This window comes from Planktothrix prolifica NIVA-CYA 540 (genome assembly GCF_963864145.1).
In the GTDB taxonomy this organism is placed as follows: Bacteria; Cyanobacteriota; Cyanobacteriia; order Cyanobacteriales; family Microcoleaceae; genus Planktothrix; species Planktothrix agardhii.
In genome coordinates this window covers 4,248,197-4,305,867 of record NZ_CAWLTW010000001.1, presented here as the reverse complement: position 1 = coordinate 4,305,867, position 57,671 = coordinate 4,248,197, and the positions used below count along the sequence as shown (strand labels likewise).

The following is a 57,671-nucleotide window of genomic DNA, read 5'->3' as shown; positions in this document are numbered from 1 at the left end:
AGTCTGTTATAGCAGGGAACAGCCCCCGCCCGTGCACGGGGGGCTAGGGCAGGGCTGTTTCATGTTTGAAAATTATAGCCTACTTTTGGGTCATAATTCTCAAACATGATAGCTATTTTCCGAATAATTAATATTTCATATAATTGCTATATTAATATTAATTATAGGAGGTATTATCTAAGCAGCATAAATATTCTTATTCCCTATGGAGTAAGACTTACATTCCCGATTTTTATCTATTTTTCCTAAATTAATTGCTCTATTTTTTCATTTTTAACTTTCGGATTAAGAGATAGCCACTAATTTCTCCCAATGATTTCCTAACCACCTTCTTCCCTCTGTTATTGACAAAAATCCTAAACCTCTGAAAATATTCAATCCTAGGGTGTTGAGCAGTGCCCAATTAGTCGCGGCTTGTACTTGATGAATTTTCATACTATCCTCTTTAAATAACACATCTTTTACCCAATGAACTTGATTCTCAATCCCCCAATGCCCTTTAATTTTTTTGGAAAAAAAATCCGCCTTTTCCCAGATACTACTTATATAATAAACCGTTTCTCTATAAGGCTTTTTTCCTCTGTATCCCCACCTTTCTACCTGAATTATACTTTGAATATGTTCCCAAGGGCTTTCAATTTTTATCGAATTTTTAAACACTGATACCCGACGAGTTATTTCTCGTCCATGACCCCTCTCTTTTTGAGTATCTATACTTTCAGCTTTCGTCGTTTTTGTAATTTTTTCAATTTGATTATACAGTTTGATTTGATTCTTTTTAACCGCGATTAAATAATCGTTTTCACTCTCGATAATCTTTCGGACTGTGGTGACATTACAATGTAACGCATCCGCAGTTATTAACTTTCCTTTTAGACCACATTCTTCTATTATCCCTTGGGCTACAGCTTGTTCTGAACCGGTTTTACTCTCGAACTTTTCCGTCGCTAATACTAATCCGGTTTCTTGACTAAATAGAGATACCATTATTACCATGTTTTGCTGCTGATTGCCTGGGTCTTTTACCGTACTTCTTAAACTTTTTCCATCTATTGCTAATCCCTCTATTCCCTTTAATTTAGGAGAATTCTCTCTTGACCATTCTTTTACTATTTTGCTTAAATCCTTCTCGTCTACTCCTCTCATCACCCTCCTTATTGTTGAATAAGATGGCATTCCTTGGCTATAGATATTGAATGTTCTTTTCAGGATAACTTCGTTGGCTTTGACAAAATATTCCATCTCTCGATATCCTTGATGCCCTGACATCACCCCTAAAACTACTACTAATAGCACTTCCCATAAACTATACCTTTTTCCCTGATTTTTTCGGAAATCCTTGACTTCTTTTAAATTTTCTATTAAACTTGTTAGCATCTTTATTTTAGAAAAAAATGGTGATCGCTCTCCATTTTATCAGGTGGCGATCGCTCTTTCTTTACTCTTTTTCACCTGACTTTGAAACAGCCCTGCCTGTTCCCTCCCCCCCTAGCCCCGGAAATACTTCACCGTCTGGGTTTTAAGATCCGTCTGGTGTCTTAATGTATTTATTGTTACAGAAATTTCTGAACTTATCAAGGAAATGTCAAGGTTTCTTGAATAATTCTGGGCTACCGACTGCTACCGGGAAGGTAACCTCCCTCCTCAAACACTGGTATCGTCACTGGATTACTGGATTGTCACTGGATTGTCACTTTTTAGATTTATCCTCAAGTTTAGATAACATTCAACTTAATTGAGATAGGACTCAAGCGGAATTGAATTCAGAAATTAATGACTAATACTTCGCATCATAAAGTATGTTATGATACAAAGTGTGATTTTCTAATATAACTACTTAGGGTTTGGGTGCTGAGAATTTAAAAAATCCCTATTCACAGTCTATAAAAAATAAATTATTGATGTGAATAAAGCTGACGTAAAAACAATTAGTATACGGCAGTCTGTGTAAAACAATAAATCTCAAAAATAATATTAGCATTAAACGATGAATTCATGTATACATTATCTAATTCTTTCAGACCCATTTTAGAATCTCGATTTACAGGAAATCGCTGGAGTGCTTTCTGGGGTGAGCTTTTGAGTAACAGTGGTTATTTTTTGATTTTAAAAAGTCTCTCTACTATTATTTCTAAAAGTTGGATTGAATATTTTACTAACCCCACAGAATATTTATTAATTGTAGCCATGTTAGTCCAAGCATGGGTGCTTTCTCGCCCCAATTCCAATAGATTTTGGGGAAATTTGGTCGGCGTTGGTTTGTACGCAGCAATGGATTTACCCATTGATGGAGTAATGTTTTTTAAAGAACCTATTCATTTAGTATTCTTAATATTTTCTTTGATTATTGCTACTCTCCAGGGATTAAGATTTCATGGGAAATTAAATGCTGATTGGTTATTTTTTCCTCTGGAAAGTATCACCCGAACTTTAATGATTATTGCTTTTTATATTGTGGTTGAAATTTCCAAAGAGTCTAATACATTATATGGAAGAAGTTTTCTGCATTTTCTTCAAAGTAAAACCCACTCATTTTTAACGTTAAGTCTGATTTTAATTGGGTTACTTTTAGGTTTACAAGCGTTTCAACTCTCACAACAGCGAAATCAACTCCAACAGACCGCAAGACTATTAGGAAATATGGCAGAATGGGGGATGGGAAGTTATATGGTGGAAATGGCTTTAAATAATCCTGAAGCTTTGGCATTTCAAAAATGCGATCGCACTATTTTATTTATGGATATTCGAGGTTTTACTCAATGGTGTGAACAAACACAACCCGATATTGCCGCCCAAGTTTTAAACCATTATTATCAAACTGTAGAACCGGAATCTTCACAATATCATCCCTTAAAAATTACCCTAGCTGGGGATGAAATTATGGCGATATATGCCACCCCACAACAGGGGATTCAAGCGGCTCAAGCGATGCAAGAAGCAGCTAAAAATGTTCTCAATCCCTATGGCTTAGGAGCAGGTTGCAGTATTCACTGTGGGGAAGTAATTGAAGGATTATTTGGCGGAAAAAAAGTTAGAACTTACACTGTTATTGGAGATGTGGTGAATACGGGTAAACGTTTGGAAGGAATTACTCCGGCTGGACAAATTACTATTTCTGATCCCATTTATCAAGCCTTAAATTGTAAACTAAATGTTCAACCTTGTGACCCAATTTTTGTGAAAGGAAAAGTCGAACCTTTAATTGCTTGGCGTTTAAACGGTTAAATGACAGAGAAATTCATACAATAAGTAGTTGTACAAAATAAATTACCTAGTTGAGAGAGGGAACACCGAAACAGCCCCCCCGAAACCCCCCGTGCACGGGGGGCTAGGGGGGAGGGAACAGGGTAGAGGATGTGTAATTAATTTTGTTTAGGTACTTATAAGCTATTGTCCCTAAATCAATAGGACAACCCAAAATATCCTCTTACCACCGAACCTGGTTTCTTCGTGTAAAATTGTAAAATCACCCTTTCTCCCTATGATTAACCTTCTATGAAAAGCGCATTTTTAGACCGTCTGCATAGTCCTGAACGTCCCGTTATCGTGTTTGATGGGGGAATGGGAACTAACCTACAAACCCAAAATCTCACCGCCGAAGACTTTGGCGGGAAAGACTACGAAGGTTGTAATGAATATTTAATATATACCAAACCCGAAGCCGTTGCTAATGTTCATCGAGGCTTTTTAGAAGCGGGTGCAGATGTTATTGAAACCGATACTTTTGGCGCCACTTCTATTGTTTTAGCTGAATATGATTTAGCTGATAAAGCTTATGATTTAAACAAAACCGCCGCCGAATTAGCTAAAGGTTTAACAGCAGAATATTCTACACCAGAAAAACCCCGATTTGTTGCGGGTTCAATTGGGCCAGGAACCAAACTTCCTACCCTCGGACATATTGATTTTGACACCTTACATCAAGCCTTTGCAGAACAAGCGGAAGGATTATTTGATGGAGGTGTGGATTTATTCATCGTTGAAACTTGCCAAGATGTGCTGCAAATTAAAGCCGCATTAAACGGAATTGAAGACGTTTTTACTAAAAAAGGAGAACGTCGTCCGATTATGGTTTCCGTCACAATGGAAGCCTTTGGAACCATGTTAGTCGGGTCAGAAATGAGCGCGGCGTTAACAATTTTAGCCCCCTATAAAATTGATATTTTAGGTTTGAATTGTGCCACTGGCCCCGATTTAATGAAAGAACATATTCGTTATTTATCGGAAAATTCCCCGTTTATTGTTTCCTGTATTCCTAATGCTGGTTTACCGGAAAATGTTGGTGGAAAAGCCCATTATAAACTTACGCCACTTGAACTAAAAATGGCGTTAATGCACTTCGTTGAAGATTTGGGAGTTCAGGTAATTGGCGGTTGTTGTGGAACCCGTTATGACCATATTCAAGCCTTAGCTGAAATTTCTCAAACCCTGAAACCCAAACAACGGGAACCGCAATTTATTCCCTCGGCGGCTTCAATTTATAGTCCCCAAAGTTATGAACAAGAAAACTCATTTTTAATTATTGGTGAACGTCTCAATGCTAGTGGGTCTAAAAAATGCCGAGATTTACTTAATTTAGAAGACTGGGATGGGTTAGTTTCCTTAGCAAAATCCCAGATAAAAGAAGGGGCGCAAATTTTAGATGTTAACGTCGATTATGTCGGGCGAGATGGCGTGCGAGACATGAAAGAATTAGTCTCTCGCGTTGTTACTAATGTCAATTTACCCTTGATGTTAGACTCGACGGAATGGCAAAAAATGGAAGCGGGGTTAAAGGTATCTGGGGGGAAATGTTTACTCAATTCTACTAACTATGAAGACGGGGAAGAACGCTTTTATAAAGTGTTAGAAATTGCTAAAAAATATGGTGCTGCTATTGTGGTAGGAACCATTGATGAGGAAGGAATGGGAAGAACCGCCGAGAAGAAATTTGAAATTGCTAAACGGGCTTATAATGCGGCCGTTAATTATGGTATTCCGGCTTATGAAATCTTTTTTGACCCCTTAGCATTACCGATTTCTACGGGTATTGAAGAAGACCGAAATAATGGCAAAGCCACGATAGATTCTATTCGTCAAATTCGTCAAGAATTGCCCGGATGTCATATTGTTTTAGGGGTTTCTAATATTTCCTTTGGTTTAAATCCGGTGGCGCGACAAGTGTTAAATTCGGTGTTCCTCCATGAAGCTATGCAAGTGGGGTTAGATGCGGCTATTGTTAGCGCCAATAAGATTTTACCCTTAGCTAAAATTGACCCCGAACATCAAGAAGTTTGTCGGAAATTAATTTATGACCAGCGAGGATTTGATGGGGATGTTTGTGTTTATGACCCATTAGGAGAACTAACTAATTTATTTCAGGGTAAAACCACAAAACGAGATCGTTCTGGAGATATTAACCTTCCGATAGAAGAACGTTTAAAACGTCATATTATTGATGGAGAAAGAATTGGATTAGATGATGCTTTAGCCGAAGGGTTAAAACAATATCCTCCCCTAGAGATTATTAATAATATTCTTTTGGATGGGATGAAAGTTGTTGGAGAATTATTTGGTTCTGGGCAAATGCAGCTACCTTTTGTGTTACAATCTGCCCAAACTATGAAAGCCGCCGTTGCCTATTTGGAACCGTATATGGAGAAGTCAGAAACGGGGAATAATGGTAAAGGAATGTTTTTAATTGCTACGGTTAAAGGGGATGTGCATGATATTGGTAAAAATTTAGTCGATATTATTTTATCTAATAACGGCTATCGGGTGCTTAATTTAGGGATTAAACAACCCGTGGAAAATATTATCAATGCTTACAAAGAACATGGCGCGGACTGTATTGCCATGAGTGGATTATTAGTTAAATCCACTGCTTTTATGAAGGAAAATTTGGAAGCATTCAATAAAGAAGGTATTACAGTTCCGGTAATTTTAGGTGGGGCGGCTTTAACTCCAAAATTTGTCTATGAAGATTGTCAAAATGTCTATCAAGGTCAAGTTATTTATGGCAAAGATGCTTTTTCTGACTTGAATTTCATGGATAAATTAATGCCTGCGAAAACAGCCCAAAAATGGGATGATTCCCAGGGATTTTTAGGGGAATATGCAGAAGTCAAGAAAATTAAAGTTAAGTCGGAAACAGTTAAAAATGCTTCAGAAAATCCTGAAGAAATTGTGATTGATACCCGACATTCTGAAGCTGTTGATGTTAATATTGAACGTCCCACCCCTCCTTTTTGGGGAACGAAAATTTTACAACCGCAAGATATTCCTATAGAGGATATTTGGTGGTATTTAGATGTACAAGCGTTAGTTGTAGGTCAATGGCAATTTCGCAAACCCAGGGAACAATCAAAGGAAGAATATAATCAATTTTTAGCTGAAAAAGTCTATCCAGTTTTAACGGAATGGAAGGCTAAGATTTTAGCGGAAAATTTATTACATCCTACGGTGATTTATGGATATTTCCCCTGTCAATCGGAGGGGAATTCGCTATTAATTTTTGACCCAGAAAATCATCAAAAACAGGTTGCCCGGTTTGACTTTCCTCGACAAAAATCAGGAAAACGCTTGTGTATTGCGGACTTTTTTGCCTCTAAAGAAAGTGGCAAAATTGATGTTTTCCCGATGCAGGCGGTAACTGTTGGGGAAATTGCTACGGAATACGCGCAAAAACTGTTTGCTGAAAATGACTATAAGAATTATTTGTATTTCCATGGAATGGCGGTACAAACCGCCGAAGCGTTGGCAGAATGGACTCATACAAAAATTCGTCGGGAGTTGGGATTTGGAAATGAAGAACCGGATAATGTGCGGGATGTTTTAGCCCAACGTCATCGGGGTTCTCGCTATAGTTTTGGATATCCGGCTTGTCCGAATATTCAAGACCAATATAAGCAGGTTGAGTTATTACAAACTGACCGAATTAAGATGTATATGGATGAAAGTGAACAAATTTATCCAGAACAGTCTACAACGGCGTTTATTACCTATCATCCTGTTTCTAAATACTTCAATCTTTAACCTCATGTTTCATTTTTACTAACCCATCATGGGTTAGATATGTTAATATGAGTATAGAGTGTTTCTGAGAAGGTAGATTTATTTTTAATTTCTGCCTTTTCAGAGTATTCATTTCACCATCAATTTACAATATCTTTCGTCCCTTTTGGGGGCAAAAAAAAGATTCCTTATGAAAACCACAGTAATTGATGTAACTGGACTCAGCGACAAGCAAATTGCTCTTGTCGAAGAAATTGTAACAGCACTTCGGTCTGTTCCTGACAATCAACAAATTAATCAAGGAGGTAATGATAACTTAAGCGTAACTCCAGAAGATGATGAACTCAGGCAACTTCATGCAGAATTTAGTTGGCTGATTGCTGATATTGGCGTTAAAGAACCCATCAGCAGAGCAAAAATATATGACACAGGATAAAATGCAAAAAAGCTTCCTAGATACAAATATATTGGTCTATTCTGTAAATACAGAAAGTGGTGATAAACACAAAGCATCATTAAAAATTTTAAGACCCAGTGAACAGGAAGTATTGTGCGTTTCCGATCAAATTCTTGCAGAATTTTATTCTGTTATGACCAGTAGTAGCCAAGTCAAGAAACCTATTACACCAGTAGAAACAATATGGAGAATAAAAAGACTGATTCAAATGCCTAATATCCAACTATTACCAAAACCATCAAACTTGACTAATAGTTTGCTGGTTTTGTTGGAAAATCATCCGGTAACTGGTGCAACCGTTTTTGATGTTATGCACGTTGCTACAATGATGTCACACGGAATCAGGCGAATATATACTTTTAATGTTGATGATTTTGCTTGGTGTAGAGACATGGATATTGAAGTGATTATCCCAGAGTAACTAATATTTTTCTGATGACTAAGTTCCACCTGGTCATCGGACAACGATGCTCTGCTTCATCGTTATAGGGAAAAACTAGAGATGCCATTTCACTGGTCTAAAGGGGGTGTTCTATCTTTAATTTTTTGACCTTGTTTTTGTTCAATAATTTGTTTAAATCTTTCAAAAAGATTAAGCCCTGAAGGGCTTACTACGGGTTTAGTTTTTCAGGCGTTTTCCTTCTCCTTGAATGCGTAAATATTCCCCAAATAATGCTAAGAATCCAGAGGCTAAAATTAGGATTACACTGAGGGCATTAATATCGGGTTTGACTCCGGTTCTAATTCGACTAAATATTTCCATTGGTAAGGTATTTGCCCCACTTCCGGCGGTGAAACTGGCGATTAAAAAATCATCCATACTTAATACAAAAGCTAGTAAACAACCTGATATAATTCCGGGCATTAATTGGGGTAATAAGACTTGAATAAAAGCCTCTATGGGTGTTGCTCCGAGATCTAAGGCGGCTTCTTCTAAATGGGGGTCTAAATCGGCTAAACGGGTGGAAACAACTAAGGCAACGTAGGCTAAACAAAAGACAACATGGGCGGATACAATTGTCCATAAACTGAGGGGAATGGCAACGGCGGCTAAAAATACTAGGGTTGCCACCGCCATGGCAATATCAGGAATAATTAATGGTAAATAGGACGCTCCTTGATATAATCCTTTTCCTGGGAAATGATAACGGGCTAATCCTACGGCCATTAATGTACCAATAATCGCGGCAATTCCTACGGCACAAATTCCCACGATTAAACTATTATTTAAAGCGGTTAAAATTCTGGTATCTTGGAATAATTTGACATACCATTCTAATGTAAATCCCTCCCATCCGGCACTATATCGAGATTTATTAAAACTAAAAAATGTTAATACAAAAATCGGCAGGTACATATAAAAAAACATCAAACAGACAAAAACTACCTGCCAAGAAATTCTAAACTTTGGTTTAGCAGCCATATCAAGGATCTCCTCTGGTTGTTGTTGGATTTCTTCCATAAATTTTTCCTAATTTATTTTAATTAACGAGACGGTTTAGGATCTCCATATTTAATTAAAAGTGCGATCGCAATACTCACCCCAAAAATTAATACCATACTCAAGGCTGAACCAAAGCCCCAATTTTGAGTTGATCCTAAAAATTGGTTATAAATTAATCGAGAAACCGTCATACTTGAGGCTCCTCCTAATAGTTCGGGATCGACAAAATCCCCCATTGAACTAATAAAAACTAGCAGAGATCCGGCGGCAATTCCGGGCAAGGTTTGGGGGACGGTGACTTTCCAAAATGTTTCTACAGGTCGCGCCCCTAGGTCGGCGGAGGCTTCTAATAATCGTCGATCTAATTTTTCTAAAGAGGCATACAAAACCGTGACCATATAGGGTAAATAACTATAGGCCATGCCAATTAAAACCGCCGGAGTTCGATTTAATAGTTCTAAGGCGGGTAATCCAATTAATCCTAAAACGGAGTTTAATACTCCGGTTGGTCTTAATATGGTAATCCAAGCGTAGGTTCTTAATAAAGAAGATGTCCACAGGGGTAAAATAAAGGCTAATAGTATTATATTTCGCCACTGTTTCGGGGCTAATTGAGCAATCCAATAGGCGACGGGAAATCCTAGGACTAAACAAATTGTGGTTGTGCCAAAAGCATAAAAGAGCGATCGCCAAATCACTAATAAATTAATCGGTTCAAATACTCTTAAATAATTATAAATGCCATTGGGAATTACCAAATCCCCAGGGCGAATATCCTTAACTAAACTGAGTTGAAAAATCAATAAAGTTGGCAGGATTAATAAGAGTAATAACCATAAACCCGACGGCCCCAATAATGCCAAGGGGCCAATTAATTGAGAACCGAGTTGTCGCCAGCCTTTTTTGATTGGGGGTGGAGAAGAAGTCGTTGGAGTTTTTGTTGAAATAGTCATAGATCAGGGAATGGGTAATGGGTAATGGGGGAAAAAATTGCTTTTTTCTGAGAGTTTGACCCGGGTTGAATATTCTAATTACCTTAACAATTACTATAGATTGGTTAAGGTTTAGCAGTTAACAATTAACTGGTTAGCTGTGTCCAATACCGTTCATAAATTTCATTAGCTTTACCCAAATCATGAATCATTTCACTGCGAGCCAGAATTGATTCTGGAGGAAATAAAGTCGGATCATTTCTCAAAACATCGGGTAATTTTTCATAAGCTAATCTCGAAGGCGTGGCAAATTTCAAGCGTTTAACTAAGGTTGCGGCTATATCCGGTCGCAACATAAAATTAATCCATTTATAGGCTCCTTCGGGGTTAGGAGCACTTTTAGGAATTACCATAGTATCAATCCATAAAGATGATCCACTATAGGGAGTAATATATCTTAAATCCTCATTTTCCTCCTTAATTTCTGCTGCATCGGAGGAATAACACATAGCAATTGATAAGTCCCCGACAATCATTTGTGGTCGCCAAGAATCTGTGGTAAAAGAAGCGATCGTCGGCCGTAATTCCACTAATTTTTCATAGGCTTGTCGAATTTGATTGGGGTCAGTAGAATTATAGGAGTAGCCTAACATAATTAACGCTGCTCCCATGACTTCGCGCACATCATTAAGTAACGTGAATCGCTTGGATAACTTATCTTTATTTTCCCAGAGATAACTCCAATCTTTCGGGGGAGTTTCTAATTTATTCGGGTTATAAATTAACCCCGTTGTTCCCCAACTAATTGGAACACTATGAAGACCGCCGGGATCATAAATCGGGTTTTTAAATTGCGGAAATAAATCCTCTAATCCGACTAATAAAGAGTGATCAACTTCAGCCAATAGACCTATTTGAATCATTTTCTCTACCATATATCCCGAAGGATAGATGACACTATAGGCGCCCGCTCCTCCAGCTTGGAGTCGGGCTAACATGGCTTCATTAGAATCGAAGACATCCGCCACAACTTTTAACCCAGTTTCCTCTCTAAAATGATCTAACAAATCTTGATCCGTGTAGCCAGACCAAGTGTAAATGTACAGAGTATCGGAGGAAATCTGAGTGTTCGGGGTGGTTTTGACCTCAGCTAATGTCCAACCACAGCTTGACAGGGACGATGCTACCATCGCAGTAACGGAAGTTTGCAAAAACTGACGTCGTGTTTGAGCAACCCTAGAATTCCGATGTTTTTGTGGATAAGTCGGAGACACTGTTTTTTCTCAGTGGAAGTTTAACAAATTCAACAATTGATTTAATTTTCCCATAGGATAGGGAAAAAATGTACATCAATTGAGAATAATATCCCGCAACCGGGCTAACTCATACAACCAAATTAACTGAGCTTCTGAATTTGATCTAGGAAATAAAACCTAGACTTGAGCTTCAGAAACCCGTTTTCTCAAAAGATTGAGTTTCTCAGTTATGGCGTCACACTTGATAGTTGACGTAGACTTTCTACTTGTTGTTCTTTGAGTTGCTGTTCAATTTGATCCTTAACAATTTGGCGATATTCATAGAAATGTTCTACCTGTCCACAAACCACTAAATAATGATCTAAAACCCGGGGTTTATGTCGTAAAATATTCCATAAATATCGCCAAAACGTCGAACGAGTTTCCCGCACAATCCCTTGATACCAACATAAAATCAATAGCGCCCGCATCGTTTTCATATCCACTAATTTCCGTCCAATGGAATTGGTTTTCGGCTCTCCAATCATCATAAAATGACGGTAAGTGCGATCTAAATATCGTTGTGGATCGTATAATTCATAAAATCCATTGACATATTCTAGGGCAATTTCTTCAATCGGTCGAGTGGGCAGAAAATTCATTAAGGTAGTTTGATTAGCATTCCCAGTTTCCTTAATTAATCGTCCTTCTTTTTCTAAACGATGCCAAAGGGCGGTATTAGGTAAAACCTGCAACATACTAAACATAGCAATGGGAATGGTGGTTTTTTCCACAAACCGAACAATTCGATCGCCTGCTCCTTTTTCTTCTCCATCAAAACCAATAATAAATCCCGCCATCACCCGTAACCCAGATCGGATAATTTTTTCCACGGAATCACTCAAAGATCCGCGAGTATTTTGGAATTTTTTAGTTAAATTTAAGCTATCTTCATCAGGGGTTTCAATTCCCAAAAAGACAGCCCTAAAATTACACTCAACCATCAAATCCATTAATTCTTGATCCTGGGCTAAATCAATGGAAGCCTCCGTGGTTAAACGGAAAGGATAATTATTATCCTTCATCCAAACTTTTAATTCATGCAGCAATAACTTAACGTTGCGTTTATTGCCGATAAAATTATCATCCACTAAGAAAACACCCTGACTAAAATTTAACTCTTTTAACCGATCCAATTCTGCTAAAAGTTGAGCCGGAGTTTTAGTTCGAGATTTCCGTCCATATAATACAATAATATCGCAAAACTCACACTGAAACGGACAGCCGCGGGAGTATTGCAAAGAAATCATATCGTATGCTTCTTTCTCCAATAAATCAAAGCGAGGGATAGGAGATGTCGTAACATCGGGTTTGTCTCCTTCGATGCGAAAAACCCCTTTTTCATCCCCTCTTTCAATCGCTTCTACTAATAACGGTAAAGTAATTTCTCCTTCATCTAAAACTAAATAATCCGCCCCGGCAATTTCTGCCGATTCGGGTGTGGAGGTGGGATAGGGGCCGCCTACAGCCACTTTTTTGCCCCGTCGTTTCGCCTCGCGAATTTGCTCCAAAAAATCATCTTTTTGGACAATCATGGCCGAAACCATCACCAATTCTGCCCAATCCCATTCCGCTTCAGTGATCTCTCGAACATTACGGTCTACTAATTTAAACTCCCATTTTTGGGGTAAAATAGCCGCTACCGTAATTAAACCTAGGGGTGGAAGTAAGGCTTTTCGGTTGACTAAGGCAAGGGCTTTTTCAAATGACCAGAAACTTTGGGGAAAAATGGGATAAATTAAAAGAACACGCATTATCATTAACCCTGTAAAAGATAAACATCTAAGTTCACAAAATTCCCGAAAATCATGGATTTTCCGACAATTTTGCCACTTCTTCAGCAAGAGTATCTACAGTATAACGAATTTGTTCTTCCATGTGGTTACAAGTAATAAAAAATCGCAAACGCGCCGCGTTTTTAGGTACGGAGGGATAAAACATAAAAGGTACATTAATTCCCCGCTTGAACAAATTTTGAGAGAGTTGTACTGATTTCCAAGAATCTCCAACAATAATTGGAATCACGGGAGAATCTTGACTTAACCCGGTATTTAAGCCTTGATCTTTAGCTAAAGTTAAAAATAATTTAGCTCTTTGATGTAACTTTTCTACCCGTTGAGGTTCATTTTTTAATACCTGAATTGCCGCGATCACAGAAGCCGCATTGGGTGGAGAAATTCCCACACTAAAAACAAATCCGGGGGCGGTATATTTCAGATATTCAACTAATGATTTAGATCCGGCAATATATCCTCCACAACTGGCAAAGGATTTGCTTAAAGTTCCCATCCATAAATCTACATCATGGGGATTAATTCCAAAATGTTCTCCAATTCCCCGACCGTGTTTTCCTAATACCCCTATAGAGTGGGCTTCATCCACCATTAAAAAGGCTTTATGATGTTTTTTAATCTGAATAAATTCGGGTAAATTGGGAATATCTCCATCGGTACTATAGACCCCTTCGACAATAATTAAAACCCGTTGATAACGAGGGCGCCGTTCTCGTAATATTTGATCTAAAGCTTGCCAATTATTATGGGGAAAGGCGATCGCCGTAGCCCCAGATAATAAAGCTCCTTGCAATAAACTATTATGACTTAGGGCATCATGTAAAATCAGATCATGCTGTCCGAATAAATGCCCCACGGTAGTAACATTAGTGGCATGACCCCCGACAAAAACAATACTATCTTCAACTCCAACAAAATCAGCGATCGCCCGTTCTAATTCTTGGTGAATTACCTTTTCACCCGATAATAAACGACTGGCACAGGCTGAGGTTCCATAGCGATCAATTGCCTCTTTTACAAACTGAGAAATAATCGGATCACCACACATTCCTAAATAATTATAGGTGGCATAATTAATATAGTCTTGACCGCGAATTCTAGCCCGATCATTGGCAATTCCCTCCTGGGGTGTAAAAAAGGGATTTCCTAATCCTAAATCTGCCAATTCTTGCTGTTGTTGTTTCAGATGTAGATATTCAGGAAAGTATTCAATTTGATAATATTCGGCTGGAATTTCAGGCAGAGGGGCAGATTTGGCCTTTTTTTCCAGTAATTCTGCGAGAAGCGATCGCTTTTCTTGACAAGATAACTGACTAACAGAAGGTAATAAACTAATCATTGATTTCTTCCTGTTCTGATAATAAAATATTTAATAACGTATCGACATCCGTATCCGACAATTGATCTAAATGTTGTAAAAGATGTTCCGCATCTTTCGGGGAAATCCCGTTTTGATATTGGGTAATATCCAAGGTGTTGTGATCGGCTAAATATTTAGCCAAAGTACAAATATTGGGATAATCCCATAACAGGGTGGGGGGAAGTCGGCGTCCCAAAATCGTTTCCAAGTCTCCAGAGAGGTTAATTGCTTCAATAGAGTTGAGGCCATAATTAGTAAAATCCTCCTCTAAATCAATCTCTAAAGCTTCTAACTCTAACCGTTCCGCGAGTTGACTGACTAACCACCCCTCAATTGTGGCGACAGACTCGAAAGACTCAATGCCGTTCACCAATGATTCTGGATGATGCACCGTTACCGATGGTTGTTGGGGTTTTGTCCCATTCATAGACGCATTTAACACTTGCATGAATCACTCCTCCATCACCATAAAACTTTAGCATCCCAAGATAGCAGAATCCTGTTTTACTTACCAATTCCCCATTCGTAATTCGTAATTCGTAATTTGTAATTCCCTATTCCCCCAATTTGCCCGCTATAAAACTAGCACGACAGGCATGGCGTTGAATTTTACCACTGGAGGTTTTAGGTAAAGTTCCGGGTTTTAGTAACACCGTTTTATAGACCTGTAAATCATGGTTTTGAGACACGGAGCGACGGATGGACTGAAGAATCACCTGTTCAGGGGAAGTTTTTGCAGCACCGTTATGATTATCCCAGGTGCGGATTTGTTGCCAATATTGACGTTCTACTTCCACTGCAACGACTAACCGTTCTTCCCCCTTGATATCAATAGAAAATCCCGCAACTCCACTGGGTCTAATTAGGGGGTGACTTTGTTCAACTGTCCATTCAATATCTTGGGGATAATGATTCCGACCATTAATAATAATAATATCTTTAATTCTTCCGGTAATAAATAGTTCTTGATCGTCTAAAAATCCCAAATCCTCTGTCCTTAAAAACGGCCCTTCTCCCGTTGTTAAGTAGGCATTAAACAGAGTTTCTGTTTCCTGATGTTTATTCCAATATCCCCGTCCCACACTCGGCCCAGAAACCCAAATTTCGCCGACTTTTCCCGGTTCACAAATATTCAAGGTTTCAGGATTAATAACTAATACCTTTTGATCTGATAAACACTGACCGCAACCGACTAATATTTTGGTATTGGCTGTTAAATTAGTAGTCACTTCATCAACTTCTACAATCTGATGATTTTCTAAAGCAATACCATCAACGGTTTTAAAAATTGGTGATGCTGTTTTTAAACCTCCCGTAATAATTAAAGTCGCTTCAGCCATACCATAACAGGGATAAAAAGCCTCTCGCCTAAATCCGTAGGGGGCAAAAGTTTGAATAAATTTTTCTATAACTTCGTGATAAATGGGTTCAGCCCCATTAAATGCCACTTCCCAACTACTTAAATCTAAATTTTCTAATTTTTGGGATGAATTTATCCCCCCATTTCTTAATACTTTTCTTACACATAAATCATAAGCAAAATTCGGCCCTCCACTGGTTGTTCCCCGATATTTGGAAATAGTTTGTAACCAGCGTAAGGGATTTTGAACAAACATTAAAGGCGACATTAAAATCACCGGAAATCCCCCGAATAAAGGTTCTAAAACCCCACCAATTAATCCCATATCATGATAGGGAGGCAACCAAATTACCCCCGTACTTTCCGGGGAATGACCAAAACAATCATAAATTGCTGTTAAATTATGTAATAGATTTTGATGGGAAATCATTACCCCTTTAGGGGTAGCAGTAGAACCGGAAGTATATTGTAAAAAGGCAAGAGTTTGACTATTAATAATAGGAGGTTGCCAAGTCTTTCCAATTTCATGATCTAAGATATCTGTTGCAAACCAATTTAACGGCGCAATATCAGACATAGTTGGAAAAAATCGCTGTAAACCCGATAATGTGGCTTCAGTGGTTAAGGCAACCGTGGCATTTGTATCAGTAATAATCGCTTGTAAACGAGGCAAAGATCGATCGGGTCTGGGGGGATAGGCGGGAACGGCAATCACTCCGGCATATAAACATCCAAAAAATGCGCTAATATAATCTAACCCCGGTTGATATAGTAATAAAACTCGATCTTGAGGTTGACAAATAGCTTGTAATTTAGCAGCAATTGTTCTGGCTTGTTGGTTTAATTGTTGATAGGTTAAAGTTAAAATTTCGTTTTCCCCATCCACTAAAAAAGTATAGGCAATTTTATTAGGTTGCCCGGATGCACGATATTCTAAAAGTTCAATTAAGGTTGTCCATTGCCACGAGTTGAATTGCTGAGTCATGTAAAAAAATTAGGGTGATGTTTTGTTATCTATATTTAACCACAAAGACACAAAGACACAAAGAGGTTTTAAACACACAGGGAGTCTTCATTACTCTCGTTAATTTTATTAACCATTTTTAAAGGGTTTCAGCTTTTGCTTAGGTTTATTTCCACAGATTCACTGTTTTTTGATTCAGCAAATATCTAACTTTTACTGATAATTGTTGTTGTTTTATAATCAATTTAAGTGGTAATGGTGCGGGTGCTGATCGCTTACACACCCTACGATGGTTAACTTTTAAGAACGATTTGCCAATTCTGACAATTGACTGGTTTCTGTATCTAATCTCCATTGTCCAACACTATCTAAACTCCCTTCTAAAAATTTAGTCCGACAAGCACGACGTTGAATTTTACCACTGGTGGTTTTAGGAATAGTTGTGGTTTTTAATAATACAATTGCAAAGACATCCACGGTATTCTGTTCGGCGATCGCCTGACGAATAGCATTGACGACTTCCTCAACGTTCAAGTTTCGTAAATACCGCCGTTCGATTTCTGCGGCAATAATTAACTGTTCTCCGAGTTCCGTTTCCACCGAAAACGCCGCACTATGTCCAGCACGAATAGCCGGGTGACAGGTATCTAGGGTAGCTTCAATTTCCTGGGGATAACGATTTCTTCCCCACAAAATCATCATGTCCTTGATCCGTCCCGTAATATACAATTCCCCGTCCTGTAAAAATCCTAAATCTCCCGTGCGTAAATAGGGCCCCCGTCCCTCGACATAAACCCGAAAGGTGGTTTCCGTGTCTTCGGGTTTATCCCAATATCCCAAACCCACACCTTTCCCCGATACCAAGATTTCACCCACTTGATCCGCGTCCCGGGGCGTTAACTCTTGCGGATCAACAATCATCACCTCATCTGCCAACCAGGGGAAGCCACAACTGACTAGCGATCGAGTTTTTCTGGACTGTGGGTTATTAGCCAGTGATGTTTCCTGTGTTTGGATGACTTGATTGTGTTCTAGGGCGACGGGATCAACCCAGAGAATATTAGGGGTTTGGTGTTTGTGTCCACCGGAAATAAATAGGGTAGTTTCGGCCATTCCGTAGCAGGGATAAAACGCCTCCGGTTTGAACCCACAGGGGCCAAAAATTTCTGCAAACCGTTTAAGGGTGTCCCAGCGTACAGGTTCAGCCCCGGAAAAGGCCACATCCCAGGAACTTAAATCTAACTGTTCTAACTTTTCAGGCGTCGCTGTCCTACAGACTAAATCATAGGCAAAATTTGGCCCGCCACTGGTGGTAGCCTGATATTCAGAAATCGCTTCTAACCAACGAAAGGGTTTTTGGACTAAAGCAACTGGGGACATCAAAGTAACGGGAAATGATCCATATAAAGGTTGAACAACTCCCCCAATTAATCCCATATCGTGAAATAGGGGAAGCCAAATTAACCCCTTACTATGATTGTGATGGCCAAAAGCTCTATAAATAATTGCCGAATTATGCAAAACATTTCCATGGGTAACAATTACCCCTTTTGGGGTTCCGGTGGAACCAGAGGTATATTGTAAAAAAGCGACGGTATCCCCGTTAATTGGCGGTTTTTGCCAGTCTATAGCGAGGTTTTGAGCCAAAAGGTCATCGGTCGCCACCCACCGTAGAGACGTGCCACGGCGCGTCTCCTCCTCTTTCTCCACAGAAAATTGTATTTTTAACTGTTCAATTAATGCTTTTGTGCTTAAAATTGCCCGACATTGAGAAGATTCTAAACGGGTTTGTAGCTTAACAATTGCTTGGGGGGAGACTGGAGGGTTATCGGTAACGGCGATCGCACCCGCATATAAACAGCCAAAAAACGCCGCAATAAATTCTAATCCCGCACTATAGGGATAAACGACTAAAACCCGATCACCTGGGGATAAAAATGATTGTAAATAAGATGCAATTTGGACAGCTTGTTGATGTAACTGTAGATAGGTCAGGGTTTGCTGACTCGTTTCTCCGTCGGCTAAAAACCGATAGGCGAGTTGATCCGGTTTAGATTCGGCGCGATCGCGCAATAAATCGACTAAATTAGAAAAACTGCTCATACCTTAATATAGAGTCCTAAAGGACTCACTACATAGAGTCCTAAAGGACTCACTACGATCAAGGTACAGTTTAGTATGAAAATTGCCATTATTTCCTCTGGTTTTTTCCCCGTGATTGATGGGGTTACGGTTAGTGCGATGATGCGACTCCAGAGGTTAAGTCAATGGGGACATGAGGTTTTATTTTTTTGTCCCGACTATAGCACCATTGAAAGTGTTTATCCCAATTGGCGAGAATATAGCGGCAATATTTTACCAGGTGTGCGAGTTTATAATTTACCTAGTACGCCATTTTTAGGATTAGATTTTGAACGTAACCCTTCTATTAAATCCTATTCTATTTTATTAAAAGAATTAGAAAAATTTCAGCCCGATTTAGTTCATGTTGATGAACCAGAAAGGCTATTTTTTGGATTTTTTAGACGGGCTGGAATAGACTATGCTAAAAAAGCAAATATTCCCTGTATTGCGTTTTTTAGAACTTGGTTTTTATCCTACGCTGAAGATTATATTCCCTTACCTAAATTTGCGGTAGAAATCATTAGAGAAATTTTTAGAAGGATTTTTGCTTGGATTTATAATGGCTATGATGTCACCTTATTTACCAGTAAAATCACCTATCAACTCGCCCCCCAAATGTCAATTCATAATGCGGTTTATGAGAATTTAGCCGGATTTGATGCCCAACGCTTTAACCCTAATTTAAAAGAAGAAGATTTTTTTAAAAAATATTATAATTTACCCGAATTAGATGGTTTAACTAAATTGATTTTTGTCGGTCGTCTAACCCCCGATAAAGGTTGGAATTTTACTTTAAAAACCATGGCAAAAATTGCAGAAAAAATTGATTTAGAAAAAGTCGGTTTTATTATTATTGGTGATGGACAAATGCAGGACGAAATTATCGAGGGTTTAACAAAATTTACCCGTCATGTCTATTTCCTGGGTCGGGTAGCCTATGACCAAGTTCCGGCGGTTTATGCTAATAGTGATATTCATATTACCACCTCGGAACGGGAATCGAGAGGATTAACCGTATTAGAGGCTTTTGCGTCCGGTATTCCCGTATTAGCTCCCCGGGCGGGAGGGTTAGTTGAAAATGTTATAGATGGGGAAAATGGATTTTTATATACTCCTCAAGATCCAGAAGATTTTACACACAAATTAAAGCAATTAATCGAAGATCCTCTATTAAGAAAAACCCTCGGAAATCAAGGAATGAAATCCGTCGGTAATTATAGTTGGGATGTAGTAATTAAAAATTTAGTTGATATTTGGGAACAAAAAATTTCAGAATAGTTAACTGTTTGAATCCGAATCATTGGGGGAATTAAGAATTAAGAATTAAGAATTACTAGAGTCAATCAACAAACTGATATAGCAGGGAACAGGCTGCGTCGTGAGCTTGTCGAACGAGAACAGGGAACACCGGAACAGGGGGAAACACTTTACCGTCTGGGTTCCAAGATCCGTCTGGTGTCTTAACTGCCTTGGCGGTTGCTATAACTGATGACTGATGACTGATGACTGATGACTGTTAACTGATACTAGAGCGATCTGTTAAAATTTCATAGCCGGTTTCGGTGACTAAAACCGTATGTTCAAATTGAGCAGATAGGGCATTATCAATGGTTACGGCTGTCCATTTATCAGATAAAATTTTAGTAAATCGAGAACCCGCATTCAGAATCGGTTCAATGGCTAAAGTCATTCCCGCTTTCAATTTAACATTAGGTAAAGAATGGGTACGAGCATTAAAAACCGAGGGTTCTTCGTGTAGATTTCTTCCCACTCCATGACCTGTAAATTCTTCTACGATTTTATAACCATTGGCTTCTGTATAGTCTTGAACTGCTCCTGCAATATCGAGTAAATAAGCTCCCGCTTTGACTTGTTCAATGCCTTTATATAAGGCTTCTTCAGCCACTTTAATTAATTTTTTTGCCTCTGAGGAAACTTCACCCACCCCAATTGTAATACAAGAATCCCCATGAAATTCTTGATAATAAGCCCCGGTATCAACTTTTAAAACATCTCCAGTACGAATCACCTTTCGACGGTTAGGAATACCATGAACAACTTCATTATTAATCGAAGCACAAATAGAAGCCGGAAATCCATGATATCCCTTAAAACTTGGGGTTGCTCCCATTTCCCGAATCCGTTTTTCTGCATAAGCATCTAAATCCGCCGTCGTCATCCCAGGTTGAACCAGTTCGGAAATTTCTTTTAATACCGTAGCCACAATTTTTGCAGCTTGTCGCATAGTTTCTACTTCTTGAGGTGATTTAATATAGATTCCTCTGCCACTTTTTTTTACTTGAGGGGAATTAGTTTGAGTCGGTTTATATAGAAAATCAGCGAGAATATTCATCGTGTTCGGAGTTAAGTGTGTTCAGATAAGATACTTTTAATAAATTACCCTAAAATTTCAAGTTTTGGGTTACAGTTCCAGACTAAAACTCCAACCCTGCTGTTTAAACCCTAAAGACTTATAGAATTGATGGGCGTTAGTCCGTTTTAAATTAGACGAAAGCATGGCTTTATAGCATCCCGCCTCGCGGCTGAGTTTGAGGGCTTCGTGCATCATGGCTTTACCTATTCCTTGATTTCTATAACCACAAGTGACAATCACGGCATCAATAACCGCAGATTTGCTGTGATGCAAAATCATGGGAATAAATAATAAGCTGAATGTACCGACTGGTTCATTGTTTAGCCATGCAATATAAATATTGTAGTTGGGAACTTGCTGAATTTGCTCAAAAATTTGTTCAACCTCCAATAGAGACATAGGCAATTCTCCATCCATTTCTGTATATAATTGGTTTAATAAACCTAAATCGGTGGATTTTACCCGTTTAATTTCTAATAGTATTGACATGATTCCCCTCGATTTTGAAAGATATAAAAATAGAAAAAGAGACGCGCCTTTGCACGTCTCTAGGGGTGGGAATGATATTTAGTTGGTAAACCCGTCTAAATTGAAGACCTTTTCTTCAGAACTATTGCCTAAATCTGTACTTCCATCCTCATTCAAATTAGGATTTTCTTCTGTTAAATGAGTGGGAGTTTCGGGAAGCGACGATTCACTATTTAAAGCTGTCCAAGTTGTTTGATTAACTTGATTACTGCTTTCTAAGCCTTGAGCAATTTGAAATTCATGCAGTGCGGCCAGGGTGCGAGAACCCAAAATCCCATCAATTCGGCCAGGATTATATCCTTTCGCCTCCAAACGTTCCTGTAATATACGAACGTCCGTTCCCCGGGAACCTCTGGATAAAACAGTATCCTCTTTAACTGTAACCGAACTAGCAACTTGAGGCTCCGCCGATAAAGCTTGCCAGGTGTCACGGTCTACAACCCCGGTCACTTCTAATCCTTTAGCCTGCTGAAACGCCTGCACCGATGCCGTTGTCCGAGGGCCAAAAACACTATCAATTTTACCTGGGGTGAACCCATGGGCTTTTAAGCGTTGTTGTAACCCCGTGACTTGGGAGCCTTCAGTGCCTTGGGATAATACCCGTTCCCGATGGCGAGGGGGTTGAGTTTCAGGTTGATAAAAGGGTTGAGAAAACAGTTCCCGTCTGGCTGTTTCTGCGTCTGTAACGCTTGAGTTTACCCCGGAATTACCGTTTTCCTGCCAGGATTCTGTGATTCCTGAACCAGAATTCGATGTTGCGAAAGCAACGGGAACAAATACAGGAAGAACTAAAGAAAACAAGCCGGCAATAATAGCAGTTTTAATCCCCATGGCTTTTACCCTATTTTTATAAAGTTTAACTTTACTAAATTCAAGTTTCTGAATTGAATCTTAGCATCAGGAGGCGATGAAGAAAAGAGTAAGTTGTTAAATTTTTACATAAAATTAGCCCTCTCGATCATCAAGGGGGGTAATAATATAGAAAAATCCGATCAAACTCAGATTAATGAAATCCAATTATAGATGCTACAGATTATCCCTCTACCCACGGTGTAGAGACGTTGCATTCAACGTCTCTACGGGAGGAATCTGTAGCCAACATTTCATGATGGAATATTAGACTGTTGCTAACTCAGGAGTAGGGCGTTTACTATGGCGAATTCCTTCAATAGCTTTAGCATAATCAGGAGCATTGAACACCGCAGAACCCGCAACAATGGCGTTAGCCCCGGCTTCCAACACTTGCCAAGTATTATCCCCTTTCAGACCGCCATCAACTTCAATCCAAGGATTTAAACCCCGTTCGTCGCACATTTGACGTAAGGCGCGAATTTTCGGCACAATTCCGGGGATAAACTTCTGTCCGCCAAAACCAGGGTTAACACTCATAATTAACACCAAGTCACAAAGCTCTAAGACATATTCAATTAATTCTAAGGGAGTAGAAGGATTCAAAACCACACCCGCTTGTTTACCCAGTTCTCGAATTTGGCCAAGGGTTCGATGTAAGTGGGGAGAAGCATTGTGTTCGGCGTGAACCGAAATAATATCAGCCCCAGCTTTAGCAAAACCTTCAACATATTTTTCCGGTTCCACAATCATTAGGTGGACATCCAGAGGTTTTTTAGTTACCGGACGAATAGCTTCCACAATTAATGGCCCAATGGTAATATTGGGAACGAAGCGACCATCCATCACATCAACATGAATCCAATCGGCGCCAGCTTCATCCACTGCCCGAATTTCTTCACCAAGACGACTAAAATCGGCTGATAATATAGAGGGGGAAATAACAATCGGTTTCTGGGTTGCGGTCATGGGGTAATCTGTTCTCCTGCATCTCAAGTTGTCACCATTGTATCAGAATCCTGGTATTGGGTTTACTGGTTTTAGAGGTTGAGAAAATATTTTCTGTTTTCGGTGCTTACTTTATTTTTTTCCTATGAAAACCAATCACATCTATGAGAATCCTGAACATGAACGGTTGCAGTTGTTTGTTTATTTAATTCCGATATTGGGTTTCTTCCCGGCATTGTGGACGTTATATCGACGGTCAGGCACAAAACAACAACAAGCCGCCAGTCGATTAGTGATTGTGTTAGCGTTCAGTTGGTTAACAGCACTGATATTGTTAGAAACTGGAGCCAATAGTGCGGAATCGATCGCCTTGCCGATGTTATTAACCAGTAGTCTATTGACAACCAGTTATTTTATTGTCAGTTTAGGCTTAATGATTAAAGTCTGGAAACGTCAACCGATATGGCTTCCTGGGATTAGCCAAATTGCTGAACAAGGATTAGGCAAACATCTGCCATAATAGGTTGGTTCTAAAACAATCCCCGGTTTTACCATCAGTGTATTATCTCTAAAAATTATTTATTAAGTGTGTGAGGAAGTCCGTGTCAGCACCAAGATATCAGAGTCAAAAACCATTGCCAAACCCGTCAAAACCCAATCTCAGGAAATTAGCTCAATCTAGTCCCGGACGATGGTTAGGAATGGGTTTAGGTTTAGCTGGAGTCGCCATGATTTCAGCCACCGCCGGAGCTTTATTAGCCGTGTCTCTATCGACAACACCCCTATTACAGCAAAAATTAACCCCCGAAGAAGCGGCGGTTTTTTCTAAAGGTCAAATGGCTACTACCAACATGAGACTGCCAGAATTAACCCGTCCGGTGAATATTTTGGTGATGGGGGTAAAGGTTTTAACCTCAGATTTGGAAGATGATTCCCAACCAAAAGCGGGATACCATGCTTTGGTGGATTCCTTTAAAGGGTTATCGGATACAATGCTATTAATCCGCTTTGATCCGGCTAATAAACAGTTAAAAGTATTATCCATTCCCCGTGACACTCGAACCTATGTAGAGGGTCGGGGAATGACTAAAATTAATGATGCCAACTATTATGGCGGCCCGGCGTTAAGTGCAAAAGCCACCAGTGAATTATTAGGCGGTGTGGGAATAGACCGTTATGTGCGGGTGAATGTCCAAGGGGTAGAAAAATTAATTGATGCCATGGGAGGCGTGAGTATTTACGTCCCCAAAGATATGAAATATCAAGATGATAGCCAACATCTCTATATTAATTTAAAACAAGGGGAACAACACCTAAATGGAGCGCAAGCCTTACAGTTTTTACGTTTCCGTTATGATGCTTTAGGTGATATCGGACGGGTACAACGTCAACAAATGCTAATTCGGGCGTTCATGGAACAAGCATTAAATGTGAGTACCATTTCTAAACTGCCTCAAGTTATGTCAATTGTTCAATCTCATATTGATACTAATTTAAGTTTAGAAGAATTAGTTGCCTTGGTTGATTTTGCCACTAATATTAAACGCGAAAATGTACAAATGTTGATGGTTCCTGGTCAATTTAGTGACCCGAAAGAATATCGAGCCAGCTATTGGTTACCCGATGCAGCCCGCTTAGAAAATGTAGTAGCTCAACATTTTGATTTTGGTCAGGATGTTTGGAAATTTGAGAATATTGATCCCAAAGATTTAAGAATTGCTATTCAAGATAGTAATGATAGTTCTGAGGCGATTGATAAATTAGTGGGCACTTTAAATGATGGAGGTTTTTGGAACGTAAAAATTTCTAAACCTTGGACAGAACCCTTAGAAGAAACTAAAATTGTCGCTCAGGATGGTGATATTAAGAGCGCTGAATTGCTACAAAAATCCCTGGGTTTTGGTAAGGTTGTCGTCGAAAGTACGGGATTTTTAGAATCTGACTTAACAATTCAAGTGGGGAAAGATTGGTTAAAAAAATACAATCAACCTAGTCCTGCTGCCTCTCCAGGGCTTGAATTAACTCCTAATTCAACAAAAAAATGATTGTCGGGGTTTGGTCTGCAAACCCTCTTAAGGGTTTCAAAATTACGCTCAAGAAACCGGGTTTCTAATTAAGATTAATTGGATTAAATCAATATTTGTTGAGAAACCGGGTTTCTGAAGGCGATCGCAGTTAACCAAATCTGAGTATTATACTCGAAATAACCAGTATTTCACAATCAAAATTAATAACAATTTCATACATAAAATTAATATTTCCGTTTGAGTTTATCAACAGAAATCAATCGATCTTCTAAAACATCTTCCTTGCCTTTTTCAAAAGATTCTTTAAACCCAGGAATTTTAAGTAATTCTTCTGTTGCTTCTTGACTTTCTCGTTCTGCTAAATACGATAAAAAATCCACAGCTACCATGAGTTTTTCAGGAGATAGCTGATCAACATATTGTTTAACTTGATTGCGAATATCAGTAACGTTCATAAAGTTATTTTGAATTGGGTTATTGTCTATTATATAATTTTTTTGAAGAATGCGATCGCACAATTTCAAGAAACCGGGTTTCTAATTAAGATTGGTCGCCTCAAATCAAGCTCTGTTGAGAAACCCGGTTTCTGATTCATTATTTTTGTTGATCACAGCGAACTTTAATATATTCTCGAATAATAAAAGATAAACCAAATAAAACCTGATCAGATTCAATTATTTTTATTAAATAGCGTCTCGTCAAAGAGTCTAACCCATTAATTAAATTAATTGACGATAACGATAAACTTTCTCTTAAATGTTCTCTGGATACCGGGTGATTATCCTGACTTAATTCTATAATAATCTGTTGTTCAATGGGTGATAATCGCTCAAATAATTGACTTAAACGAGATTGAATAGATTCTGTTAAAATCAAGCTATTTTCCTTTAAAAATTCAGAGACTTTACCGCTAAAGAGTTTTTTAATTAAATTTGCAATATCTTTTAAATAAACCGGATTTCCGTCATACAATTGAATCAGCATTGACCAACTTTCCTGATCTTGTAAACCATAGTTTTTTAGAATATCAATACTATTTAACGCTTCCAACTCCAAACACTGAACCGGATATAATTCTTCATCTAAGGATATCATTTCTTGGCATTTTTCCTGACTGATTAAAATTAAACTGCTTTGGTGTTCAGTTTCAGTGATCATTGTTAAAAAGGGTTGATAATCTCGATACTCACTTTTATATTGTCCGGCTAATTTTTCTTTAATAAATAATTCCTGTACTTCATCGAGGATGATTAAACATTTTTTATCACGGAAAAGATTTAAAATTTGAGTTAATTTATTATCAGCTAAAACTGAATCAGTATTAATATTTGTTAGAATTTCAGTTAGAATATGATCTAAAGATGGGGAGAGTTTGATATTTTTCCAGATAATAATATCAAAGTGTTGTAAGTTCAGGTCAACAAATTGTTTAACTAGGGTGGTTTTACCGATACCACTTAATCCTAAAACTGAGGTTAGACGAGTATTTTGATCAATTAACCAGTGGGATAGGGTGTTAAGTTCGGTGGTGCGATCGTAAAAATAGGTTATTTTAGGAGCTATTGTTAAATCGTGATAACCTGTGCTTTCAGCTATTTTATCTTCATCATTGATAGATGGATTCTGATCATTTTGAGGAGAAAAAGGACACCAAGTAATCTTACTGTTTACTAAACCAACAAACTGAGGTGAATTTGTAACTCTTTCTAAAGTCCAACTAAAATTGGATTTATTAACATTTTCTCCTATTTGTTCAGATAGAACTTTAAATAACTTGCGGCTAATATCTCCAATATAGTTTTTACTATCATACCCACATTCATCCGCAATTTGATTGTAAGTTTTTCCTTGCCAAAGTCCTTGAACAACAGCTTTTTCTAAATCGTCTAGGTGTTCTCCTGTTTTTTTCTGCACCAACTGATCCATTAACTGTAAAACTTCTGTAATAGTCATAAAGTCCAGGTAGAGTAATAATTCTAGCCATTATAACTTACTCGAAATCGATCAAATCAGTTCTTTTCAGGTTTCGCCTTAAAATTTTGTTACAAAAAATTCAATAAAATCAGTTCTTTTTAGTGTGCAGCGTTCTGAACAAAAGAATTACTATAAAAAAAGTTGAGAATAAGCGAGAAATAACAGAGGTCAAAGTTTATGGCTGATACTCAAGGTGTTAAGTATGCAGTGGACTTGGTGATGTGTATTGATGGCACAGGTTCAATGGGTCATTTAATTGAACAAGTCAAGTCATCCGCTCTGAAGTTTTATCAGCAGCTAGAAGCTGAGATGACAAAACAGACTAAAAAAATTGATCAACTCAGAACTAGAGTGATTGTATTTCGGGATTATTGGCACGATCCCGCCGATCAGGTGATGCAATGTTCCGAGTTTTTTGACTTGCGATCGCAATCCTCGGATTATGCTAATTTTGTCTCCAAAATTGAAGCTGATGGTGGGGGGGATGAACCTGAAAATGGCTTAGAAGCCCTAGGGTTAGCACTCAAGTCTAACTGGGAGAAAGGCGACTTTAGCAAACAAAGATGTGTTGTCGTTGTTTACACCGATGCCAGCACTCATAGTTTAGAGAAACTTTCAAAACCTAGTCATTATCCTAATAATATTCCAAAAACCTTTGATGAGTTGACCGATTACTGGCACGAAATGCCAACATCAGCCAAGCGTTTATTATTGTTTGCGCCTGATGCTGAACCCTGGACAGTTATGGGAAGTTGGGAAAATACGATTCATTATGTTTCGGAAGCAGGTCAGGGATTAGAAGAAACAGACATGGAGCAAATTTTAAACGCGATCGCCAAGAGCATATAAGCGGGTTTTTACTTCCTGAATTAAGTTGACTTAATCTAATAAAAACATTGGGTTAAGTTAACTTATTAAGTCAAAAATGATTTCAGAGCAAAATAATCGGCTTTGTTACTTTTTGAATCGAGTTAACTCTAAAAAATTAAATCGAGAATTAAGTTATGACTATGACTAAATTCAATTTAGTAGTAAATATAGAAGTAGCCGAAGACAAAGGCGAAGATGCTAACCTAGCTGAAGATTTTGGGCCAACTTTTTTGATGGGTGTATTTGATGGTTTGGGAGGTCGATCTGCTGGCTATGGTAAGGAAACTGGGGGGCGAATTGCGTCAGAAGAAGCTTGTAAAATCAGTAAAACATTCTTTAAACAGTGGAATAGTCAAATAACATCAGAAAATGTTCTTCAACTGCAACAGCAGATTTGCCAATCACTGAAAGTTAAAGCCGATATTCATATCCCAAAAACTTCATCTCGGTTAAAGGGTTCTTTAATGGAACATAGACTCTGTACGACGCTGGCGCTGGCTAGGATTCTCAAGCAACAAACACAGGAAAAAATTTTTGAAGTTGATATCGCTTGGATGGGAGACTCACGAATTTATTTTCTCAGTCCAACTAAAGGTTTACAACAATTAACGAAAGATGATATAGTCACTCCCAAAGATGCCTTAGAAATGCTGAGACAAGATCCACCAATGTCTCAATATTTAACGGCTGATATCAATCCTAGATGGCAGATTCATTTTCAGCATTATAGATTTGAAGAAATGGGTTGTTTTTTAGCTTGTACTGACGGGTGTTTTCAGTATGTTTCTGCCCCTTGGGAGTTTGAAAAATTGTTGCTAGAGACACTCTCTCAGTCAGAAGGAGAGAAAATGGATAATAATAATTGGAAAAAATTAATCGAGCAAAAGTACATTGAGATTAAGCAAGATGATGTTTCTTTGATTCTCTATCCAGTTGGTTTTAATGGCATTAAGCATTTAAAAAATGCTTATCAGGCTCGTTTGCAGTATCTCCAAGATAATTTTATTTATCCTACTGCTAATACTCGCTACGATGATTTACAAAAGTTGTGGCAAAAGTATCGAATTGATTATGAACATTATTTACCATTGATTCAGAACATTCAGCCTAGTTTACCCTCTATTCAATCTACTCAGCAAACAGCTACTGATCTATCACAAAAATCTGATTTTTCTGCCATTTCTGTTACTTCAGCAAGTTCTAGTTTGAGTACAAATACATTTCAAGAACTTAGTCAATCATTCAAACAGAAATCAGCCGCTAAGGCTGAAGAAATTCAAATTTTGTTAGATCGGGCTTATTCTAATTATGAAAATAATCAGTTAAAACCAGCTCAAGTTTTGTGTAATCAAGTTTTGGAGATTGATCCTCATCACAGTCAATGTAAATATCTTTTAGGATTGGTTTACAATAAATTAGCTTTCTCTGAAACAAATCACTCTGAAAAGACAAAGTTATTCCAAAAAGCTGTTATCTACTTGAAAGAATTTATAAACAATCCTGGGGAAAACCTCAAAGAGTATTATCGAACTCTAGGGTCTATTTACTATCAGCTAAATCAATGGGAAGAAACAGTTAAAAATTATCAAGAATGTTTTAAATGTAAGGAGGCTGAAAAACTCGAAGGTTGGGAAGAACACTTAGAAGCATTCGTTAAATCACTTAATTTAATCAATAATAAACATGAAGCATTAAATGTAGCTATTCAGTTTTGTCATCGTCTAACCACTGTTTTACCATACGGAAAAAATGCTTACCCTTATTACTTTATGGCAGTTTTACAAGAAATAAAAGGAGACTTAAATGCAGCATGGAGTAGTATTCAAATAGCTATGAACATATATAATTTGTCTTACTCTTCTGGAGTTAAGTATGAAAGCGTGCAAAAAGCAAGACAAAAGTATCAAGAAATTCAAAATAAGTTAAACTACAGGGGGTATTATTAAGCCATGTCTTATAAAAAGGGTGATGTGATTACTGACAAATATCTAGTAACCCGTGACTTTGATAGTGCTAACGGCGGTCAATGTCAATGGGGTTTTGCTCTAAATATTAAGGATGGAAATGAATATTTTGTCAAAAAATTTCTTAGTCCAGTTTATCCAGGTGAAAAAGCACCAGGGAGCGAAAAAGGCAAGCAAAAACGACGCGATCAGTGTGAGGAATTTGCTAAAAAACAAATAGCAATTCAAAATGCACTATCCGTTTGTGGTTCAGGTGGTTCAGTAGTCGTGATGGTAGACTTTTTTAAATATGGGGATGAGTATGGTGAACATTTCTTCAAAGTCTGCCAAAAAGTCGATACTAGCTCTTTATCCAATAAAATACATACACTGGACTCACAAAAGCGTTTATTTGTGATGCTAACAGCAGCAGGTGCTCTAAAAATTTTACACGGAAAGGGCATTGTCCATCTCGATTTGAAACCGGATAATGTGCTAATTCAAACATGGGAAGGAAGACAAGTTGCTAAAATTATTGATTTTGATAGTAGTATTATTGAAGGAGAATTAATCGCGGCAGAATTTTTAGTCGGCGATCCGGTATATTATTCCCCTGAATTTGCTAAACATATTGCCACAGGTGGAGAAACGCCCGCACCCACTAAAAAATCTGATATTTTTTCCTTGGGGTTAATTTTCTGTCAATATTGGGTGGGTAGTCGTCCGGTTTTATCAGAAAGCTATACTTATGCTCACGAAGCTGTTCTTAATGGGGAAAAACTTGAACTACCACCCAGTAAAAATACAGGTAAATTGCGTGGAACTCTCGTTCAAAAAAGTGTTCTTGATGAACAAGTTCATGAACTAATAAAAAAAATGTTAGCTTTAAACTATGAAAAAAGACCCGATATCACTCAAGTACAACAATGGCTAGGAGAGCTTCATAATAATGGGACTTTATCCTCTGGTAAAAAGGGTAAGAGTAAAGATGGTAAAAATACCCTAATCATTAATATGAAACCGAAATTATAAAGGTTTTAATTCTATGAAAAAAACTTACAAGTGTAAAGAGTGTGGCAATGAAGTTGTTGTACTGATGAAGCCCTCTGAGTGTGAGGTTTGTACAGGTCGAGAATGGACGATATTAGCTACGAGTAAACCTATTAATTCAGGAAATGGATCTATGGCTATTGATAAAGACATATTTTCTTCGTTTAAGTTTCGCTCAACGGTAGAAAGTTACTGCCAAAATCTTGACTGGAATATTTATAAGATTGACAATAAAACGGCAGTAATTAAGTTCAATATGGAATCAGGAAGCACGCAAACTGTATTTATTATCAAGTACGATTTGACCATTGAATTTTCTTGTCCAAGTGGCCTAAAATTTGACGATGTAGATGATATCCCCCATCGTTTATCTACGTTACTTCTCCAAAAAAATGCTCAGTATAAATTAGGATTTTGGGGCATAGAAAATATCGGTGATCAACAAGTTTTTTCGATTATTCATAACGCCGAAATGAGCTTAATTGATGTTGATTATTTCCGTAGGGTAGTTATTCATTTAGTACACGAATGTGATGAATTTGAACGAACTATAGAAGACTTAATAAACAGTTAATGGATAACCATGATCAAGATTTGCGATCGCCTTCTTTAAAAAAAAGCGATCGCATAATTCCTGACCCACCCCCGAACTTGCTTAACTATCCGTTAGGACATATCCGCCTGAGAGGATCAAAATCAAGGACATACCCAGGTGAAAGTTCGCAATCCTGTATCGATCCGAGGGAGCAATGGCAACCCCATATCAAAATTACGGGTGTCCTCACTACACATTGACCCCAATAACGTTACATTAGGTTGTAGTATCTCAATAAAAATTTACATCGGGACATTAAAACCTATCATCGTCTCCCCACCAGGGATGACAACTCTATAAAAATAAACGTCATAAGGGAGTGAGCATAAAAAATGTTTGAATACTTCTCGGATAAGGCAATTAAGGCGGTGATGTTAGCTCAGGAAGAAGCCCGACGCCTGGGACATAACTTTGTAGGAACAGAACAAATTCTTGTGGGCTTGATGAGCGAGGGAACCAGTGTCGCCGCCAAAACCTTGAAGGCGCAAGGGTTAAGCCTGCGGGAAGTCCAAAAAGAAGTTGAGGCAATTATTGGCCGTGGGTCGGGTTTCCTCCCGGTAGAAATTCCCTTTACCCCTAGGGCCAAACGCATCTTTGAAACCGCGATGAAAGAAGCGCGACAAATGGGGAATAACTATATCGGCCCCGAACATATCTTACTCGGATTACTCCAAGATAACGAAGGAGTAGCATCAAAAGTCCTAGAAAATCTGGGGGTTGATCGTTCTCAAATACGGACTGAGGTGATTAGAGCCCTCGGGGAAGAAGTCAGCGTCGCCCCGGGAGGAGGCGGTCGTGGAAAGTCTGCCAAAACCGCCACCTTGGATGAATATGGCACTAACTTAACCCAACTAGCCGCCGAAGGCAAACTTGACCCGATGATTGGTCGCCAACGGGAAATTGAACGGGTAATTCAAATTCTGGGACGACGCACGAAAAATAACCCCGTGTTAGTGGGTGAGCCCGGCGTCGGAAAAACTGCCATTGCGGAAGGCTTGGCCCAACGCATTGTTAATAACGATGTTCCCGATGTCCTCGAAAACAAACAAGTGATCAGCTTGAGCATGGGAACTTTAATTGCTGGAACTCGTTTTCGGGGGGAATTTGAAGAACGCCTAAAAACCATTGTCGAAGAAATTCGTACCGCCGGAAATATCATTTTAGTGATTGATGAAATTCATACCATTGTGGGTGCGGGTTCCATTGAAGGGACTATGGACGCCTCCAATATGCTTAAACCTGCCCTCGCCCGGGGTGAGTTGCAATGTTTAGGGGCGACTACCCTGGATGAATACCGCAAATATATTGAACGGGATGCGGCCCTGGAACGGCGGTTCCAACCCGTGATGGTCGGTGAACCCACCGTGGAAGAAACCGTGGAAATTCTGTTTGGGTTGCGTCGAGCATACGAGCAACACCATCAATTAACGATTTCCGATCAGGCATTATACGCGGCTGCGACCCTATCCGATCGCTATATTAGCGATCGCTTTTTACCCGATAAAGCCATTGATTTAATTGATGAAGCAGGTTCCCGAGTTCGGGTAATGAATTCTAAAGTTCCCCCCGAATTACGCGAATTAAAACGGGAATTAACTAAAGTTATTGCCGAAAAAGAAACGGCGGTCAAACTTCAAGATTTCGATCAAGCCAGTGAACTGCGCGATCGGGAATTGGAAATCAAAGATAGACTGGAAACCCCGACTCAAAAAACCAATATAGCGGGTACAGGTTTAATTGTTACTGAAGACGATATTGCCGAAATTTTAGCGGCTTGGACAGGCATTAATGTCAATAAATTAACCGAATCGGAATCGGTAAAATTATTGAAATTGGAAGATATCTTACATGAACGTTTAATTGGTCAAAATGAAGCGGTTGGGGCCGTTTCTCGTGCTATTCGTCGCGCCCGGGTGGGATTGAAAAATCCCGATCGCCCCATTGCCAGTTTCATTTTTTCTGGCCCCACGGGAGTCGGAAAAACCGAATTAACTAAAGCCCTAGCCACCTATTTCTTTGGGGCAGAAGAAGCGATGATTCGTTTAGATATGTCGGAATATATGGAACGACATACGGTGTCTAAATTAATCGGTTCTCCCCCAGGATTTGTTGGCTATGAAGAAGGCGGGCAATTAACTGAAGCTGTCCGTCGTCGTCCCTATACGGTGGTGCTATTTGACGAAATTGAAAAAGCCCATCCCGATGTCTTCAATTTGTTATTACAAATCTTAGAAGATGGTCGTTTAACCGATGCTAAAGGTCGCACGGTCAGTTTCAAAAATACCTTAATTATTATGACCTCAAACGTGGGTTCTAAGGTAATTGAAAAAGGCGGTGGTGGTTTAGGATTTGAATGGGGTGCTGCTTCTGAAGCAGATCAGCAATATAACCGGATTAAAAATTTAGTCCATGAGGAACTCAAGCAATATTTCCGACCGGAATTTCTTAACCGTTTGGATGAAATTATTGTCTTCCGTCAATTGGAAAAATCCGAAGTTAAACAAATTGCCGAAATCTTACTCCGAGATCTGTTGGCCAGGTTAATGGAAAGGGATATTACTTTAACGGTGAGTGAAGGGTTTAAAGATCATTTAGTCAATGTGGGTTTTGATCCTAAATATGGGGCGAGACCGTTACGTCGGGCTTTAATGAATCTGTTAGAAGATGCCTTAGCTGAAGCCTTATTAGCTGGAACAATTAAGGATGGCGATCGGGCATTTATTGATGTGGATCAAGAGGGGAAAGTCACGATTTCACCCGGAGATCATGCCCTTAATTCTATTAATGAATACGCTGTTACCAATTCCTAATTCACTTTAATTCTCATCTAACCCGTCTTACTCCGGTAGGGCGGGTTTTGTATATTAAGTTCACTGTCTTAGTTGAAGATCGATAATTGAGCCCTGAAGGGCTCACTACGGTGTTAAGATACAATACAAATCAATTAACAAGAATTATTCAGGATACTGTTGTGACAGAAGCCAAATCCTATAAAGATAGCGTCAACTTGCCCCAAACCAAATTTGATATGCGGGCAAATGCCGTGAAGCGAGAACCGGAAATCCAAGCATTTTGGGCTGAACAGGAAATTTATCAACGCCTGTCACAAAATAACCCCGGTGAACTGTTTATTTTACATGATGGCCCCCCCTATGCGAACGGGGCGCTGCATATTGGTCATGCTCTGAATAAAATTCTTAAAGATATTATTAATCGCTATCAAATTTTGCAGGGTCGTAAAGTTCGTTATGTTCCGGGGTGGGACTGTCATGGTTTACCCATTGAATTGAAAGTATTACAAAACATGAAAGCCGGGGAAAGGGAACAATTAACCCCCTTAACTTTGCGTCACAAAGCCAGAGATTTCGCCTTACAAACTGTTGAACAACAAAAAATCAGTTTTCAACGCTATGGAGTTTGGGGCGACTGGGAACACCCCTATTTAACCCTAAAACCCGAATATGAAGCCGCCCAAATTGGCGTATTTGGAAAGATGTTTTTAGAGGGATATATTTACCGAGGACATAAACCTGTTCACTGGAGTCCGAGTTCTAAAACCGCCTTAGCTGAAGCGGAATTAGAATATCCTGAAGGTCATGTTTCTCGAAGTTTATTTGCCGCTTTTAAACTGTTAACGGTATCTGAACCTTTGCGGGAATTATTAACCCCATTTTTATCGGAATTAGGGGTAGCAATTTGGACTACAACCCCCTGGACAATTCCCGGTAATTTAGCGGTTGCAGTTAACCCCATGTTAAATTATTCCGTTGTGGAAGTCGGGGAAAGTGACAAACCTGTGGGTTTTAAATATTTAATTGTGGCAGAAGATTTAGCTGAACAATTATCAGTAACCTTGGGTTATTCATTAACAGTTAGAGTCACCTTTAAAGGCAAGGATTTAGAAAATTGTACCTACAAACATCCCCTATTTAATCGCAAAAGTCCGATAGTTATTGGGGGAGATTATATTACCACGGAATCCGGTACGGGATTAGTTCATACTGCCCCCGGTCATGGTCAAGAAGACTATATTGTGGGTCAGAAATATGGCTTACCAATTTTATCCCCCGTGGATGATCAAGGAAACTTTACCGATGAAGCCGGAAAATTTGAGGGATTGAATGTTTTAGGTGAGGGAAATGGGGCAATTATTGATGCTTTAACAGAAGTTAATTCCCTATTAAAAGAAGAACCCTATCAACATAAATATCCCTACGATTGGCGCACGAAAAAACCGACGATTTTTAGGGCTACAGAACAATGGTTTGCCTCCGTTGAAGGGTTCCGAGATGCGGCTTTAAAAGCAATTTCTGAGGTGAAATGGATTCCCGCCCAAGGAGAAAATCGGATTACTTCCATGGTTGCTGATAGAAGTGATTGGTGTATTTCTCGACAACGAAGTTGGGGAGTTCCGATTCCGGTTTTTTATGACGAAGAAACTAACGAACCGTTATTAAACGAAAGCACAATTAATCACGTTCAAACTATTATTGCTGAACAGGGTTCCGATGCGTGGTGGGAGTTATCAATTGAGGAATTATTACCCACAGAATATCATAATAATGGTAAGACCTATCGCAAGGGAACCGATACCATGGATGTTTGGTTTGATTCCGGGTCTTCTTGGGCGGCTGTTGCTAATCAACGACCGGAATTACGCTATCCTGCGGATATGTATTTAGAAGGTTCTGATCAACATCGGGGCTGGTTTCAATCAAGTTTATTAACCAGTGTCGCTAACTATGGTCACGCGCCCTATAAAACCGTATTAACCCATGGATTTGTCCTCGATGAAAAGGGGATGAAAATGAGTAAATCCATAGGAAATGTGGTTGATCCTGCAATTGTAATTGAAGGGGGGAAAAATCAACAGCAAGAACCGCCCTATGGCGCTGATATTCTGCGGTTGTGGGTGTCCTCGGTAGATTATTCTTCCGATGTTCCTTTGGGTAAAAATATCCTCAAACAGATGGGAGATGTTTACCGCAAAATTAGAAATACTGCCCGATTTTTATTGGGGAATTTGCATGATTTTGATCCGATAAAAGATACGGTTAAATACGAAGAATTACCGGAATTAGACCAATATATGTTACACCGGATTACGGAGGTTTTTACTGAAGTAACAGAATCCTTTGAAAGTTATCAATTCTTCCGATTTTTCCAGGTTATCCAGAATTTCTGTGTGGTGGATTTGTCTAATTTCTATTTAGATGTTGCCAAAGATCGGTTATATATTAGTGGGGCTGATGGGTTTCGGCGTCGCAGTTGTCAAACGGTTTTAGCGGTGGCGTTAGAGAATTTGGTAAAAGCGATCGCTCCCGTATTATGTCATACAGCCGAAGATATTTGGCAAAATATTCCCTATTCTCCGCCCCAGACTTCTGTATTTGAAGCGGGTTGGGTGACATTAGAAAAACAGTGGGAAAAGCCAGAATTAGGGACGTTATGGCAACAGTTACGACAAATTAGAAGTGATGTTAATGTTGTCATGGAAAAAGCCCGTCAGGACAAAATGATTGGTGCATCCTTAGAGGCTAAAGTGTTGTTATATATTGCGGATGAGGATTTGCGTCAACAGATGCAACAAATGAACCCCAAAACCACCGAATTAAAAGCAAATAATGGGGTTGATGAATTGCGTTATCTGTTAATTTGTTCCCAGGTTGAACTATTAGATACTCCTGAACCTTTAAACGGTTTACAATATAACCAACAGTTTGAAGATTTGGGAATTGGTGTGGTGAAAGCTGATGGGGAAAAATGCGATCGCTGTTGGAATTATTCCGTCCATATTGGGGAATCAAAAGAAGATCCTACCATTTGTGAACGGTGTATTGAGGCGTTAGCAGGAACCTTTTAAAACTATTTCTAAAAGTAGTAAGCCCTTTAGGGCTTTCTTCCCCAGAAGACTAAGCCCTAAAGGGCTTACTACAAAGCGGTTTATAAATCTTGTTTTCTGATAAAAGATGCGATTCTCAAAAATATTAATTGCCAATCGAGGGGAAATAGCTTTACGAATTCTTCGCACCTGCGAGGAAATGGGTATTGCGACGGTTGCTGTTCATTCAACGGTGGATCGCCACGCCCTTCATGTCCAACTGGCCGATGAAGCCGTTTGTATCGGGGAACCCAGCAGCAGTAAAAGCTATTTGAATATTCCCAATATTATCGCCGCCGCCCTGACTCGTAACGCCACGGCCATTCATCCCGGCTATGGATTTTTAGCCGAAAACGCCCGATTTGCCGAAATTTGTGCCGATCATGATATTGCCTTTATTGGCCCCACACCCCACGCCATGCGGTCAATGGGAGACAAATCAACGGCCAAGGAAACCATGCAACGGGTCGGAGTTCCCACCGTCCCGGGCAGTGATGGACTCCTGAGTGATGATAAAGAAGCCCTACAACTGGCCCGCAAAATCGGTTATCCGGTGATTATTAAGGCCACCGCCGGAGGTGGAGGTCGGGGAATGCGGTTAGTTAGGGAAGATTCGGAACTCCCCAAACTCTTTGCTGCGGCCCAAGGAGAAGCGGAAGCGGCTTTTGGTAATCCGGGGGTTTATTTAGAGAAGTTTATTGAACGTCCTCGCCATATTGAAATTCAGATTTTAGCTGATAATTATGGCAATGTAATTTACTTAGGAGAAAGGGATTGTTCAATTCAAAGACGTCACCAAAAACTATTAGAAGAAGCACCCAGTTCTTTTATTACTCCTAAACTGCGTCAAAAGATGGGATCGGCTGCGGTAAAAGCGGCTAAATCTATTAATTATACCGGGGCGGGAACCGTTGAATTTCTAGTTGATCAATCGGGAAATTTCTATTTTATGGAAATGAATACCCGGATTCAAGTGGAACATCCGGTTACGGAAATGATCACCGGATTAGATTTAATTGCTGAACAAATTCGCATCGCCCAAGGGGAAAAGTTATTATTACATCAAAATCAAGTAATTTTGCGGGGTCATTCTATTGAATGTCGGATTAATGCTGAAGATCCTGAACATAATTTCCGCCCCCACCCCGGACGGATTAGTGGTTATTTACCTCCTGGGGGAAATGGGGTGAGAATTGATTCCCATGTCTATACGGATTATGAAATTCCTCCCTATTATGATTCTTTAATTGGGAAATTAATTGTTTGGGGGCCAGACCGTCCGACGGCGATTTTAAGAATGAAACGGGCGTTACGGGAATTTGCGATTACGGGAGTTCCGACAACGATCGGATTTCATCAAAAAATATTAGAAAATCCTGAGTTTTTACGGGGAGAAATTTATACTAATTTTGTGGAAAAAATGATGAAAAAAGGAGAATAGAAAACCCGGCAATTATGGGATAATGGAAGCAAGGGCAACTCGCCCCCATAACCTAAAATCTAACTCAGACCCTAAGTATCGGGAGTAAGTGAGGTGAAAACAATCAATATCTAACCCTTATAATTATTCAACTTTTTGTAAAGATTTATGAATAAAGTTTAGATTTTGCAAAGATTTCGGGTTCAAATTTAAAGATTGAGTGAAATTAAGACTGATCAGATGCTGAATTGATACTTCATGAGGGTGATTAGAGTATATTAGAGAATATTAAGGGTATTATAAGCACGTTCTCTGATGCGGAAGCGGGTTTTTAGCCAAGATTAGTCAGAAATCGGACTAACAATTAGCTCTGCATTCGAGGAGTAAACGAATACCCCACAAACCATAGGGGGTAGACTATGACAGGATTAGAATTAGCAATTTTTATTGTAGGGCCGTTAGTGTCATTTTTATTTGCGATCGCGCTAACACCCAACAAAGCTGAAATTATTTCCGATCAAGAACATTCTCATATTTAGTCAAGATTTACGGGACTTAGGGGGAAAGTCTCGTAGTCTATAGTCAGATTATCTTGACGCTTAAAATTAATGATAGGTTCCCGAAATATTAAACGGTTTTCACAGATTCTACTTGGTGGTATCAGTGGAATATTTATGGTGAGTTTTAATCACGGAGAAGTGGCTGTTTCCTTGTCTATTGTTGGACTGCAAGCTGAAAATTTGGTGATCACACAACCGATTTATTCTGCTGAAAATGGGATGGAAGATCCGACAATTCCCCCATTAGGAAAACCAGACTCTTTTATTCCTAGAAAACCTTTTCCACCACCAAATTTAAAGAAACCAGAAAAACCCTATTATTCTTTAATTCCAGAACGCTATAAAGGCAAAACTGTTCATAATGTTTCCCCTCGAAATCAAGAAAAAGTTATTGCCTTAACATTTGATGATGGCCCCTGGCCGGAAACACCCAAGGTCTTAACTATTTTAAGACAGTTTAATGTTAAAGCTACCTTCTTTATTTTAGGTCAAAACTTACTGTTATATCCTGACATTATCAAACAAGTAGTTCAAGAAGGTCATGGGGTTGGGAATCATACTTGGACGCATTCTTATCCAAAAATGGAACCGCAAAAAGCTAAAGCTGAAATTGAAAATACATCGGCAAAATTAGAGTTAATGACGGGGTTAAAAACCCGGTTATTTCGGCCTCCTGGGGGAATTTTAGATAATGGTGTTGCCGACTATGCCCGCAGTAAAAATTATGCGGTTATTATGTGGTCTATTGATACGAAAGACTTCCAAAAACCAACGGCGACCGTATTAGCAAATCGGGTTTTAAATCAAGCTAATCCAGGGGATATTGTGTTAATGCACGATGGTGGCGGAAATCGTTCTGAAACCATAGCAGCGTTAAAAATTATAATTCCTGAATTACAAAAACGTGGCTATCGGTTTGTAACAGTTTCCGAATTATTATCATTATCAGAATAATCGTAGGGTGCTTGTACTACAACACATAATATTTATATTCTACAAACATCCAAGGGAACAATAATTTTATCTAAACTCATTTTCAATCATAAATTGTAGTGAAACCGTAGTAAGCCCTTTAGGGCTGAGTCCTAAAGGACTTACTACGAGGAGGGGAAAAAGCGATCGCTAAAATCCCAATAAAACATATAGTTTATAATATCAGGGTTTAATATATTAGAACAAGTTATAAAAATTTTGCTAGAATAAATGAGGGACTAAATTAGAGGCTAAGAACTCATGATGGTGCAAACCGTTACTAAAACCTATAGCTTTGAAGACTATCTCAATTATAAAGATGATACCGATCTCAAGTCTGAACTATTTAATGGAGAATTAATTCAGATGACTCCTGCAAGTGGATGGCATTCGGATATTGTTGATTTTATACAAGAACAATTCAAAATAGAGATCCGTCGGTTAACATTAGATTGGGTGGTGCGACCTGGAACTGTGGGAGTCAGAACAGGAATCAGAAAATCACGCATTCCTGATGTATTAGTAATGACAGAAACTCAACGTCAATTTCTCAGCACATTATCCTCAGCTATTCTGGAAGAACCTCCTTTATTAGTCGTTGAAATTGTTAGTCCGAATAACCCCGATGATGACTACCGTTATAAACGTTCAGAATATGCCGCATTAGGTATTCCTGAATATTGGATTATTGACCCACAAGCATTAAAAATATCAATTTTAACCTTAGTTTCGGGTTTATATGAAGGGGTAGAATTTAGAGAAAAAGATATTCTAAATTCTATAACTTTTCCTGAATTAAAATTAACCGCCGAACAAATTTTAAATCCTTTTTAGTCTCCCCTCGTCCCCCTCGTCCCCCTCGTTTCTAGGTTCTACCTAGAAATGCCAAAAGGAGGCTCTGCCTCCTGTTATAATATTTGAGGCAGAGCCTCAGAATTGGCATTCCCATGCAGAGCATGGGAACGAGGAATTCAAAATTAGCATTCCCATGCAGAGCATTGGAACGAGGAATTAATCAATTAAACGGATAAATTTCTTCTTCCCAACTTGCAGAACTTTACCCTTTAATTCATCAATAGAATTAAATATTATATCAACTTCAGAAATGCGATCGCCATCTAACTTAACCGCACCCCCTTGAATTTCTCGCCGCGCTTCACTGCTGGTTTTGCATAACTTACTCGCACTGAGAATATAAAATAACTTAGCCGGAAATTGAATCTCAGCTAGGGAAAACTCCGGGACAGCTTCTGCTGTTTTAGCATCCCCTTGAACTAAGGTTAAAGACGCTTTTTGTGCCTCTAACGCGGCTTCTTTTCCATGAAATTGAGAAGCGATTTCTAACCCTAATAACTTTTGTTTTTCCCTGGGATTTTCTGGTAATTCATCCAAGGGAAGATTAGTTAATAGTTCAAAATATTGGTTTAAAAGATTATCTTGAACCTTCTCCAATTTAGAATACATGGCTAACGGATCTTCCGATAACGCCACATAATTTCCCAGGGATTTCGACATTTTTTGTACCCCATCCGTCCCAATTAAAATCGGCATTAATAACCCAAATTGAGGTTTTTGTCCAAAATGTCTTTGTAAATCCCGTCCCACGGCTAAATTAAACTTTTGATCTGTGCCACCGATTTCAATATCCGCTTCCACCGCGACGGAATCATAACCCTGCATTAATGGATAGAGAAATTCATGCAAATAGATCGGATTTTCCTGTTCAAACCGCAGGGAAAAACCCTCTTTGGCTAACATTTGTCCGACGGTCATGGTTGCCAATAATTCTAATATTTTAGGTAAATCTAATTTTGATAACCATTCCGAATTGTAGCGAATTTCCAACCGTCCGGGGGTATCAAAATCCAAAATCGGACGCAGTTGTTCTAAATAGGTTTGAGCATTTTTCTGTACATCTTCCGAGGTTAATTGACGCCGGACTTCCGATTTTCCCGTGGGGTCGCCAATTCTAGCAGTAAAATCCCCAATAATTAAAACAGCGATATGGCCCGCATCTTGAAAAGCGCGTAACTTGCGAATCGGGATACTATGACCCAAATGAATATCCGACGCCGTGGGGTCAATGCCAAATTTAACTCTTAGGGGTCGATTGGTTGTCAATAATCGTTGACCTAAATTCTCATCAGGGTTCTCAGAGTTGATAATTTCAGGGAAAATCTCAGTAATCCCTCGGCGAAGGGTAGGAAAATTTTGTAGAGACGCCGCCAATTCTATTGGTACAGACGAGGGACTAATAGCCATGATCTTAAAATTCTTTTGCCAATTTAGGGTAAAATCCGTTAACCTTGATCCCGGATAGGAAATTTTTTTGATTTATTATGTAGGTACTTCACCTGCACAATGTCAATCTTATATGCTATCACTCGAAGCTAAAAAAAGTTATCGAGAATTTGGGTCTAAAACCCCGTGCTTCTAGCACGGCTTTGGATTAAGATAGAGATGGTTGAAATCCCCAAGGTGGGCGGTTGTGAAGCGGCTTTTAGTCGGCACCCTCGAACCTGAAAACTCCTTGAGAGTAACAAGAAGGGTAGCGAAAACCTTGTAAAACAGAGCTAGAGAATCAACCCATTCTCATTACCAGAAAACACATAATTTGGTTTGATCAATTAAGGTAGGGCGGGGCACGCCCGAACTCTAGGTCGTATCCTAGTAAGATGAGCGGAGATAGACCCTCTGGGGTTGCCGTAAGTCAGGCTCGTCAATTGGTGACTTTTCACGATTGAAAGGTTTGAATATTGCTCGAAAGAGATACTGTGCTTAAAGGTCAGTCGCTGAATTAAGAATCTCTAGCGTTTATGCTAGAGAGTGTCAAGTAGCCCTGTTTTCATTGAGGGAGTAAATTAAACGTGTCATCAACTAATGCAATCCCACGCGATATTAGGGTCAACAACCCCTCAACGTTGTTTGACTTTGTGCAGTCGGTCAGCAAAGTAACGGCCGGAACCTTACTCGGCGTTACGATGTTAACCAGTTCGGTCGTGGCTGGAGGGTTAGTCGGTTTGGCGGTCAGTTTCCGCAATCTTCCTGATGTGCGGGTCTTACAGAACTATGTGCCCACGGAAACCACCCATATCTATGATATTAAGGGGGTTCCTCTGGCCAGCCTCCATGATGAAGCCAACCGTGAAGTAGTCTCCCTCAACGAGATATCTCCCCATCTAAAACGGGCTGTAATCGCGATTGAAGATAGCAATTTTTTCGATCACAAAGGCATTAACCCGACGGGGATTGTGCGGGCGTTAGTCGCTAACTTAGAGCGGGGTTCCACGGTGGAAGGGGGTTCTACCCTGACTATGCAGTTGGTGAAAAACCTATTTTTATCCCCGAATCGTACCATGAGCCGTAAAGCCGCAGAAGCGGTGATGGCGATTCGTTTAGAACAGATTTTATCAAAAGACGAAATTTTAGAACTGTATCTGAATCAGGTCTATTGGGGTCATAACCTCTATGGGGTAGAAACCGCATCGCGCAGTTATTTTAATAAATCGGCGAAGGATTTGACTTTGGCGGAATCGGCAATGATGGCGGGTCTGATTCCTGCACCGGAGGATTATAGTCCCTTTGCGAATTACAAAAAAGCCAAACAAAGACAGTTAACGGTTTTGAAGCGGATGCGGGAACTTCAGTGGATTACCCCCCAAGAAGAAGCCGCGGCCAAAAAACAAACCTTACTGGTGGGCAAAATCACCTCCTTTAGCAGTAGCCGTCTTCCCTATGTGACGGAAGCAGTTGTCCAAGAGCTTTCTGAACGTTTTGGTCGGGAAGCGGTGATCAAGGGCGGAATGCGGATTCAAACCACCATTGATATGAATTTTCAACGGATGGCGGAGAAAACCGTCAGTGAGTGGCATCAGAACTTATACTATCAAGGGGTTTATAACAATTTACAAAATGGTCAAATTGCCCTGGTAGCCATTGACCCCCGCACCCATTTTGTTAAGGCTATGGTGGGGGGGGCTGATTATAAAACCAGTCAGTATAATCGGGCGATTCAAGCCCTGCGTCAACCCGGCTCTGCCTTCAAACCCTTTGTTTATTATGCTGCCTTTGCCACGGGCAAATATGGGCCAGATTCCACGGTTTATGATAGCCCGGTGAGTTATCCCGATGGCTATGGCTATTATTCTCCCCAGAACTACGGTGGCGGTTTCTCCGGGGCGGTGAGTGTGCGCTCGGCTTTAGAAAATTCCTTGAATATTCCGGCGGTCAAACTGGGTCAGGAGGTGGGACTAAATCAGGTAATTGAGGTTTGTCGAGTCCTGGGAATTAAGAGTCCCATTGAGCCTGTCGTTTCCCTACCTTTGGGGTCGGTGGATTTAACCCCGATGGAAATGGCCGGAGCTTATGCAACTTTTGCCAATGATGGCTGGCACTCTGAACCCACGTTTATTGTCCAAGTTACCGATAGTCAGGGCAATATTTTACTGGATAATACCCCGAAACCTCGATTAGTCTTGGATCAATGGGCCGTGGCATCCCTGAATAGTGTGTTACAAGGAGTGATTAATCGGGGGACAGCGACTCGCGCCCAAATTGGACGTCCGGCGGCGGGAAAAACTGGAACGACGTCTTCTGAACGGGATATCTGGTTTGCCGGATATACTCCTGATTTAGCAACGGCTGTTTGGGTGGGAAATGATGATTATACTCCCCTAACCTATGGATCAACCGGAGGAACCACTGTGGCCCCGATCTGGCGTGACTTTATGTTACAAGCCTTAGATGGAAAACCTGAAACTTCTTTTAAACCATCTTCTGCCTATACCAAACCTTAATTATGAATGGGGTTCTGACCCGGGTGAACAATTTTTCCCTAGAGGAGAGTAGAATGAGAGTAGAACCACTTGCGAAGTATGCCTGTGTCTGGCTCCATGAGAATCGGCTGAAAAGTTATTCTTTGAGTTTTTGATATATGGGAATTTGCTGTAGTCGCTATTCCTTATTTGTTGGAAATTTTTTTTATACGTTAGGATCTAACTTGTTATGGAAAAAAATACATTTTCTTCGCCAAATGTGACTCAGAAAGTAGAAGTTTCAATTCACATTGATTCTGAGTTACTCGATCAAATTAAACATCTCACTAATGACCCCAGCAAGGTGATTGAGACAGCCCTACGCCAATGGCTTAGAGGAGAGCGTCCAGAGGATGAACTGGCTTTGACACTGCAACGAAACCCTCCGGTTCCGCCTCGAGGGGAATGGAACGATTAAATCAGTGATGACTGGTAGAGACGTGCCATGGCGCATCTCTACCAGTTATAAGTAAAGAAGTGAATAGTTAGTTGATTAACTGTTCGCTGTTCACTATTTAGTCGCTAATCCGAATGAACTTAGACGAGAACTCTCAGTTTGCAAGTTCGACTTCGGCTGACCCGATCTGGCAGAACTTGGGTGCTGATCTGATTTTTATTCAAAATGCCGCAGGTGAGTATTTATCATTTCATTGGCAACGAGATGATCGCTATTCTTTACCTGTGGATACCATTGTCGGATCATCAATGGGAGAATACTTTAAACCGGTTATCCTTTCTCCCTATCAAGATCGAATTACCCGGGTTTTAACCAGTTTAATTCCTGAGAGATTTGTTTATTCATTTGCTTATGAAGATCAATATATTCCATTAGAACTGACGATGACTCCTGTTTTAGTCTCTAATGGAAAACCGGATCGGGTATTGGTTATGGGCTGTGTTCTGGAACAACCAGAAGAAAATTTAGACATGAGTATGTCGGAGATTGTTGCCTATCGTTCCCTGCCTTCCAATTTGGAAATTCCGCAAAAAATGCTGATCCAAATTGCTGGAACCATTTGTCGTGCGGTTTCTCCCAGTTCCCATATTTATCAAAGGTTATTAAGTCAAATTGCCCAAAAAATTCGCCGAACTTTAGATTTAAAGCAAATTTGGCAACAAACGGTTAATAGTTTAGGGCAGGTTTTAGGAGTAAGTCGTTGTATTTTATGTCCCTATCAAGTTGAAAAAGGGGATAGTTGGAGTTTACAACAAACCCAGGTAGTGGCGGAGTATCGCCGATCAGAATTTCCGATGATGTTGGGTTTGGATTTAGCCATTGCGAATGAGTTGGGCTGGACGCAGGCTTTAGCGACCCTAGAACCGGTGGTGGTCGAGCGCACCTCGCCAGATCAAGATCCCTATAATCGCTATTCTATTTTAGTTGTCGCCACATCCTATCAAGATCAGCCCAATGGGATTATTAGTTTGCAGCAGTGCGATCGCTTTCGACAATGGACATCGGCTGAAGTGGAATTTATCCGAGAATTAGCCACCCATGTCGGAACGGCTATTGCCCATGCTACCCTCTATCAAGAATTAGAAGAAGCCCGGATGGAAGCGGTGGCTCTTTCTCGATTAAAAAGTGAATTTCTGGCGAATACGTCCCATGAATTACGCACGCCTTTAAATGGAATTATTGGGTTTTTAAAGTTAGTTTTAGATGGGATGGTGGATGATCCCGAAGAAGAAGCAGAATTTATTCAAGAAGCCCATCGAGCCGCTTTACACTTATTAAACTTAATTAATGATGTTTTAGATATTGCTAAAATTGAAGCCGGGAGAATGGATATTGACTTGGCTTTAATTAAGGTAAATGAACTTTTAGATGAAGTTGAACATTTTACCCGGGCGCAAATTCAAGAAAAAGGATTAACCTTTACGATTCAAAAGGCAGCTTATGAAGATGACGTGATTGTTTATGGGAATTATCAACGGTTACTCCAGGTGATGTTGAATTTAGTCGGAAATGCAATTAAATTTACCCATGAAGGGGGAATTAATATTAGTTTGGGAATCTTCAAACAAACTTTTGTATTTCAAAATCAAGAGTTTCCAGGAGTATTGGAATTTCGGGTGGCGGATACCGGAATTGGGGTTCCGATTGAAAAACAAGATCGACTATTTAAGGCCTTTTCTCAGGTTTCTGGGGGCTATACCAAAAAATATGGGGGAACGGGTTTAGGATTAGTCATTTCACAAAAATTAGTCCAAACTATGGGAGGAACGGTGAAGTTTTATAGTCTCGGGGAAGGATTAGGATCAACGGTGACATTTACGCTTCCTTTGTATCAGGAACCCCATAGTATGAGAAATTGATTTTGGAAAAAGGTTGATACCAATAGGGTATTACTCACCCTACATAATCTATTAAAATCATATTAATTTGTTTTGCGAACTTGATCTAATTTTCGACGTTGTTGCTCAATCCAATCTTTTTCGGCTTCCTGTTGCTCGCTGGTTTCTTGTTCAAAATAGAACATAAATTAAGCCAGGAAACAACGGGATTTAAGAGTTATAGCGCCCGCCAAGGCGGTTAGGACACCAGACGAATCTTGGAACCCAGACAGTGAAGTATTTTCCCCCAGATCCCTCCCCCCTAGCCCCCCGTGCACGGGGGGTTTGGGGGGGCTATTCCCTGCTATAAAATCGCTAAACGGGTTTCTGGCTATTATCCAGGGATTCCCTGGATAATAGGTTCTACCTTATTCGGGTAAAATTCCGAGTTGTAAATTCTCGCCAATTTGATAAATATAAGCATCTTCAATCAAGATTCGATTAACCCTACTATTGGTCATGCGTCTTCCTGATAAGTCTATATTCCAATGTTGTTGATCTTGACTTAAACCCTGAATTAATTCACCGTTAGGACTAACAGCGACAATTGCTGTCCAATCAATTTTTAATTCTGGTTTAACTTCGCGAAAAACGGATAATATCTGCTCATAAGTTTTAAGTGAACCTACATCATCATACACAGGTAAAGCAAGTGTCAAGTGCCATATTTCCGGTTCTGACGCATACAGCCACAAAGCAGAATGAACTGATAAACCTGCGGTATTGAGAGCATCTATTAATCTTTGACCTTCTTCTATCTCTTGATTTACCAATGTTGCTGTAGCCATTGTAAAACTCCGTGATTAGGATCGGTAATTGCTGAGTAAATATTGTGGGCTTCTTCTTGGTTATATTTTTTATAACGGCTTTCTTCTGACCAGTCTCTAACTTCTGACCATTTAGGTGAAAAATCTGGATCATTTTTGAGAGACTTTAATTGTTTATTAAGGTCAGCACCTGTCACCAGCTTTTCTAAATTATGGGTATAACTGTCCATAACAGTGTTCTTGTCAGGAAAATCATATTGCTGAGTTTTTTTAGCGATGCAAGCCTTTAAAGCACATTCAATCACATAACCACTGAGATAGTAAGCACCGGAATATTGGTGATTGTCTAAAAGCACTTTTGCGTCTTGAAGTCGAGTAAGTGCTAATTCCTGGAAATTCTGTCTATTCAAAAAATTAGTATACCTCCAAAAAACTCGCCATATTGATTATAAAATCCATTTTAATATCTTTTAAACTTGTTTTTTTCAATCAGCAAGCGAACAGAGACAGATTCAGATTAACCCGACCTACCCATAATGACGGATTTCCGAACTAGCACTCGAAACCCTTGAGTGCTAAAGTGGCTTATTGGTGATTAATGATATTGTAAGATGGCTAAAATTGTTTCGTTTGGTGAAGAATCCCGTAGAGCCTTAGAAAAAGGTGTGAATGCCCTAGCCGATGCGGTGCGAGTCACCCTTGGCCCCAAAGGTCGGAATGTCTTATTAGAGAAGAAATTTGGCGCCCCCGAAATCGTCAATGATGGTATTACCGTCGCTAAAGAAATTCAACTGTCCGACCCCCTGGAAAATACTGGCGCCCGACTGATGCAGGAAGTCGCCTCCAAAACCAATGAAGTCGCCGGAGATGGGACAACCACCGCCGCTATTTTAGCCCAAGCCATGATTCGTGAAGGGTTAAAAAATGTCGCAGCAGGCGCCAACCCTGTGGCCCTCAGACGGGGAATGGACAAAATTACTCAGATTTTGGTCGAAGAAATTCAGGCTATTGCTAAACCCGTGGAAGGGGATGCAATTGCCCAAGTCGCAACGATTTCGGCGGGAAATGACCCAGAAATTGGTCAGATGATCTCCCTGGCGATGGACAAGGTAACGAAAGACGGGGTAATTACCGTTGAAGAATCCAAATCCATCACTACAGAATTAGATGTAGTCGAAGGAATGCAACTCGACCGGGGATATATTTCCCCCTATTTTATCACCGATAATGAACGGATGGTGGTGGAATTTTCTAACGCTAGAATTCTAATTACCGATAAAAAAATTAGTTCTATTCAAGACTTAGTTGCGGTCTTAGAAAAAATTGCCCGTTCGGGTCAACCTCTGTTAATTATTGCTGAAGATATTGATGGGGAAGCCTTAGCAACTTTGGTGGTGAATAAAGCCAGAGGCGTGTTAAATGTGGCGGCAATTAAAGCCCCAAGTTTTGGTGAACGTCGCAAAGCTTTATTACAGGATATTGCGGTTTTGACAGGCGGACAATTAATTTCTGAAGAAGTGGGATTAAGTTTAGATACCGTTTCTTTGGATATGTTAGGAACTGCCAACACAATCACCATTGAAAAAGACAATACAATTATTGTTACGGATAGCAAAACTCAAGCCGATGTGAAAAAACGGGTTGAACAAATTCGTCGTCAACTGGAAGAAACCGACTCTGAATATGATGCGGAAAAACTCCAAGAGCGAATTGCAAAATTAGCCGGAGGAGTGGCTGTAATCAAAGTGGGGGCTGCCACCGAAACGGAAATGAAATCTCGGAAACTGCGGATTGAAGATGCCTTAAATGCCACTAAAGCCGCCGTAGAAGAAGGGATTGTTCCTGGGGGCGGGACTACTTTAATTCATCTGGCGAAAAAAGTTGATGAACTGAAAGCTCAACTGAGTGATGAGGAAAAAATTGGGGCGGGAATTATTGCCAAAGCCCTAGAAGCTCCTTTATTTTATATTGCCAGTAATGCTGGGGCTGAAGGCGCTGTGGTGGTGGAAAATGTCCGCAATACCGACTTTAATATTGGTTATAATGCCTTAACTGGAACCTATGAAGATTTAATTGCTTCTGGGATTATTGACCCGGCAAAAGTGGTACGTTCTGCCCTACAAAACGCTTCCTCAATTTCAGGATTAGTATTAACAACTGAAGCCTTAGTTGTGGAAAAACCTGAGAAGAAATCCGCCGATATGGATGCCATGGGCGGCATGGGCGGCATGGGTGGTATGGGCGGTATGGGCGGCATGGGCGGCATGGGCGGCATGGGTGGCATGGGCATGATGTAACCTATCCCTGGCGATTGCAAATCGCGGCTAAACAGATAAAACCCACCTTTGTGGGTTTAAAAACCTGAATTTTCTCTTAGTCCACGCAGGTGGACTTCGTTTGTGTAGTAGCGAATTATATTCGCCGAATACTATCTTGCGATTGCAAATCGCGGCTACACAGACAAAACCCACCTGCGTGGGTTAAATTTTGGATTAGTAATACATGATTAATTCTGCCTATCAAATTGGGGGAAGTTTAGCTCAAGATGCTCCGACTTATGTAGTCAGAAAAGCGGATTTCGATCTGTATTCTCAATTACAACAGGGGCATTTTTGTTATGTTTTAAATTCTCGGCAAATGGGGAAATCTTCCCTATTGGTTAAAACTCGTTATCGTTTACAACAAGAAGGTTTTCAGTGTGCGACCTTGGATATGACTCGCATTGGTAGCGAAATGGTGACGGAACAACAATGGTATAAAGGAATAGTTACTGAATTATGGCGCGGATTTAATCTTTTAGGTAAATTTAATTTAAAAAATTGGTGGAAAGAAGAATCAGAAGTTTCTGTGATTCAACGTATTAGTAATTTTATAGAAGATATTTTATTGGTTGAATTTCCTGGTCAAAAATTAATTATTTTTGTTGATGAAATTGATAGTATTTTAAGTTTAAATTTTAAAGTAGATGATTTTTTTGCTTTAATTCGTTTTTGTTATAATCAACGGGCAATTAATCCTGAATATAACCGGATTAGCTTTGCCTTATTTGGAGTTGCTACCCCTTCAGCTTTAATTTCCGATCGCACTCGTACCCCCTTTAATATCGGAAAAGCCATTCAATTATCGGGTTTTACCCTGAATGAAGTTCAACCTTTAATTGAAGGTTTGGAGCCAAAAATTACTAATGCTAAAGCCATTATGCAAGAAATCATCAATTGGACAGGAGGACAACCTTTTTTAACACAAAAAATATGTCAATTGGTGATAAATTCTACCGAAAAAACAATTAATCAAATATTAATTATTCCCCCCGGAACCGAAGGATTTTGGGTAGAATCATTAGTGCGATCGCAGATTATTTATAAATGGGAATCTCAAGATGAACCCGAACATTTAAAAACCATTCGTAACCGAATTCAAAATAACCCCGATCATATCGGCAGAATTTTAGGAATCTATCAAGATATTCTGCGAAATTTAGAAGTTTTAACCGATGATAGTAACGAACAATCAGAACTAATATTATCCGGTTTAGTGATCAAATATACCGGGTTTCTGCGGGTAAAAAATCGGATTTATCAAGAAGTCTTTGATTTAGATTGGGTTAACCAACAATTGAGGAACCTGCGGCCCTATTCTCAAGGCTTTGATGCTTGGATAGAATCTCAACAACAAGATAGTTCTCGACTATTACGGGGACAGGCCTTAAAAGAATCCCAAAATTGGTCAAGTGGTCGCAGTATTAGTGATTTAGATTATCAATTTTTAGCTAAAAGTGAAGAATTAGATCGGCAAGAAGTTCAAAAATCCTTAGAAGCTGCCAGAATGCTGGAAGTAGAAGCCCGACTAACCGAAGAAAAAAAGACCGCAAAACTGCAAAGATTTTTACTGATATCTGTTAGTAGTGCCCTAGTTATTACCATTATATTAGGTCTAATCTCAGGGTTTCAATATCATCAAGCTAGGGTGAATGAACACCAGGCAAAAATCAACGAAGTTAAAGCTATAAATCAATCATCTGAGTCCTTATTTGCTTTAAATCAAAGGTTTGAAGCCTTAATTCAATCCATGATAGCCTATCGAAAATTGCAAACCCTATCGGATGTGGATACAAAAATTCACCAGAATGTAAAATTGACATTGCAAAAAGCGGTTTATGGGATTCAAGAATATAATCAACTGTTGGGGCATACCAGTATGGTTTCCACCGTACAATTTAGCCCCAAAGGAGATTTAATTGCCTCTGGAAGTCAGGATAAAACCGTTAAACTATGGAAACCCGATGGTTCACTCTGGAAAACCCTGATAGGACATGAAGGTGGTATTATAGGGTTAGCATTTAGTCCCCGTCATCCCCTCCTAGCTTCAGCGAGTGGAGACAAAACAATTAAATTGTGGAAAACCGATGGTAGCTATTTAAGAACCTTAAATGGACATAAAGAACCCGTCCTGGCTGTTAGTTTTAGTCCGAATCAAGATATCCTAATATCAGCTAGTTTTGATCATACCATAAAATTGTGGACAATAGATGGGAAACTATTAAAAACTATCCCAGCCCATGGTGCTGAAATTAGAACCGTTGTCTTTAGTCCCGATGGTCAGAGATTTGCCTCTGGAAGTGCCGATAATACGGTTAAAATTTGGAAATCCGATGGCACACTGTTAAAAACCCTGACCGGACATCAGGGGGAAGTGATGGCTGTGGCTTGGAGTCCCGATGGTCAAACCCTGGCTTCCGCTAGTCGAGATAAAACCATTAAATTGTGGAGTCGGGAAGGGCTATTAGTCAATACATTAGGCCCCTTTGATAATGCAGTTTGGGATGTAGTATTTAGTCCCAATCAGAAATTTTTAGCGGCGGGAATGCGAAATAAAGAAGTGCAACTCTGGCGAAAAGATGCCAAGACTTCTGTTTATACTCCTTATAAAACTTTATTCGGACATAATGGAGAAGTAAGTGATATTGTCTTTAGTCCCGATAGTCAAATAATCGCTTCAGCAAGTTGGGATAAAAGTGTTAAACTTTGGAAAACCAAAGATTATTTAGTAACTCGGTTAATCGATCATCAAGACAGCGTTTGGGGAATCGCTTTTAGTCCCGATGGTCAAACCATTGCTTCGTCATCCTTAGACCAGACGATTAAACTCTGGACAAAAAAGGGGCAGTTATTACAAACACTTACAGGACAGAACTCGTGGGTTAATCAGGTTGAGTTTAGTTCCAATGGTCAATGGTTAGCCTCAGCCTCCTCAAATGAGACGATTAAACTTTGGAAAAAAGCTAAAAATGGAACATTTATCACCAATCCCAATCAAACCTTATTAGGACATAAAGCCGGGGTTTGGGGGATAAAATTTACCCCCGATAATCAATCCTTGATTTCTGCAAGTTGGGATGAATCGGTGAAAATTTGGGGAATCGATGGAACACTCCGCCAAACTTTGAAGAATCATAATGGTCAAGTTTGGGGAATAGCAATTGCGCCCACGGGTGATTGGATTGCTTCGAGTTCTGACGATAAAACCATAAAACTCTGGAAATTCAACGGTCAACTCCTACAAACATTAACCGGTCATCAAGATGGGATTTGGGGACTGGCTTTGAGTCCCGATGGACAGATTTTAGCCTCCGCCAGTCGGGATGAAACCGTAAAATTATGGCGTTGGAACCCTAGGACTAAATCCTTTATTTATGAAAATACCCTCAAGGGACACACCGCAACCGTGATGGCCGTCGCCTTCAGTCCTGACCAAAAGTTATTGGCATCAGCAAGTCAGGACAACACGATTAAACTTTGGAAACTCGATGGTACTTTAATTAAAACTTTGAATGGTCATAATGATCAAGTTTATAATGTTAAATTTAGTCCCGATGGTCAAACTCTGGCTTCCGTTAGTGAAGATAAAACAGTGATATTATGGAACTTAGATCAAGTTTTAAACTTGAATGAATTCGCCTATGCTTGTGACTGGATCAAGGATTATTTAAAAACCAATTCCCAACTAAGTCCCGAAGATCGAATATTATGTCAGTAGTCAGGGAATAGGTAATGGGTAATAGGTAATAGGTAATGGGTAATGGGAATAAGCACTTAACCGTCAACAAACAATAACAAGGTAAAAATAATGATCAAATTATTAGGATTTTTGGCTATTGCAGGAACGTTTCTGAATGTTGCACCTCAGATAAATTCTTTAGCCTCCTTTGTACCCAATTCTTCCATACAATTAGCTCAAAATTCTAGCCCCGCTTCCTCCATTCAAGGCTATTGTTTTTCTATTGCTGATGATAATATGGACTCCATCGCCCGAATTTATCTTGATGGAAATAAAGTCACGGGTCGGGTTGAAGCTACGATTCATAATCAAAAAGCATCCTACTATACGTCCTATACCCAAATATTACAAGGAACGAAAAATGGCAATAAATTAAACTTGAATATTACCACAAAAATTGAGTTAGATACTCAAAAAACTAAGGAAACTTGGACGTTAAATGCAGACTCTTTAAATACGGGACGAATAGTTTATAAAAAACAACCCTGTTTAGTCTCTCAAATTCGTTTTGCACCGGGGAAAAATTCAGCAACTGTGAGTCAGTCGGTAGTGCGAGGAACTCGCAATATTTATTTATTAAAAGCCAACCAAGGTCAAAGAATGGATCTTAAAATTACCGCTTTAGAAAATAACGCTGTTTTTGATGTAATTGCCCCCAATGGGCAGGTTTTGAAAACCGAAGCTACCCAGTCTAGTTTGAAATTACCCGCCACCGGAAATTATGAGATTATTGTGGGTGGAACCCGAGGGAATGCTAGTTATCAATTAACTGTTAAAATTCAATAATTCCAGGAAAAAAAACGGGTTTTTGCCGTAGGGGTAATTCATGAATTACCCCTACTACCATAAATCATTTAGGATACAAACCCGGTTTCTGGTTTATAGTTAATCAACGGTTTTGTCAGCTTTCCAACCTGATTGATAATAGACTTTTGACCCGTTATCAGGAACAAAATGACAAGACCAATAGGATTGAATAAAACTTTTCCAAATCGGTTCATCAGAACAACGATAATAGTCACCCAGTAGGGGTTTAATTGCTTCCGTTGCTGTTTTTAAATGATAGTGGGGCATATTCAAGAAAATGTGATGGGCAACGTGAGTTCCGATATTATGATGAATGGGATTAATAAAGCCATAATCTCGGTCAATGGTTGATAAAGCCCCTTTTAGGAAATACCAATCTTCCCCCCGATACCAGGGAATATCAGCCTCCGTATGATGTAAGTAAGTAACTAAATCTAGCCACATCACAAACACGAAATAGGGCATGAAATAGTATTGCAGGAAAAACACCCAGCCAAACTGATAGGTGATAAACCCTAAAAAGCTTACCATCACGATCATCAAAGATGTACTGGTAATAATATCCCATTTTTCGGACTCTTTAAACATAGGGCTACTCGGTAAAAAGTGAGAGCCTTTACGAAGGGGAGAAGAACTACGGAACAGATAAACCGGATAGGCGACTAAGGGGATATAAAAGGGCAACAGCTTTTCATACCAAACCATCTTATTGAACGTACTTTCCGTTACCGGATGCCAACTTTCATCGGTATCAATATTTCCGGTATTGGCGTGATGGGTTCTGTGGCTGATGCGCCAACCGTGATAGGGAACTAGAATCGGAATATGGGATAAATGGCCAATTAAGTTATTCAGCCATTTAATTTTGGAGAAAGACCCGTGACCGCAATCATGGCCCACAACAAATAACGCCCAAAACATCGTTCCTTGCATCACCCAAAAAATGGGGAAAAACAGCCAAGAATCGAGTTTATAGGCGATAAAATACAGACCTGCGATGATCGAAATATCAATAAAGAAATAACTCAGAGATTTCCAAACCGAGGGTTCAAAACACTGGGCAGGAATTGCCGCCCTGATATCTTGGAGAGTAAAGGGTAACTCTGATTTCCTGGTTTCTGAGGCACTAAGGGTGGCCTGGTTAGACTTATTATTGGATGATTGCACAGATATTTTGATTGAATCTGAGTGAGTAGTCCCCAGTTGTGTTTTTACCCCAAACTGAATCGTAAACATCAGGGTTTGGGATGCTAACCTAAACTGCGGTTCTGAACGGCTTTTATTTTACCTTGATTAGATGTTAATTTTCGCAACAAATCTTAAATGATCGAAATTATTTGGCCAATCTCGGCCAGGGGTGGGTCTTCCATACCTCCAGATTTGTTGTTGGGCTTTAGCCCTCTCCGGAGGGCTAAAGCCCAACAACGTTTTATATTTGGGAATTATTATGACCAATTAGGGTAACTCCCCAAATTGTTCTCGATATTTTGCTAATAATATTTCTGCTGCTATTGCTGCTTCTTCGGGAGTGGGGAGAAGTTGACCATCTGAGGTAAAAAAACGCAATTGGGAGTTATAAACACCCAAAAATAATTCTAATTGTTGACTCCATAACCATCCTTGAGAATTAGATTCAAGGGGTTGATATTTACCCTCAACTAAATGAAATCCGGCTAATTCTAAGGTATCAGGATCAAACCAAAAATAATCAAAGGTGCGAAAGTTATCTTGATAGAGTTGTTTTTTTAATCCTTTATCAATTTCTGCCGTGGATGGAGATAAAAGTTCAATAATAATATTAGGATATTTTCCTTCTTCCCAAATCATCCAACTGCGTCTGGGTTTGCGTTCTGTGTCTAAAACCACAAAGAAATCTGGCCCTCTAAAATCCTGTGATTTTTTTTGATTCGGGTTAAAATAGATAGTTAAATTTCCAGAAACATAAAAATCTTGACGGTTTCGCCACCACCACTCTAAAAGATGAATCAGGAGATCAATTTGTCTGCGGTGTAAATCACTTTCCACGGGAGGTTCCTCACTCCATAAATCACTAGGTGGAAATATAATATCATCAAATTCTTCCGGTTGTTCTAATCTTTGAAGGTTAGCGGGTTCGTGATCAACAATAAACATAAACAGGTTAACCCAATTAGGATAAATATAGTTTAGCGTAACTTTG

At 39.5% G+C, this 57,671-nt stretch carries 42 protein-coding genes; 22 read left to right on the top strand and 20 right to left on the bottom strand.

The features are described 5' to 3' along the window. Positions 1-285: 285 nt before the first annotated feature. Positions 286-1,377, bottom strand: a complete 1,092-nt coding sequence (locus tag AC559H_RS18920; RefSeq protein WP_026795269.1) for an ISAs1-like element ISPlr1 family transposase — start codon at positions 1,375-1,377, stop codon at positions 286-288. Between the two features lie 618 nt (positions 1,378-1,995). On the opposite strand from AC559H_RS18920, the gene AC559H_RS18915 reads away from it, so the two are divergent. From AC559H_RS18915 to AC559H_RS18900, 4 genes are all read left to right on the top strand, one after another. Next, positions 1,996-3,225 (top strand): adenylate/guanylate cyclase domain-containing protein, encoded by a 1,230-nt coding sequence (locus tag AC559H_RS18915; protein WP_026795270.1) that lies wholly within the window; start codon positions 1,996-1,998, stop codon positions 3,223-3,225. Between the two features lie 270 nt (positions 3,226-3,495). Beyond that, positions 3,496-7,014: a methionine synthase gene (gene metH, locus AC559H_RS18910; protein ID WP_026795271.1), complete on the top strand. Its 3,519-nt coding sequence runs from the start codon at positions 3,496-3,498 to the stop codon at positions 7,012-7,014. A gap of 169 nt (positions 7,015-7,183) precedes the next feature. Then, positions 7,184-7,429 (top strand): hypothetical protein, encoded by a 246-nt coding sequence (locus AC559H_RS18905; protein ID WP_026788024.1) that lies wholly within the window; start codon positions 7,184-7,186, stop codon positions 7,427-7,429. Continuing rightward, positions 7,416-7,871, top strand: coding sequence for a type II toxin-antitoxin system VapC family toxin (locus tag AC559H_RS18900; protein WP_026795272.1), 456 nt, complete (start codon positions 7,416-7,418; stop codon positions 7,869-7,871). The genes AC559H_RS18905 and AC559H_RS18900 overlap by 14 nt, the downstream gene beginning before the upstream one ends. Before the next feature lie 198 nt (positions 7,872-8,069). Here the strand turns inward: AC559H_RS18900 and AC559H_RS18895 are convergent, their stop codons facing one another. From AC559H_RS18895 to AC559H_RS18860, 8 genes are all read right to left on the bottom strand, one after another. Further along, the gene (locus AC559H_RS18895) at positions 8,070-8,912 is read right to left on the bottom strand and encodes an ABC transporter permease (protein WP_026788025.1); all 843 of its coding nucleotides are present in this window, start codon (positions 8,910-8,912) and stop codon (positions 8,070-8,072) included. A 23-nt stretch (positions 8,913-8,935) separates the two neighbouring features. Next, positions 8,936-9,847, bottom strand: coding sequence for an ABC transporter permease (locus AC559H_RS18890; protein ID WP_026795273.1), 912 nt, complete (start codon positions 9,845-9,847; stop codon positions 8,936-8,938). Positions 9,848-9,972: 125 nt separating this feature from the next. Continuing rightward, complete coding sequence (locus AC559H_RS18885) at positions 9,973-11,016, bottom strand: polyamine ABC transporter substrate-binding protein (protein WP_081694755.1); 1,044 nt, start codon at positions 11,014-11,016, stop codon at positions 9,973-9,975. A gap of 293 nt (positions 11,017-11,309) precedes the next feature. Next, positions 11,310-12,875 carry a B12-binding domain-containing radical SAM protein gene (locus AC559H_RS18880; RefSeq protein ID WP_026788028.1) on the bottom strand — a complete coding sequence of 522 codons (1,566 nt, stop codon included), beginning with the start codon at positions 12,873-12,875 and terminating at the stop codon, positions 11,310-11,312. Positions 12,876-12,927: 52 nt separating this feature from the next. Further along, positions 12,928-14,253 carry an aminotransferase class I/II-fold pyridoxal phosphate-dependent enzyme gene (locus AC559H_RS18875; RefSeq protein WP_026795275.1) on the bottom strand — a complete coding sequence of 442 codons (1,326 nt, stop codon included), beginning with the start codon at positions 14,251-14,253 and terminating at the stop codon, positions 12,928-12,930. After that, on the bottom strand, positions 14,246-14,722 hold the full coding sequence (locus tag AC559H_RS18870) for an acyl carrier protein (protein WP_026788030.1): 477 nt from the start codon (positions 14,720-14,722) through the stop codon (positions 14,246-14,248). Before AC559H_RS18870 ends, AC559H_RS18875 begins: the two co-directional genes overlap by 8 nt. A gap of 106 nt (positions 14,723-14,828) precedes the next feature. Beyond that, entirely contained in the window at positions 14,829-16,619 is a 1,791-nt protein-coding gene (locus AC559H_RS18865) for a fatty acyl-AMP ligase (protein WP_026795276.1), read from the bottom strand. Positions 16,620-16,898: 279 nt separating this feature from the next. Then, positions 16,899-18,701 carry a fatty acyl-AMP ligase gene (locus AC559H_RS18860; RefSeq protein WP_026795277.1) on the bottom strand — a complete coding sequence of 601 codons (1,803 nt, stop codon included), beginning with the start codon at positions 18,699-18,701 and terminating at the stop codon, positions 16,899-16,901. 75 nt (positions 18,702-18,776) lie between these two features. On the opposite strand from AC559H_RS18860, the gene AC559H_RS18855 reads away from it, so the two are divergent. After that, positions 18,777-20,000 carry a glycosyltransferase gene (locus tag AC559H_RS18855; protein ID WP_026795278.1) on the top strand — a complete coding sequence of 408 codons (1,224 nt, stop codon included), beginning with the start codon at positions 18,777-18,779 and terminating at the stop codon, positions 19,998-20,000. 238 nt (positions 20,001-20,238) lie between these two features. On the opposite strand, the gene map is transcribed toward AC559H_RS18855, so the two are convergent. The 4 genes from map to rpe all read right to left on the bottom strand — a co-directional run bounded on the left by map (position 20,239) and on the right by rpe (position 23,442). Further along, complete coding sequence (gene map, locus AC559H_RS18850; RefSeq protein WP_026795279.1) at positions 20,239-21,075, bottom strand: type I methionyl aminopeptidase; 837 nt, start codon at positions 21,073-21,075, stop codon at positions 20,239-20,241. Between the two features lie 69 nt (positions 21,076-21,144). Then, a complete protein-coding gene (locus AC559H_RS18845) occupies positions 21,145-21,585 on the bottom strand; it encodes a GNAT family N-acetyltransferase (protein WP_043938966.1) in 441 nt (146 codons plus the stop codon). Positions 21,586-21,663: 78 nt separating this feature from the next. Then, positions 21,664-22,455 carry a peptidoglycan-binding domain-containing protein gene (locus AC559H_RS18840; RefSeq protein WP_051319454.1) on the bottom strand — a complete coding sequence of 264 codons (792 nt, stop codon included), beginning with the start codon at positions 22,453-22,455 and terminating at the stop codon, positions 21,664-21,666. Positions 22,456-22,740: 285 nt separating this feature from the next. Continuing rightward, positions 22,741-23,442, bottom strand: coding sequence for a ribulose-phosphate 3-epimerase (rpe, locus tag AC559H_RS18835; protein WP_026788036.1), 702 nt, complete (start codon positions 23,440-23,442; stop codon positions 22,741-22,743). A gap of 124 nt (positions 23,443-23,566) precedes the next feature. Here rpe and AC559H_RS18830 point away from each other — a divergent pair, with 124 nt between their 5' ends. Further along, positions 23,567-23,941, top strand: coding sequence for a hypothetical protein (locus AC559H_RS18830; RefSeq protein WP_026788037.1), 375 nt, complete (start codon positions 23,567-23,569; stop codon positions 23,939-23,941). Between the two features lie 82 nt (positions 23,942-24,023). Next, positions 24,024-25,466, top strand: coding sequence for an LCP family protein (locus tag AC559H_RS18825; protein WP_036831198.1), 1,443 nt, complete (start codon positions 24,024-24,026; stop codon positions 25,464-25,466). 206 nt (positions 25,467-25,672) lie between these two features. Here AC559H_RS18825 and AC559H_RS18820 read toward each other — a convergent pair whose 3' ends face one another. Continuing rightward, on the bottom strand, positions 25,673-25,903 hold the full coding sequence (locus AC559H_RS18820) for a hypothetical protein (protein ID WP_026795282.1): 231 nt from the start codon (positions 25,901-25,903) through the stop codon (positions 25,673-25,675). A gap of 139 nt (positions 25,904-26,042) precedes the next feature. Beyond that, on the bottom strand, positions 26,043-27,401 hold the full coding sequence (locus AC559H_RS18815) for a helix-turn-helix domain-containing protein (protein WP_026795283.1): 1,359 nt from the start codon (positions 27,399-27,401) through the stop codon (positions 26,043-26,045). 198 nt (positions 27,402-27,599) lie between these two features. Here AC559H_RS18815 and AC559H_RS18810 point away from each other — a divergent pair, with 198 nt between their 5' ends. The 9 genes from AC559H_RS18810 (at position 27,600) to AC559H_RS18770 (ending at position 41,547) form a co-directional block, all read left to right on the top strand. Further along, positions 27,600-28,271: a vWA domain-containing protein gene (locus tag AC559H_RS18810; protein ID WP_026795284.1), complete on the top strand. Its 672-nt coding sequence runs from the start codon at positions 27,600-27,602 to the stop codon at positions 28,269-28,271. A 155-nt stretch (positions 28,272-28,426) separates the two neighbouring features. Further along, positions 28,427-30,238 (top strand): protein phosphatase 2C domain-containing protein, encoded by a 1,812-nt coding sequence (locus AC559H_RS18805; protein WP_026795285.1) that lies wholly within the window; start codon positions 28,427-28,429, stop codon positions 30,236-30,238. 3 nt (positions 30,239-30,241) lie between these two features. After that, positions 30,242-31,267: a protein kinase domain-containing protein gene (locus tag AC559H_RS18800; protein ID WP_026795286.1), complete on the top strand. Its 1,026-nt coding sequence runs from the start codon at positions 30,242-30,244 to the stop codon at positions 31,265-31,267. Positions 31,268-31,280: 13 nt separating this feature from the next. Further along, positions 31,281-31,859 (top strand): hypothetical protein, encoded by a 579-nt coding sequence (locus AC559H_RS18795; RefSeq protein ID WP_193372503.1) that lies wholly within the window; start codon positions 31,281-31,283, stop codon positions 31,857-31,859. A 353-nt stretch (positions 31,860-32,212) separates the two neighbouring features. Continuing rightward, on the top strand, positions 32,213-34,690 hold the full coding sequence (locus AC559H_RS18790; RefSeq protein ID WP_026795288.1) for an ATP-dependent Clp protease ATP-binding subunit: 2,478 nt from the start codon (positions 32,213-32,215) through the stop codon (positions 34,688-34,690). A 161-nt stretch (positions 34,691-34,851) separates the two neighbouring features. Further along, positions 34,852-37,743: an isoleucine--tRNA ligase gene (gene ileS, locus AC559H_RS18785; protein WP_026795289.1), complete on the top strand. Its 2,892-nt coding sequence runs from the start codon at positions 34,852-34,854 to the stop codon at positions 37,741-37,743. 106 nt (positions 37,744-37,849) lie between these two features. After that, a complete protein-coding gene (gene accC / locus AC559H_RS18780; protein WP_026795290.1) occupies positions 37,850-39,202 on the top strand; it encodes an acetyl-CoA carboxylase biotin carboxylase subunit in 1,353 nt (450 codons plus the stop codon). Positions 39,203-39,789: 587 nt separating this feature from the next. Continuing rightward, entirely contained in the window at positions 39,790-40,695 is a 906-nt protein-coding gene (locus tag AC559H_RS18775) for a polysaccharide deacetylase family protein (protein ID WP_026795291.1), read from the top strand. A 279-nt stretch (positions 40,696-40,974) separates the two neighbouring features. Next, complete coding sequence (locus tag AC559H_RS18770) at positions 40,975-41,547, top strand: Uma2 family endonuclease (protein ID WP_233423093.1); 573 nt, start codon at positions 40,975-40,977, stop codon at positions 41,545-41,547. A 177-nt stretch (positions 41,548-41,724) separates the two neighbouring features. On the opposite strand, the gene tyrS is transcribed toward AC559H_RS18770, so the two are convergent. Beyond that, positions 41,725-42,975 carry a tyrosine--tRNA ligase gene (tyrS, locus tag AC559H_RS18765; RefSeq protein ID WP_026795293.1) on the bottom strand — a complete coding sequence of 417 codons (1,251 nt, stop codon included), beginning with the start codon at positions 42,973-42,975 and terminating at the stop codon, positions 41,725-41,727. A gap of 719 nt (positions 42,976-43,694) precedes the next feature. Between tyrS and AC559H_RS18760 the strand changes: the two genes are divergently transcribed. The 3 genes from AC559H_RS18760 (at position 43,695) to AC559H_RS18750 (ending at position 47,843) form a co-directional block, all read left to right on the top strand. Next, positions 43,695-45,509: a transglycosylase domain-containing protein gene (locus AC559H_RS18760; protein WP_026795294.1), complete on the top strand. Its 1,815-nt coding sequence runs from the start codon at positions 43,695-43,697 to the stop codon at positions 45,507-45,509. A 208-nt stretch (positions 45,510-45,717) separates the two neighbouring features. Continuing rightward, the gene (locus tag AC559H_RS18755) at positions 45,718-45,945 is read left to right on the top strand and encodes a type II toxin-antitoxin system CcdA family antitoxin (RefSeq protein WP_026788050.1); all 228 of its coding nucleotides are present in this window, start codon (positions 45,718-45,720) and stop codon (positions 45,943-45,945) included. A 113-nt stretch (positions 45,946-46,058) separates the two neighbouring features. After that, positions 46,059-47,843, top strand: a complete 1,785-nt coding sequence (locus AC559H_RS18750; protein WP_026788051.1) for a sensor histidine kinase — start codon at positions 46,059-46,061, stop codon at positions 47,841-47,843. A 386-nt stretch (positions 47,844-48,229) separates the two neighbouring features. Here AC559H_RS18750 and AC559H_RS18745 read toward each other — a convergent pair whose 3' ends face one another. Both AC559H_RS18745 and AC559H_RS18740 read right to left on the bottom strand, forming a co-directional pair. Then, positions 48,230-48,649, bottom strand: coding sequence for a hypothetical protein (locus tag AC559H_RS18745; RefSeq protein ID WP_043937825.1), 420 nt, complete (start codon positions 48,647-48,649; stop codon positions 48,230-48,232). Next, the gene (locus AC559H_RS18740) at positions 48,628-49,038 is read right to left on the bottom strand and encodes a HEPN domain-containing protein (RefSeq protein ID WP_026788052.1); all 411 of its coding nucleotides are present in this window, start codon (positions 49,036-49,038) and stop codon (positions 48,628-48,630) included. The genes AC559H_RS18745 and AC559H_RS18740 overlap by 22 nt, the downstream gene beginning before the upstream one ends. A 201-nt stretch (positions 49,039-49,239) precedes the next feature. Between AC559H_RS18740 and groL the strand changes: the two genes are divergently transcribed. The 3 genes from groL to AC559H_RS18725 all read left to right on the top strand — a co-directional run bounded on the left by groL (position 49,240) and on the right by AC559H_RS18725 (position 55,471). Next, positions 49,240-50,925, top strand: a complete 1,686-nt coding sequence (gene groL / locus AC559H_RS18735; RefSeq protein WP_026795295.1) for a chaperonin GroEL — start codon at positions 49,240-49,242, stop codon at positions 50,923-50,925. A 205-nt stretch (positions 50,926-51,130) separates the two neighbouring features. After that, positions 51,131-54,664, top strand: coding sequence for a WD40 domain-containing protein (locus AC559H_RS18730; protein WP_026795296.1), 3,534 nt, complete (start codon positions 51,131-51,133; stop codon positions 54,662-54,664). Positions 54,665-54,754: 90 nt separating this feature from the next. Next, on the top strand, positions 54,755-55,471 hold the full coding sequence (locus AC559H_RS18725; protein WP_193372502.1) for a hypothetical protein: 717 nt from the start codon (positions 54,755-54,757) through the stop codon (positions 55,469-55,471). Between the two features lie 99 nt (positions 55,472-55,570). On the opposite strand, the gene AC559H_RS18720 is transcribed toward AC559H_RS18725, so the two are convergent. Both AC559H_RS18720 and AC559H_RS18715 read right to left on the bottom strand, forming a co-directional pair. Next, positions 55,571-56,659 (bottom strand): DUF3474 domain-containing protein, encoded by a 1,089-nt coding sequence (locus AC559H_RS18720; RefSeq protein WP_026798571.1) that lies wholly within the window; start codon positions 56,657-56,659, stop codon positions 55,571-55,573. 288 nt (positions 56,660-56,947) lie between these two features. Then, on the bottom strand, positions 56,948-57,625 hold the full coding sequence (locus AC559H_RS18715) for a Uma2 family endonuclease (RefSeq protein ID WP_036831190.1): 678 nt from the start codon (positions 57,623-57,625) through the stop codon (positions 56,948-56,950). Positions 57,626-57,671: the final 46 nt, after the last annotated feature.

Excerpts from the sequence above, each read along its gene's own strand:
- AC559H_RS18920 (WP_026795269.1), bottom strand. The coding sequence starts at position 1,377 with ATGCTAACAAGTTTAATAGAAAATTTAAAAGAAGTCAAGGATTTCCGA.
- AC559H_RS18915 (WP_026795270.1), top strand. The coding sequence starts at position 1,996 with ATGTATACATTATCTAATTCTTTCAGACCCATTTTAGAATCTCGATTT.
- metH (WP_026795271.1), top strand. The coding sequence starts at position 3,496 with ATGAAAAGCGCATTTTTAGACCGTCTGCATAGTCCTGAACGTCCCGTT.
- AC559H_RS18905 (WP_026788024.1), top strand. The coding sequence starts at position 7,184 with ATGAAAACCACAGTAATTGATGTAACTGGACTCAGCGACAAGCAAATT.
- AC559H_RS18900 (WP_026795272.1), top strand. The coding sequence starts at position 7,416 with ATGACACAGGATAAAATGCAAAAAAGCTTCCTAGATACAAATATATTG.
- AC559H_RS18895 (WP_026788025.1), bottom strand. The coding sequence starts at position 8,912 with ATGGAAGAAATCCAACAACAACCAGAGGAGATCCTTGATATGGCTGCT.
- AC559H_RS18890 (WP_026795273.1), bottom strand. The coding sequence starts at position 9,847 with ATGACTATTTCAACAAAAACTCCAACGACTTCTTCTCCACCCCCAATC.
- AC559H_RS18885 (WP_081694755.1), bottom strand. The coding sequence starts at position 11,016 with ATGGTAGCATCGTCCCTGTCAAGCTGTGGTTGGACATTAGCTGAGGTC.
- AC559H_RS18880 (WP_026788028.1), bottom strand. The coding sequence starts at position 12,875 with ATGCGTGTTCTTTTAATTTATCCCATTTTTCCCCAAAGTTTCTGGTCA.
- AC559H_RS18875 (WP_026795275.1), bottom strand. The coding sequence starts at position 14,253 with ATGATTAGTTTATTACCTTCTGTTAGTCAGTTATCTTGTCAAGAAAAG.
- AC559H_RS18870 (WP_026788030.1), bottom strand. The coding sequence starts at position 14,722 with ATGCAAGTGTTAAATGCGTCTATGAATGGGACAAAACCCCAACAACCA.
- AC559H_RS18865 (WP_026795276.1), bottom strand. The coding sequence starts at position 16,619 with ATGACTCAGCAATTCAACTCGTGGCAATGGACAACCTTAATTGAACTT.
- AC559H_RS18860 (WP_026795277.1), bottom strand. The coding sequence starts at position 18,701 with ATGAGCAGTTTTTCTAATTTAGTCGATTTATTGCGCGATCGCGCCGAA.
- AC559H_RS18855 (WP_026795278.1), top strand. The coding sequence starts at position 18,777 with ATGAAAATTGCCATTATTTCCTCTGGTTTTTTCCCCGTGATTGATGGG.
- map (WP_026795279.1), bottom strand. The coding sequence starts at position 21,075 with ATGAATATTCTCGCTGATTTTCTATATAAACCGACTCAAACTAATTCC.
- AC559H_RS18845 (WP_043938966.1), bottom strand. The coding sequence starts at position 21,585 with ATGTCAATACTATTAGAAATTAAACGGGTAAAATCCACCGATTTAGGT.
- AC559H_RS18840 (WP_051319454.1), bottom strand. The coding sequence starts at position 22,455 with ATGGGGATTAAAACTGCTATTATTGCCGGCTTGTTTTCTTTAGTTCTT.
- rpe (WP_026788036.1), bottom strand. The coding sequence starts at position 23,442 with ATGACCGCAACCCAGAAACCGATTGTTATTTCCCCCTCTATATTATCA.
- AC559H_RS18830 (WP_026788037.1), top strand. The coding sequence starts at position 23,567 with ATGAAAACCAATCACATCTATGAGAATCCTGAACATGAACGGTTGCAG.
- AC559H_RS18820 (WP_026795282.1), bottom strand. The coding sequence starts at position 25,903 with ATGAACGTTACTGATATTCGCAATCAAGTTAAACAATATGTTGATCAG.
- AC559H_RS18815 (WP_026795283.1), bottom strand. The coding sequence starts at position 27,401 with ATGACTATTACAGAAGTTTTACAGTTAATGGATCAGTTGGTGCAGAAA.
- AC559H_RS18810 (WP_026795284.1), top strand. The coding sequence starts at position 27,600 with ATGGCTGATACTCAAGGTGTTAAGTATGCAGTGGACTTGGTGATGTGT.
- AC559H_RS18805 (WP_026795285.1), top strand. The coding sequence starts at position 28,427 with ATGACTATGACTAAATTCAATTTAGTAGTAAATATAGAAGTAGCCGAA.
- AC559H_RS18800 (WP_026795286.1), top strand. The coding sequence starts at position 30,242 with ATGTCTTATAAAAAGGGTGATGTGATTACTGACAAATATCTAGTAACC.
- AC559H_RS18795 (WP_193372503.1), top strand. The coding sequence starts at position 31,281 with ATGAAAAAAACTTACAAGTGTAAAGAGTGTGGCAATGAAGTTGTTGTA.
- AC559H_RS18790 (WP_026795288.1), top strand. The coding sequence starts at position 32,213 with ATGTTTGAATACTTCTCGGATAAGGCAATTAAGGCGGTGATGTTAGCT.
- accC (WP_026795290.1), top strand. The coding sequence starts at position 37,850 with ATGCGATTCTCAAAAATATTAATTGCCAATCGAGGGGAAATAGCTTTA.
- AC559H_RS18775 (WP_026795291.1), top strand. The coding sequence starts at position 39,790 with ATGATAGGTTCCCGAAATATTAAACGGTTTTCACAGATTCTACTTGGT.
- AC559H_RS18770 (WP_233423093.1), top strand. The coding sequence starts at position 40,975 with ATGATGGTGCAAACCGTTACTAAAACCTATAGCTTTGAAGACTATCTC.
- tyrS (WP_026795293.1), bottom strand. The coding sequence starts at position 42,975 with ATGGCTATTAGTCCCTCGTCTGTACCAATAGAATTGGCGGCGTCTCTA.
- AC559H_RS18760 (WP_026795294.1), top strand. The coding sequence starts at position 43,695 with ATGTTAACCAGTTCGGTCGTGGCTGGAGGGTTAGTCGGTTTGGCGGTC.
- AC559H_RS18755 (WP_026788050.1), top strand. The coding sequence starts at position 45,718 with ATGGAAAAAAATACATTTTCTTCGCCAAATGTGACTCAGAAAGTAGAA.
- AC559H_RS18750 (WP_026788051.1), top strand. The coding sequence starts at position 46,059 with ATGAACTTAGACGAGAACTCTCAGTTTGCAAGTTCGACTTCGGCTGAC.
- AC559H_RS18745 (WP_043937825.1), bottom strand. The coding sequence starts at position 48,649 with ATGGCTACAGCAACATTGGTAAATCAAGAGATAGAAGAAGGTCAAAGA.
- groL (WP_026795295.1), top strand. The coding sequence starts at position 49,240 with ATGGCTAAAATTGTTTCGTTTGGTGAAGAATCCCGTAGAGCCTTAGAA.
- AC559H_RS18730 (WP_026795296.1), top strand. The coding sequence starts at position 51,131 with ATGATTAATTCTGCCTATCAAATTGGGGGAAGTTTAGCTCAAGATGCT.
- AC559H_RS18725 (WP_193372502.1), top strand. The coding sequence starts at position 54,755 with ATGATCAAATTATTAGGATTTTTGGCTATTGCAGGAACGTTTCTGAAT.
- AC559H_RS18715 (WP_036831190.1), bottom strand. The coding sequence starts at position 57,625 with ATGTTTATTGTTGATCACGAACCCGCTAACCTTCAAAGATTAGAACAA.